Source organism: Streptomyces sp. NPDC005931 (genome assembly GCF_042871235.1).
Taxonomy (GTDB): Bacteria; Actinomycetota; Actinomycetes; order Streptomycetales; family Streptomycetaceae; genus Streptomyces.
On the sequence record NZ_JBIAIG010000012.1, the window covers coordinates 113,160 to 170,830 of the forward strand.

The window sequence follows — 57,671 nt, forward strand, 5'->3', positions numbered from 1 at the left end:
TCACCAACCCCGGCGCCGCGATCTTCTACCTGGACACCAGGACCGCCCAGCAGGCCCTGGTCGGGCAGCGCGACGTCTACACCAACGTCAACGTCACCGCGGCGCCCGGCGTGAGCGACGCACAGCTGAAGAAGAACGTCCTGGCCGAACTCGGCGGCGCGTACAAGGTGCAGACCGCCGAGGAGACCGCAGAGGCCAACCAGAAGAGCGTCGAGGGCTTCATGAACGTCATGAAGTACGCGATGCTCGGCTTCGCCGGCATCGCCTTCCTCGTCGGCATCTTCCTGATCATCAACACCTTCTCCATGCTGGTCGCCCAGCGCACCCGGGAGATCGGCCTGATGCGGGCGATCGGCTCGTCCCGCAAGCAGGTCAACCGCTCGGTGCTGGCCGAGGCGCTGCTGCTCGGCGCGGTCGGCTCGGTGCTCGGGGTCGGCGCGGGCGTGGGTCTCGCGGTCGGCCTGATGAAGCTCATGGGCCTGATGGGCATGGAGCTGTCCACGGACGACCTGACCGTGGCCTGGACGACCCCGGCGATCGGGCTGGTCCTGGGCGTCGTGGTCACCGTGCTGGCCGCCTACCTGCCCGCTCGCCGGGCCGGCCGGATCTCCCCGATGGCCGCGCTGCGCGACGCCGGCACCCCGGTGGACGGCAGGGCCGGCCGGGTCCGCGCGGTGATCGGCCTCGTCCTCACCGGCGCCGGCGGGTACGCCCTGTACCTGGCGGGCGCCGCGGACAAGGCCACCGACGGCTCGCTGTGGCTGGGCGTCGGCGTGGTGCTGTCGTTGATCGGCTTCGTCGTCGTCGGACCGGTGCTGGCGAGCGGCGTGGTGCGCGTCCTCGGCGCCGTCCTGCTGAGGGCCTTCGGCCCCGTGGGCCGCATGGCGGAGCGCAACGCACTGCGCAACCCGCGCCGCACCGGTGCGACCGGTGCCGCGCTGATGATCGGCCTCGCGCTGGTGGCGTGCCTGTCGGTGGTCGGGTCCTCCATGGTCGCCTCGGCGACAGACGAACTGGACAGGTCAGTCGGCGCCGACTTCATCGTCCAGGGCAGCAGTGGCAAGCGTCTCAACCCGGCGACGGTGATGGCGGCGCAGGATGCCCCAGGTCTCTTGCGTGTTACTCGCCTTCGTGAGGTGCCCGCCGACGTGACAGCGCCGGACGGCACCGTGCAGGAGGGCGAGCTACTGGCCACCGACCCAACCTTCACCCAGGACCTGCGCAGGGAAACGCTTTCCGGGAGCCTGGCTGCCGCTTACGGTGTCGGTGCCCTTTCGGTCGGATCCGAGTTCGCCGAGAAAACGGGGGTGAAGGTCGGCGACGTACTAACTGTCACCTTCGACGGAGGCAGCACGGCCAGGCTCCGAGTTGCTGCCGTCACATCGGACGACACCGGCCTTGACCGGGGCACAATGTACACGAGCATCGACACGGTTGAGCGTTACGTGCCGACCGGGCAGATGCCGCTGAACTCGTCGCTGCTGATCACCGCCCAGGACGGCCATGAAACAGAAGCCTACGCGTCCCTCAAGGCGGCCGTGGATTCGGACCCCACCGTCCAGGTCATGAACCAGGCCGACTACAAGGAAAATCTGCGTGACCAGATCGGGCAGTTGCTCAACCTGGTGTACGGTCTGCTCGCCCTGGCGATCGTCGTGGCGGTCCTGGGCGTCGTGAACACCCTGGCCCTCTCGGTGGTGGAGCGTACCCACGAAATCGGGCTCATGCGCGCCCTCGGTCTCTCCCGCCGACAGTTGCGCCGTATGATTCGGCTCGAGTCGGTGGTGATTGCCCTGTTCGGCGCATTGCTCGGTCTGGGGTTGGGGATGTGCTGGGGAGTGACAGCGCAAGAACTCCTAGCCCTGAAAGGACTGAAAGTTCTGGAAATCCCGTGGTCGACTGTTTTGGCGGTGTTTCTGGGCTCGGCCTTCGTGGGATTGGCTGCGGCCCTCTTCCCAGCAGCCAGGGCAGGCCGAATGAACGTCCTCAACGCCATCGCCGCTGATTGACCGAAGAGGAGGAGTTGAAAGACGCGCAACGTTTTTTCTCTGTCGGCAGGCGAGGGTGAGAAATTCCACGCCCGCCTGCCGAACCAGGGTCAGCCGAAAGCCACCACGGCCTCGTAGTACTTCTTGGCTGACTTGAGGCAGGCAGCCTTCAGTTTCTTACGCTGTGCCGGCGTGTACGGGTCCGCCCAGAAGAACTTGCCGCATTGCCTCTTCATGTCGGAGTGAAACGCCTTGTCGATCCGGTTCTTGTGATAGTTCTTGAACACCTTCTTACCTGCGAGCTTCTTGTAGTTCCGGTATCCGAAGTCGTGACGGTAGCAGGAGAAGGAGAAGTCATAGCCGCCTGGCACCGTATTGGGAGCCATGGAGCAGTAGTCGGTCTTCCAGTCGAAGCGGTACCGCTTGATAGCCGCCTTACCCTGCTGGTACTGACCGAGCGCGGTGAACCAGCGCTCCTGTGACTTCGCCGAGTCGCCAGTTATGGAACCCAACTTCTTGAGCTTCGCGTCCTTGCTCACAGCGGCTCCCACCTGAGGAGCCGCGGATTCGGTTGGCGTGGATGAAGCCGCGACGGCGGGAGTGACGCCGGTCACGAGGAGGATGCCGGAAAGGGCAGCACCGGGGATGGCTAAACGCTTTGTGTTCAAGTCGTTTTCCTTTCTGTTCGAGGCGCCACAACGATGACATGTCCCCTTCCGGAGGCGCAACGCACATCTTCGAATCAACGCTTCGGCGCTAGCGGAAGATAAAATTCCGCGACCTCTGACCAGTGAGTACGGGAAGATGATCACTGTATGTCAGATGTGCTATATGTAGCGGATGGAGTATGCCTTGGTGCAGATGAGGGCTAGCTCAAATCTTGCTCAAGTGGCAACGCCTCGGTCAGTGACTGCATAGCTTTGGTAGGTCTTCTGTTGAGAAATATAGCGGTTTCATATTGAACAGTCGGGGGGTTGTTGTGGGTCACGAGCCGTGGGGGGCGGATCGGTCAAAAATGGACGACATGTTATGGTTTGGGCAATCGATGAGGCGGTCGCTCGAAGAATCTCTGGGAAGGGCCGTTCGGCGAAGGCGTGAAGAAGTGGGATTGACGCAGGTCAGCTTGGCCGCGCGTGCCGGGCTGACGCAGGCGGCAGTCTCTCGGCTGGAGCGTGGGAGGTGCATGCCGACGCTTCCTATGCTGGAGCGGATCGCAGAGGCTTTCGGAGCCGTGCTCCACGTGGCGGTGCAACCTGGGCGGGGTGTAACGATCGCGTTTCTCGACCTGGACGTGCCGCGAGCGGCTGTGTCGGCCGACAATGCGACCGCCCCGACCGGGCGTGCGTCGCGTCAAGCGCCGGCGCCTAACCTGGGCGTTCGCCCGGCGCTGAACCGGGCAAGACCCCGACGGTCACAGGGCTCGCACCCAGCGGCATAAAGGACTTGCAGCGGGACTTGCCTCTTCCTGAGGCAAGTCCGGCAACACCGCTGGGCACAGTCGTACGCTGGAGACCCCCGGCCCGCCACGCGCGTCGGGCCCGTCGTGTTTGTCACCCCCCGGACGGAAAGCCCCCGAATGAGCCTGCACGGTCTGCTCGACGCCGTCGTCAACGACACCGCCCTCGCGGAAGCGATCTCGGCGGCCGCAGACGGCAACCGCATGCACGTCGACCTGGTCGGCCCGCCCGCGGCCCGCCCCTTCGCGGTCGCCGCCCTCGCCCGCGACACGGGCCGTCCCGTCCTCGCCGTGACGGCGACGGGACGCGAGGCGGAGGACCTGGCCGCCGCCCTGCGCTCCCTGCTCCCGCCGGAAGGGGTCGTGGAGTACCCGTCCTGGGAGACGCTGCCGCACGAACGGCTCAGCCCCCGCAGCGACACCGTCGGCCGCCGCCTGGCCGTACTGCGCCGCCTGGCCCACCCCCGGCCCGACGACCCCGAGACCGGACCCGTCTCCGTCGTCGTCGCGCCCGTGCGCTCCGTGCTCCAGCCGCAGGTCAAGGGCCTGGGCGACCTGGAGCCGGTCGCTTTGCGCACCGGCGAGAGCGCCGACCTGAACGAGGTCGTCGAGGCCCTCGCCGCCGCCGCGTACGCGCGCGTGGAGCTCGTCGAGAAGCGCGGCGAGTTCGCCGTGCGCGGCGGCATCCTCGATGTGTTCCCGCCGACCGAGGAACACCCCCTGCGCGTCGAGTTCTGGGGCGACGACGTCGAGGAGATCCGCTACTTCAAGGTCGCCGACCAGCGGTCCCTGGAGGTCGCCGAGCACGGCCTGTGGGCCCCGCCCTGCCGCGAACTGCTGCTCACCGACGAGGTGCGCGCCCGCGCGGGTGCCCTCGCCGAGCAACACCCCGAGCTCGGCGAACTGCTCGGCAGGATCGCCGAGGGCATCGCGGTCGAGGGCATGGAGTCCCTCGCCCCCGTACTCGTCGACGACATGGAGCTGCTGCTCGACGTGCTGCCCGAGGGCGCCATGGCCGTCGTGTGCGATCCCGAGCGGGTCCGCACGCGCGCGTCGGACCTGGTCGCCACCTCTCAGGAGTTCCTCCAGGCGTCCTGGGCGGCCACCGCGGGCGGGGGCGAGGCGCCCATCGACGTCGGCGCGGCCTCCCTCTGGTCCATCGCCGACGTCCGCGACCGGGCGCGCGAGCTGGGCATGATGTGGTGGTCGGTGTCGCCGTTCGCCGCCGACGAGGAGCTGGACGCCGACACCCTCAAGCTCGGCATGCACGCCCCCGAGACCTACCGCGGCGACACCGCGCGGGCCCTCGCCGACACCAAGGGCTGGCTCGCCGACGGCTGGCGCACGGTGTTCGTCACCGAGGGCCACGGCCCGGCCGTCCGCACCGTCGAAGTCCTCGGCGGGGAGGGCATCGCGGCCCGCCTCGACACCGACCTCGGCGAGATCACCCCGTCCGTCGTACACGTGGCCTGCGGCTGCATCGACCACGGCTTCGTCGACCCGGTGCTCAAGCTCGCCGTGCTCACCGAGACCGACCTGACCGGCCAGAAGGCCGCGGGCCGCGACGGCGCCCGGATGCCGGCCCGGCGCCGCAAGACCATCGACCCGCTCACCCTGGAGGCGGGCGACTACATCGTCCACGAGCAGCACGGCGTCGGCCGCTACATCGAGATGGTGCAGCGCACCGTGCAGGGCGCCACCCGCGAGTACCTGGTCGTCGAGTACGCCCCCGCCAAGCGCGGCCAGCCCGGCGACCGGCTCTACATCCCCACCGACCAGCTCGAGCAGATCACCAAGTACGTCGGTGGCGAGGCCCCCACCCTGCACCGCCTGGGCGGCGCCGACTGGACCAAGACCAAGGCCCGCGCCAAGAAGGCCGTCAAGGAGATCGCCGCCGATCTGATCAAGCTGTACAGCGCCCGCATGGCGGCGCCCGGCCACGCCTTCGGCGCCGACACCCCCTGGCAGCGCGAGCTGGAGGACGCCTTCCCGTACGCGGAGACGCCGGACCAGCTCACCACCATCGCCGAAGTCAAGGAGGACATGCAGAAGTCGGTCCCCATGGACCGGCTGATCTGCGGCGACGTCGGCTACGGCAAGACCGAGATCGCGGTGCGCGCCGCCTTCAAGGCCGTCCAGGACGGCAAGCAGGTGGCGGTGCTGGTGCCGACGACGCTGCTGGTGCAGCAGCACTTCGGCACGTTCAGCGAGCGGTACGCGCAGTTCCCGGTGAACGTGCGGGCCCTGTCCCGCTTCCAGACCGACACCGAGGCGAAGGCCGTGCTGGAGGGCCTGCGCGAGGGCTCGGTGGACATCGTCATCGGCACCCACCGGCTGTTCTCCTCCGAGACCAGGTTCAAGGACCTGGGCCTGGTCATCGTCGACGAGGAGCAGCGCTTCGGCGTCGAGCACAAGGAGCAGCTGAAGAAGCTGCGCGCCAACGTGGACGTGCTGACCATGTCCGCCACCCCGATCCCGCGCACCCTGGAGATGGCGGTCACCGGCATCCGCGAGATGTCCACGATCACCACCCCGCCGGAGGAGCGCCACCCGGTGCTCACCTTCGTCGGCCCCTACGAGGAGAAGCAGATCGGCGCCGCGATCCGCCGCGAACTGCTGCGCGAGGGCCAGGTCTTCTACATCCACAACCGTGTCGAGTCCATCGACCGCGCCGCCGCCCGGCTGCGCGAGATCGTCCCCGAGGCGCGCATCGCCACCGCCCACGGACAGATGACGGAGTCGGCGCTGGAACAGGTCGTCGTCGATTTCTGGGAGAAGAAGTTCGACGTGCTGGTGTCGACGACCATCGTCGAGTCCGGCATCGACATCTCCAACGCCAACACCCTGATCGTGGAGCGCGGTGACAACTTCGGCCTCTCCCAGCTGCACCAGCTGCGCGGCCGGGTCGGCCGCGGGCGCGAACGCGGGTACGCGTACTTCCTGTACCCGCCGGAGAAGCCGCTGACCGAGACCGCGCACGAACGGCTCGCGACCATCGCCCAGCACACGGAGATGGGCGCGGGCATGTACGTGGCGATGAAGGACCTGGAGATCCGCGGCGCCGGAAACCTGCTCGGCGGCGAGCAGTCCGGCCACATCGCGGGTGTCGGCTTCGACCTGTACGTCCGCATGGTCGGCGAGGCGGTCGCGGACTACCGGCGCCAGCTGGAGACCGGGGGGATCGAGGAGGAGCCGCCGCTCGAGGTCAAGATCGAGCTGCCGGTCGACGCGCACGTCCCGCACGACTACGCGCCCGGCGAGCGGCTGCGCCTCCAGGCGTACCGGGCGATCGCCTCCGCCAACTCGGAGGAGGACATCAAGGCCGTACGGGAGGAACTCGTCGACCGCTACGGCAAGCTGCCGGAGCCGGTGGAGAACCTGCTCCTGGTGGCGGGCCTGCGCATGCTCGCCCGCGCGTGCGGCGTCGGAGAGATCGTCCTCCAGGGCACCAACATCCGCTTCGCACCGGTGGAGTTGCGCGAGTCGCAGGAGCTGCGCGTCAAGCGCCTGTACCCCGGCACGGTCATCAAGCCGGCCGCTCACCAGGTGCTGGTGCCGCGTCCGAAGACCGCGAAGGTGGGCGGGAAGCCGCTGGTCGGGCGGGAGTTGCTGGGCTGGGTCGGGGAATTCCTGACGTCGGTCCTGGGGTCGTGAGCGCGGGCGGCCGGTAGCGGGGGAGCGGACGGCGAGGCGGCCGGGAGGGGACGGCGGGCGACCGGGGACGGGCAAGTCCGCGCCGGGGGAGCGGCGAGGCGGCCGGGGCGTCGCGGCTGCCGGCGTGCGACGGTGGGGCTCGCGGTGCCGCCGTGCCGTGCTGTGCCGCGTCGTGCCGGTCCGGCTCGCGCGTGGGCGGCCCCCGGGCGTGCGAAGCCGCCCGCGGGGTGATCTCCGCGGGCGGCTTCGGATGCGAGAGGTGGTCTTCTCCGTGAGTCCTCACTGAGTTTGCCACTGCGTCCTCAGCACGTCCCCGGCTGGTTCTCGGCGTGCTGCGGCCGATGCGTGCGCCTACGGCTGGTCGGGACGGTCGCGGTCCATGCCGAGCCGGCGCTCGGCCTGCCGCTGACCGGTGTCCACTTGGTCCTCGTAGGTGCCGCCCGTCCTCTCGTTGATCTTCCGTTCGGCGGCGTCGGAGGCCTTCCCGGCCTTCTCCCGTGCCGCCTTGTGGCTCTTGAACTTGTCGAAGATGCCCATCCAGAGCTCCTTCCGGCGATGACTCAGAATCGACGATACGCGTGACATGCCCGGAATGCCCCTTGAACAGCCCACATGGTCTGGACCTCTCGCCCGCTACCGTGGAGCGGGTCCACAGGAGAGCAGGTCCAGGAGAACAGGTCCACAGGAGATCAGCTCGGCCGGACAACAGGTCGGCCGGAGAACAGGTCGGCCGGACAACAGGTCGGCCGGAGAACAGGTCGGCCGGAGAACAGGGCAGGGGAGGGCGCTGTGGCGCGGTACACGAGGCGGGGTGGCGCGCGTGCCCCGTGGCGCACCGGGGCGGCGGTAGGGCGATGAAGGCACGCGGGTCCCGGACGGGTCACGACCGTGACGAGTTCGGCCACGCCTGGAAAGGACACGGCCGAAGTGCCGTTTGCGCGCAGCTCACTCGGAAAGTGGTGACCTGTGCGAACTGACCGGCACGTGAGAGACGAGAGAGCGGGGAGGGCCCGCCGCTTCCGCGCGGCGACGGCACTGACCGCTGCCGTGCTCCTCCTCCCAGGATGCGAGGGGCTCGACGAGGACGGCTCCTCGGCGGGATCCGGGCCGACTGCGTCCGACGGGCGGGCAGTCAGCCCGCTCGAGAATCCGGACGGGACCGAGCCAGGGCTTGCGCCCGTGACGGCGGACGCGGACAGGGCGGCGGCCCGCAAGCTCATCGAGGAGTTGCCCACGAAGGGGCGGGGTCCGAAAACGGGTTACGACCGTGACGAGTTCGGCTACGCATGGATGGACACGGCCGACGGGGTGCCGCTCGCCAGGAACGGGTGCGACACGCGGAACGACCTCATTCGCCGCGATGGCCAGAACCTCCGCTTCCGAACCGGCTCCGACTGCGTCGTCGTCGCCATGACGCTGCAGGACCCGTACACCGGGACGACCATCGAGTGGCGCAAGCAACAGGCCTCCGAGGTGCAGATAGACCACGTGGTGGCGCTGTCGTACAGCTGGCAAATGGGTTCCTCGCGCTGGCCGGAGAGCAGGCGTGAACAGTTCGCCAACGACGTGCTGAACCTGATCCCGGTCGACGGGCGGACCAACTCGGCCAAGGGCGACTCCGGCCCCGCCGCCTGGCTGCCGCCCAACAAACAGGTCCGGTGTGCCTACGCCGTCCGCTTCGCGCAGGTCGCCCTCAAGTACGACCTCCCGGTGACGACAGCGGACAAGGAGATGATGCTGACCCAGTGCGGCGGCTGACGGCAGCTCAGGGGGCCGTCCCCCCTCCCCCCGGACCGACCGCGCACGGTGCTGTGCCGGTGCGGTGACCGGGGGCGGACTGCGGGGCGGGACCGCTGGGTGGGTCAGCTCGGGGAGTCCAGGTCCAGGACGTCACCGGAGGGCTTCTGTGCCGGGACCGGCTCGTTGAAGTCGGAGAAGGTGAGGGAGCCCCGGTCGGCGGGCGAGTTGCTGTCGAGCCGCAGGAGGTACGGCTCGCCCTCGGTGGCGACGTAGAGGGTGAAGTCGTCCGTGCCGTCCTTCTCGTGCAGCACGATCGCCGGTGTGCCGTCGACCGTGGCCGTCCTGCCGCGGGTGGCGTTCGACTCGCCGTCCTTCATGTCGGCGAGCACCTCGTCGAGGTCGCAGAAGCCGGTGATGTCCTCGGCGTCCGGTCCCGTGGCCGACATCCGGGTCCACTGGTCGGCCAGCAGCGCCACGGTCGCGTCCACGTCCGCCTTCGGCTCGCCCTTGCTCTGGGCGCGCAGGAACGCCTCGTCGTACTTCATGTAGAGCGTGTCGCCGGTCTTGATCAGCTCGGCCTCGCCCTCGTTGCCCATGCCCATGGTGCCGGCGCACTCGCCCCGCTTGTCCATGGCCATGTTGATCCGCAGGGTGCCGCCGGTCTCGTCGTCGGGTATGTCGCCCTTCATGCGCAGGGACGAGGCACCGGTCGTGGCCGTCACGGATCGCTCGACGATCTCACCGCCCGTCAGTCCCGCGAACAGCTCCCTGCCGGGCTTCCGTTCCTTCGGCGTGCTCTGCTTGCCGGACGGGCGGGAGGTGTTCTTCGACGTGCTCTTCGACGTGCCGTCGGACGTGTTCTCACCGGAGAGGCAGCCGGTGAGGCCGGTTGCGGCCACGGCGGCCAGGCAGACGGCGGCGATTGCGGTGCGACGCATGAGGATTCCTAGGTGATGAGGGTGGGTGGTGCAGGTGTGTTGCGGGGCTCTTCGGGCTCCGTGGGCTCTTCGGGCTCCGTGGGCTCCGTGGGTTCTTCGGGCTCGGCGCTCTGCGGGCCCTGCGGGGTTTGCGGCCCAGGTCCGTTGTTCTTGGCAGGCTTGTCGCCCGGGGCCGGAGCGGACGTTGCGGGCCGGTGGCGCTGAGGTGGTGAGGGGCCGGGTGGGCTCCCCGGAAGGGCGGCTCAGGAGGTCTTTGTCCAGTCCTGGCAGCCGGTGGTCTTGAAGTAGCCGTCCGAGGCGCTGATCGTGACGATTGCCGAGCCGTTCACATTGTTGTTCGCGATGATCGAGTCGAGTGAGTGCCCGGCGTCCCTGGCGCGTTCCCAGTAGCAGGAGTCGTCGGCGTTGCCGCTGGACCTGTAGGTGCCGGGGGTGATGTCGGCGCCCACTCTGAACATGCCGCCGTCGCCTGCCATCTTCGTCGCGGGGGAGCCCTTCGCCCCGCGGTCGACGGCCTCCCAGTCGTTGCAGCCGCTCGACGAGAAGAGCTTGTCGGTGGGCTTGACGGTGACGTAAGCCGTGCCGCTGACGTTGTCGTTGGCCAGGACGGATTCGATCTCACCGGAGGAGTCCTTGGCGCGCTGCCAGTAGCACAGGCCGTCGGTGTTGCCGGTGGTGCGGTAGGTGCCCGGCTCGACGTCGGAGCCCACCCGGAAGTCGCCGTCCCCGTCGAACGCGGCCTTGGTCGCCTTCTTCGGGGCGGCCTCGGCCTTCCTCTGGCTCTTCCTGTCGCCGGCCTTGCGGTCCGCGGAGGCGGACGAGCCCTTCCCGCTGCCGGAGGCGGTGCCGTCCTTGCTTCCCCCGGCGTTCGCCGACATGGCGCCGATGATCACGATCCCGGCGACGGCGCCCAGCGCGACCTTGCTCTTCATGCCCATGGCTGTGTTCCCTCCCCAGCGGCGACCGCCCCCCTCGGCGGTCGCTCGTTCGCTGGGTCAATGACAGCAGAGGGTGTGAACAGAGTCAACACGTCGTTCGTGATGATGGGATTATGTGCGCGTGAACGACGGAGTCGCGTGTACGTCGGTATCCTCGGCGTCACACACCGGGGGACGAGGGGAGCAGGGCGCGTGCGAGGCTTGCAGGACAGTGCGACGGAAGTGACCGCGGCCGGGATCGCGCGGCTCGCCGGGGTGGGCCGCGCCGCGGTCAGCAACTGGCGCCGTCGGCACCCGGACTTCCCCAAGCCGGTCGGCGGCACCGAGACCAGTCCCTCCTTCGCGCTCGCCGAGGTTGAGGCATGGCTGAGGCGCCACGGCAAGTTGGCCGAGGTGCCGCTGCGCGAGCGGGTCTGGCAGCAGCTCGTCGGCCATCCGGAGGGGCCCGTCACCGCTCTCACCCACGCGGGCTGCGTGCTGCTGCTGATCCACGACCGTTCCACCGTCTGGCTGGAGGTGAGCGCCGGCTCCGACGAACGGCTGGCGGCGATGCTGCCGGGGGCACTGGAGCGGGTGCTCACGCCGCGCTTCGGGGCGGGGGGAGCGGGTGTGGGCGTGGGTGTTGACGCGGGCGGTGGCGGAATCTCGGGTGAGGTGGGGGGCGGCCGCTGGGTGCGCGGCGATGGCGGCGCACAGTGGTCGTCGGATGTGAGCGCGTCGCTGCGTGTGAACGGAGAGAGGTCGGTTCATCCGGCGGTGGGTGTGAACCCGGTGCCGGGTGATCGCCGGGACGCTGTGAACTCCGCAGTGGCTGTGAATCGCCCGGCCGGGGCGAGGCCGTCGACCGATGTGCGTCCCGGAGGCACCGCCCCCACTGCTGTGAACTCCGCGGACACTGTGAACCCGGGTGCCGCGAACCACCTGCCGGAGACCTCGCTCCACGCCGCCGGTGTGAACCGCCCGGATGCCGACGACTCCCCGAGTGCCGCGTACCGCCTGCACGTCCAGCGGCACGCGACCGGTGTGAACCGCGCGGACGCTGTGAACAGCCCCTCCCCGACCGCGGCGCCCCTCCGGCCTCCCAGCGCCCCTCAACTCCTGGCTTCCGCCCCCCAACTCCTGCCTTCCGCCCCCCAACTCCTGCCCTCCGTCCCCCTCCTTCGCGGCGTCGCCGAACTCGCCGCCGAGCTCGGTGCCCGGCAGACCTTCGAGTTCCTGCTCGGGCGGCACCTCGACGCCAACCCCCGCCAGTACACGCTCACACCCGCCGGCCTCGCCGATCTCATGGCGGACCTCACCGGCCCGGCCGCCCGCGCCGTCCTCGACCCGGCCTGCGGCACCGGTGCCCTGCTGCGCGCCCTCGCCGCCCGCCCCGGCCAGGAGCTGTACGCCCAGGACGCCGTCCCCGAACTCGCCGCGCTGACCGCGTTGCGCCTCGCCCTGCACAGCCGCGCCCCCGTGCGCGTGAGCGCCGGTGACACGCTGCGCGCCGACGCCCACCCCGGGCTGCGCGCCGACGCGGTGCTGTGCCACCCCCCGTTCAACGAGCGCAACTGGGGGCACGACCAACTCGCCTACGACGCGCGCTGGGAGTACGGCTTCCCGGCGCGCACCGAGTCCGAGCTGGCCTGGGTGCAGCACGCGCTGGCCCGTCTCAAGGACGGCGGCACGGCGGTGCTGCTGATGCCGCCCGCCGCCGCGTCCCGCCGCTCCGGACGACGCATCCGCGCCGACCTGCTGCGCCGGGGCGCGCTGCGCGCCGTCATCGCACTGCCGGTCGGCGCGGCACCCCCGTACAACATCCCGCTGCACCTGTGGGTGCTGCGCCGCCCCCCGCAGGCGCCCGTGCCGCCGGAGGTGCTGCTCGTCGACGCGGGGCGGTTCGCCGCCGAGGGGCGCGGCGGACCCGACTGGCCGGGGTGCGGGACGCGGTCGTGGACGCCTGGCGGGCCCACGACCGCTCCGGCCGTCTCGACGAACGGCCGGGCCTCGCCCGTTCCGTTCCCGTCATCGAACTTCTCGACGACGACGTCGATCTGGCCCCGGCCCGCCACTTGCCGCCCCGGACCGCAGCGGACGCCCCCGGCCGACTCCCCGACGTGCGCGAACGCCTCGGCGAGACCCTGCGCCTGGCCGCGGAGCTGACCCCGCCCCCCGTCCGCCCCGCGCCGGACGGGGACCCGGTGCGGCCCGCGCCGACGCCGCGCCGGCCACTGAGCACCGTCGGCGAACTCGTACGCGGGGGCGTGCTGGTGCTGCGCACGGGCGGAAGTGGCGGGCACGCGCGGGTGCCCGTGCTCACCGACCAGGACGTCCTGGCCGGTACCGCTCCCTCCGGAACGCTCCCCGAGAGCGACGAGGAGGCCGTGCTCACCGAGGTCGGCGACGTCGTCGTCCCGGTGCTGGGCGGGGGCTCGGTCGCGCGGGTCGTCGACGACGAGACCGCGGGCGCCGTCCTGGGACGCAACCTGGTGCTCCTGCGGCCCGACCCGGCGGCGCTCGACGCGTGGTTCCTCGCCGGTTTCCTGCGCGGCACCGCCAACCACCGCCGGGCCAGCAGCTACGCGTCCACCGCCACCCGGCTCGACGTGCGCCGCCTCCAACTGCCCCGGATCCCGCTGGAGGAACAGCGGCGCTACGGCGCCCGCTTCCGGGCCCTGGACGAGTTCGAGCGGGTGCTCCGGCTCGCGGGCCGGCTCGGGGAACGACTCGTCCGCGGCATGTACGACGGCCTGGCGGACGGCACGGTCGCCCCCGACTGACCCCCAACCGCCCCCGTCCAGGTGTGCGGGTCACCCATGCCGACCCCGCCCCCGCCCCCTCCCGGACCCGGCCACCCCGCTCACTGGACCCTCACCGGCCCCGCCCGCCCCCGCCGGCCCGGGGCGAAGTGATCAGTACGACAACGGTTCGGTACAACCCGGGACCGGTTGTCCTTGTCGGCCTATACGCTCGGACTCCCAGCAGAGCCCGAACTCGCACCACCGTCCCCATCGGCTTCACCGGTCCAGGAGCAGTCATGTACGGCCACGGCGCGGCGCCGCCCACCCGCAGCGCGGCAACGGTCATCACCCTGCGCGTGCTGTTCGCCGCCGCCGGCTTCCTGTCGTGCGGGCTGCTGGCGTGCGTGCCGCTGTTCCGCATCGCCATCCTGCGGGGACGCGTCGTCGACTGGGTGCTGGCCTGGGTGAGCCTCCCGCTGTCGATCGTGTTCCTGGGCGTCGTCGGCTCGCTCCCCGACACGGACCCGCGCACCGACGTCGCCGTGGTCGCGCTGATCGCCCTGGGCGCCGTCGCCGCCGCGTACTACCTGACCGTGGACATCCGCTACCACAACCAACTGCGCCAGTACCCCGGTTACGCGCCCGCACAGACCACCGCGCCCCCCTTCCAGACGGGCTCCACCCCGTACGGCTATCCGCAGCCCACCTCGCCGTACGCGTCCACGCCCGTGCCGCAGCCGGGGCCGCACACGCCGATCCCCCAGACGCACCCGGCGCCGACGCCGTTGCAGCGGCCCGTCGTCCCGGACGCCGCGCCGCCCGGGCCCGTGCCGCCGGCCCCGGCGCAGCAGCCCGGACCCGCGCGGATCGACCAGGTGCGGGCCGAGCTCGACGAACTCAGCGACTACTTGCGCCGCCAGGACGGGCAGCACGGCGACCACCACGAGGGCGGCAGGTGAGCGTGACGACGGGACGTGTCGTCGCCGGCCGCTACGAACTGTCCACGCTCATCGGACAGGGCGGCATGGGACAGGTCTGGACGGCCTACGACAAGCGTCTGGACCGGCGCGTGGCGGTGAAGCTGCTGCGTCCCGACAAGGTGGCCGGGCAGGAGGCCGACGAACTGCGCCGCCGCTTCGTGCGCGAGTGCCGGGTGACCGCGCAGGTCGACCACCCCGGCCTGGTGACCGTGCACGACGCGGGCAGCGAGGGCGAGGAGCTGTTCCTCGTCATGCAGTACGTCGACGGCGCCGACCTCGGCGACCACCTCGCCGAGCACGACCCGTACCCGTGGCAGTGGGCGGTGGCGGTGGCCGCGCAGCTGTGCGCCGTGCTGAGCGCGGTGCACGCGGTGCCGATCGTCCACCGCGACCTCAAGCCGCGCAACGTGATGGTGAAGCAGGACGGTACCGTCACCGTGCTCGACCTCGGAGTCGCCTCCGTCATGGACAGCGACACCACCCGTCTGACGCACACCGGTTCCCCGATCGGCTCGCCCGCCTACATGGCGCCCGAGCAGGCCATGGGCGGCGCGGTCGGCCCGTACACCGACCTGTACGCGCTCGGCGTGCTGATGCACGAGCTGCTCAGCGGCGACGTCCCGTTCGCGGGCTCGACGGCGCTCGGCGTGCTGCACCGGCACCTGTACGAGCCTCCGCTGCCGGTCCGGCGGATCCGCCCCGAGGTGCCCGAGGCGCTGGAATCGCTCGTACTGCGGCTGCTCGCCAAGGACCCCCAGCACCGCCCGGCCTCCGCGCAGGAGGTCTACGAGCACCTGGCGCTGCTCCTGCCCGCGCGCGGGACACCGACCGGGGCGCCCCTGGACCCCACCCGCCCCTTCCTGCGCCCCCACGCCCCCTGGCCGGATCGTGCGGTCACGCCCGCCCCGCAGCCCGCCCCGGCCGCGCCGCCCGCGCCGGTCGCGGAGAAGGCGGACGTCGCCGCGGCCGTGGACGAGGTCAAGCGGCTGCTCGGCGAGGGCCGCATCACCCAGGCCGTCGACATCCTCGGCGCGATCCTGCCCGTCGCCGCCGAGCAGCACGGCGAGCACTCCCCGGTGGTGCGCACCCTGCGCAAGCAGTACGCGGCCACGCTCCTGGACGACGGCCAGTTCCGGCGTGCCCTGCCCGAGCTGCGCCGCCTCGCCGACGAGCGCGCGGCGGAGGCCGGCCAGGCCGACCCGCAGTCCCTGCGCTACCGCTACGAGGCCGCCCAGTGCCTGGAGCAGCTCGGTGAACCAGCGGCGGCACTCGCCGAGTACCGGGCGCTGCTGGCGTACTACGAGAACCAGTACGTGGCGGCCGGCGACCCGCAGCTCGCCCATGACGTCCGCCGCCGCATCGGCCACCTCCTGCTCGCCCTCGGTGACCGCGCCGCGGCCCATGACACGCTGGTCCGGCTGTTGCACGACGTGGAACGCGCCCACGGCCCCGGCCACCCGCTCGCCGCCGAGATCCGGCGGACGCTGCAATGGCTGGGTCAGGTCCGCGGATAGCCCCTGCCGGGGCGGACCAACGGCCGCGCTTGCCCAGCCGCGGGGGTAGGGCCGTGTCCCCGTCCCGACAGTCCGACGCTCCCCGTGCTCCCGTGCGGCCCCTGCGGTCGGCCCACCTGCCGCTCCGGTGCCGCGCTGCTGGCCGCCACCCGGCGACGGCCCCGCGCCGCCGTCCGCGGTGGAGCGACGGCCGCGTCTCCCGGGCGGCGGGCGGCGACAGCCCGTGTCCTCACCGGCAGCAGACCGACGCTCCCGTGCTCCCGTGCGGCCCCTGCGGTCGGCCCACCTGCCGCTCCGGTGCCGCGCTGCTGGCCGCCACCCGGCGACGGCCCCGCGCTGCCGTCCGCGGTGGAGTGACGGTCCGCGCGCACCTGTCGGTCGGAGAGCGACAGCCCGTGTCCTCACCGGCAGCAGACCGACGCTCCCCTTGCCTCGCGTACGCCCGGCGGCGGTGAGCGCGGTAGGCGCGTGCCTTGCCCGGCGGGCGGCAGTGACCCTGGCGTCACGCCCGGCGGCGCGTGACAGCCCCGCGGCTCCCGTCCACCGGAGAGCGGCGGGCTCCGCTCGCCCGCACGGCCCCGCACGAGGCCCCCGGCCGGGAGGCCGCCCCGTGTCGGGGCACCGGGACGCGGTGCGGGCGTCGTGCGGGCGCGGTGGTGCCGGAAGTCGTGGTGAATCGTTGGTCGAATGGGTTGGCCAGAGCTTGGCCGATGCCTACCATCGATCACCGCAAGACTTTGTGCACCGCCGCACAAGCTCTCCTCGGGAGGTTTCCTTGCACCGCCGCCGTCGCTCCGCGCTCCTCCTCACCGCCGCGATCGCCGCCGCGGCCCCCGTGCTCACCGCCTGCGGAAGCGATGCGCGTCCCGGTGCGGCGGCCGTCGTCGGCGGCCAGCGGATCACCGTCTCCCAGCTGGAGAACCGGGTCAACGAGGTCCGTGAGGCTCAGCGGGCGGCCGTACCGGACGAGGCCCAGTACGAGCAGGCGATCTCCCGCACCGGCAGTCTCACCCGCGACACCCTGCACGGCATGGTCCTGGACCGGGTGCTCCAGCGTGCCGCGCGGGACGCCGGTGTGACCGTCACCCGCAGGGAGATCCAGCAGATGCGGTCCGGCCTGGAGCAGCAGGCCGGCGGCGTCGAGGCGCTGGAGACGGCCTGGCTCCAGCAGTACGGTGTCCCGCCGCAGCGCCTGGACGAGAACCTCCGCCTCCAGCTGGAGGCCCAGAAGCTCGCCGAGCGGCTCGGTACCGAGACGAGCCGGCCCGAGTTCTGGAAGGCCCTGTCCAAGGCGAGCGAGGACCTCGACGTCGACCTCAACCCGCGCTACGGCACCTGGGACGTCGAGAAGAGCAGCCGCGTCGACGCGAAGACCCCGTGGGTGCGGGACGTCTCCTCGGTGGGCCCCCGGCAGACCGCCTGACACGCCGGCCGCGGTCGGCTCACCACCGCCGTGGTCGGCTCACGCACCGGCGCCGGTCGGCCCACCCACCTCGGCGGTCGACCCGGCAGCCCGACACCACCGTCGCGCCTGGCCGGACCCAGCTCCCGCGCCCGGCCCGACACACCACCGTCGTCGGCCCGGCCGCACCGGCCGCGGTCGCCCGCACCGGCGGCGACCCGGTCCGTACGTACCGCCCCTCACCCCCACCCTGTGGACAACCTCCGGGACCGTCTGTGGCGTGGGTTAGTTTCGGAGCGTGAACGAAACCAGCCCCGCAGCCGCAGCCGCAGCCGCAGCCGTCCCCGGCCGCATCGTCCTGCTCACCACCAGCCACCGCGTCGCGCCCGGCCTGCTGTCCTGGCCCGCCTGGCAGGCCCTGCACGCGGCCGATCGGGTGCTGTGCGCGGACGGCGCCCATCCGCAGCTTCCGTACCTGCGCGAGGCGGGGATAGCCGTCGAGGAGGCGTCCCCGGCCGCGGAGGAACTGGTCGACGCCTGCGCCGGCGGGCACACCGTCGTGGTGGTGGCCACCGGCGAGGGCGAACCGGCGCTGACCGACGGGCTGGCCCGCCTGGCCGGCTCCGGCCGGGTCGCCATGCCGGAGCTGGAGCTGCTGCCCGCCTCCTACGACCTGCCCGGCGCCCGTCTGCTCGACCTCGTGCAGGTCATGGACCGCATCCGCGCCGAGTGCCCGTGGTCGTCCCGGCAGACCCACAAGGGCCTGGCCAAGTACGGCATCGAGGAGGCGTACGAGCTGGTCGAGGCGATCGAGGAGGGCGACCGGGACGAATTGCGCGAGGAGCTGGGCGACGTCCTCCTCCAGGTCGTCTTCCACGCGCGGATCGCCGAGGAGGACCCGGAGGAGCCGTTCTCCATCGACGACGTGGCCGGTGGCATCGTCGCCAAGCTCATCCACCGCCACCCGCACGTCTTCGGCGACGCGACGGCGAGCACGCCCGAGGAGGTCAAGGAGCACTGGCTGCGCACCAAGGCCGTCGAGAAGCGGCGCACCTCGGTCACCGAGGGCATCCCGCTCGGCCAGCCCGGCCTGGCGCTCGCCGCCAAGCTCGCCTCGCGCGTCCGCACGGCCGGGCTGGAGGTCCCCCTGCCCCGCGTGGAGGGCGTCGGCTACGAGCTGCTCGCCCTGGCGGTACGGGCCGAGGCGGACGGCGTCGACCCGGAGGCGGCACTGCGTGCGGCGGCCCGGGCGTACCGGGACGCGGTGCGGGCCGCCGAGGGGGTGGGGGAGTAGGCGCGCACCGCACGGGCGCCGCCGGATACGGTCGAAGGGTGACCGACCAGCCCCTCCGTCAGAACACCGGCCCCGAGCTCTTCACCTGGGAGTTCGCCGCCGATCCCTATCCCGCCTACGCCTGGCTGCGCGAGCACGCTCCGGTGCACCGGACCCGGCTGCCCAGCGGCGTGGAGGCATGGCTGGTCACCCGTTACACCGACGCCCGGCAGGCCCTCGCCGACCACCGCCTCTCCAAGAACCCGGCGCACCACGACGAGCCCGCGCACGCCAAGGGCAGGACCGGTATCCCCGGTGAGCGCAAGGCTGAGCTGATGACCCATCTGCTCAACATCGACCCGCCGGACCACACCCGGCTGCGCCGGTTGGTCAGCACGGCGTTCACGCCGCGCCGGGTCGCCGAGTTCGCGCCCCGGGTGCAGGAGCTCACCGACACGCTCATCGACCGCTTCGCGGACGGCGGCACGGCCGACCTCATCCACGACTTCGCCTTCCCACTGCCCATCTACGCCATCTGCGACCTGCTCGGCGTCCCGAGGGAGGACCAGGACGACTTCCGGGACTGGGCGGGCATGATGATCCGTCATCAGGGCGGGCCGCGGGGTGGAGTGGCGCGGTCGGTGAAGAAGATGCGCGGCTACCTCGCCGACCTCATCCACCGCAAGCGCGAGGCACTGCCCGCACGCCCCGAGCCCGGCGAGGACCTGATCTCCGGTCTGATCCGGGCCTCCGACCACGGCGAACACCTCACCGAGAACGAGGCCGCCGCCATGGCGTTCATCCTGCTGTTCGCCGGTTTCGAGACCACGGTCAACCTCATCGGCAACGGCACCTACGCCCTCCTCACCCACCCCTACCAGCGGCGTCGCCTCCAGGACTCGCTGGCCGCCGGTGAGCGCGGGCTACTGGAGACCGGGGTGGAGGAACTGCTGCGCTACGACGGCCCGGTGGAGCTCGCGACATGGCGGTTCGCCACCGAGCCGGTCACCATCGGCGGGCAGCGGATCGCGGCCGGTGACCCCGTCCTCGTGGTGCTCGCCGCCGCGGACCGCGATCCGGAGCGGTTCGCCGATCCCGACGTGCTCGACCTCGGGCGCCGCGACAACCAGCACCTGGGGTACGGGCACGGCATCCACTACTGCCTGGGCGCGCCGCTGGCCCGGCTGGAGGGCCGGACGGCGCTCGCCACGCTGCTGGCCCGGCTGCCGGACCTGCGTCTCGCGGTGGATCCGGCCGAACTGCGGTGGCGCGGGGGGCTCATCATGCGCGGACTGCGCACCCTGCCGGTGGAGTTCACGCCCCCACGGCACTGACCAGCGGTTTCTCGTGCGGGTCGGGCCCCGTTGGGGTCTCCTGCGGGACCAGCGCAAACATGACACACTTTCAACTATGTGATCTTCACGTGATACGCGCGGCATGAACTTGTGACAACTGATCGTCTGCCGATACGTTCACCCATCAGCGCGGCGCCCCAGCTCCACACGCCGCGCCGACAACTGCTGTCGTGCGAAAGGTCTCCGCATGCTCTCCGGGAACGGTCGGCACCGTCGCCCCCGCCAGGCTCCGGCTCTCCTCCTCGCGGCCGGAGTCACCGGCTCCGCCATCGCGATCCCGCTCCTCGGGGCAGGCAGCGCGAGCGCCGCCGACGGCGCGACATGGGACCGGGTCGCGGAGTGCGAGTCCGGCGGCTCCTGGAGCCAGAACAGCGGCAACGGCTACTACGGCGGACTGCAGATGACCCAGGACGCCTGGGAGAACTACGGCGGCCTCGACTACGCGCCGAGCGCCGACCAGGCCAGCCGCGGGCAGCAGATAGCCGTCGCCGAGAGAATCCTCGCCGACCAGGGAGTCGGCGCCTGGCGGACCTGCGGTCTGCTCGCGGGCCTGGACAAGGACTCGGCGTCGGCCGACATCGACACGGGCGTGGCCGAGGACTCGGGCGCGTCCGCGTCACCCGACGCCCGTGACTCCGCCGACTCCACCGACCCCTCCGACCGGTATGTGCCCGGCTCCTCGGGATCGCAGGGGCCGTCCGCCTCCCCGTCCTCGTCGCCGTCGTCCTCCCCCTCTTCCTCCGACGTGTCGTCGGACGAGGAGAACGAGGGCGCCACTACGGACGATTCGACCAAGTCGGACAAGTCCGAAGGTGAGGACGCGGGGTCCGATGCCTCTCCTGCCGCCACAGACGTCCCCGAAAGTGACGAGTCGGACAAGTCCGGCCGGAGTGACGATTCTTCCGCGCTCACCGACACCGGAACGAACGGCACCGGCCGTCACCGCGGCGCGAGTGCCGAGGAGGACGAGGAGCAGGACCGTGCGGCCGCGTCCTCCGGACGGCACGCCTCGCGCGGCACCGACACCTCCCGCGACGCCGCCGACGGCTCCTACACCGTGCGCCCCGGTGACAGTCTCTCGGGTATCGCCGACTCCCTTGAGCTCGGCGGCGGATGGCGTGCGCTCTACGCGGAGAACCAGCAGGCCGTCGGTGCCGACCCGGACCTCATCCTTCCCGGTCAGGAGCTCGAGGTCGGGGTCGAACCGGTCGAAAAGTGACGCGCGAAAAGGCGCGGGAATGACGGCAGTTGGCGTCACGATTCGCCCCGAATGCCCGAATTAAACGTGGTGAGAGATAGGTCTCAGAAGCCCTGATCGTCTTTGAAATCTCGCCGATCCCGTGCCTACGGTCGTGACCGCTCGCCACCGCGAGCCCCGGCTGCCGCCACGCCGAATCCTGCCAGTGGCAGCACGGGAACAGTCGTCGCGCAAGCGCCGCAGGCAGGAGCGGGGGACCCAAGGTAAGTGCCGGTTCCGGGCAGTTGATGCCGGAATCGGCTCGGGGTGAAGCCGCGTCTCGTGAGGGGCGCGGCCGGGCAACTCAACCGGCCCGAACCCGACAGCTCACCTCGTAGGCGTCGGTGAGGGGATCCATCCATGCTGTTTTCCGGCAAGGGCAAGCACCGTCGTCCGTCCAAGGCCACTCGCGCCATCGCCGTCGTCGGCGTCACCGGCGCCGCCGTCGCCGCCCCGCTGATGGCGGCCGGCACCGCCTCCGCCGCCACCGCCGCCGAGTGGGACGCCGTCGCCCAGTGCGAGTCCGGCGGCAACTGGTCCATCAACACCGGCAACGGCTACTACGGCGGTCTCCAGTTCTCCGCCTCCACCTGGGCCGCGTACGGCGGCACGGCGTACGCCGCCACCGCCGACCAGGCCGGCAAGGCCCAGCAGATCGCGATCGCCGAGAAGGTCCTCGCGGGTCAGGGCAAGGGCGCCTGGCCGGTCTGCGGCAAGAACCTGTCCAGCACCCCGTACAGCGGCGGCGCCTCCACCCAGACGCAGAGCGGCGGCTCCGCGCAGAGCCAGAGCACCGGCTCCACCGAGACCCGCCAGACCGAGCAGAAGGCCTCCCGCTCCACCGAGCGTCCGGCCGCCAAGAAGACCGTCACCACCCCGACCGGCAAGAAGGTCAAGAAGGGCGACGGCGAGTACAAGGTGGTCAAGGGCGACACGCTCAGCACCATCGCCAAGGAGCAGGGCGTCAAGGGCGGCTGGGCCAAGCTGTTCGAGCTCAACGACGACATCGTCGAGGACGCCGACCTGATCTACCCGGGCCAGCAGCTGCACCTGAAGTAAGGAAGCGGCCGCAGGTCCCGCCCCCGGGCCCGCGAGTCCCCCTCCCGGACCGCGAGTCCCGGCCCCGTCCCCACGGGCTCCCCGCCCCGGCGCGTGTTCCCCCGTACGCGCCGGGGCGGGGCTTTTCGCGTCACGGGCCCCATCGGATTCGGATGGGTTTCCGGAAACGGTCTTTGTTCCGTTCGGAAACAATTTACTCTCGGTTCTGTCCACGGGACGGTCGGCCGCTGGCCGATCGCCCGGAGCCGGTTAGGCTCGGACTCGCAGGATCCACCGCGGTCCCGCTCACCCGCGTCACATCCAAGAAGGAGATGCTCGTGCCGTCCATCGACGTCGTCGTAGCCCGGGAAATCCTGGACTCCCGAGGCAACCCCACGGTCGAGGTCGAGGTCGGCCTCGACGACGGCAGCACGGGTCGTGCCGCCGTCCCGTCCGGCGCCTCCACCGGCGCCTTCGAGGCCATCGAACTCCGCGACGGCGACTCCAACCGCTACCTCGGCAAGGGCGTCGAGAAGGCGGTCCTCGCCGTCATCGAGCAGATCGGCCCGGAGCTGGTCGGCTACGACGCCACCGAGCAGCGCCTGATCGACCAGGCGATGTTCGACCTGGACGCCACCGACAACAAGGGCTCGCTCGGCGCCAACGCCATCCTCGGCGTCTCCCTCGCCGTCGCCCACGCCGCCTCCGAGGCCAGCGACCTGCCGCTGTTCCGCTACCTGGGCGGCCCCAACGCGCACCTGCTGCCGGTGCCGATGATGAACATCCTGAACGGCGGCTCGCACGCCGACTCCAACGTGGACATCCAGGAGTTCATGATCGCCCCCATCGGCGCGGAGTCCTTCTCCGAGGCCCTGCGCTGGGGCGCCGAGGTCTACCACACCCTGAAGAAGGTCCTGAAGAGCAAGGGCCTGGCCACCGGCCTCGGCGACGAGGGCGGCTTCGCCCCGAACCTCGGCTCCAACCGCGAGGCCCTCGACCTCATCCTCGAGGCCATCAAGGAGGCCGGCTACACTCCCGGCGAGCAGATCGCCCTCGCCCTCGACGTCGCCGCCTCCGAGTTCTACAAGGACGGCTCCTACGTCTTCGAGGGCAAGGAGCGCTCCGCCGCCGAGATGACCGAGTACTACGCCGAGCTCGTCGACGCGTACCCGCTGGTCTCCATCGAGGACCCGCTGTTCGAGGACGACTGGGAGGGCTGGAAGACCATCACCGCCAAGCTCGGTGACAAGGTCCAGCTCGTCGGCGACGACCTGTTCGTCACCAACCCCGAGCGCCTGGCCCGAGGCATCGAGGAGGGCGCCGCCAACGCGCTGCTCGTCAAGGTCAACCAGATCGGCTCGCTCACCGAGACCCTGGACGCCGTCGAGCTGGCCCAGCGCAACGGCTTCAAGTGCATGATGTCCCACCGCTCCGGCGAGACCGAGGACGTCACCATCGCCGACCTGGCCGTCGCGACCAACTGCGGCCAGATCAAGACCGGCGCCCCGGCCCGCTCCGAGCGCGTCGCCAAGTACAACCAGCTGCTGCGCATCGAGGAGATCCTCGACGACGCCGCGGTGTACGCCGGCCGCAGCGCCTTCCCGCGGTTCCGCTCCGCCCACCAGTAGGCACGCCGAGGGCCGGGCACCCGGCTCGCAGGAGGCGTCGTCCGTACGTCCCCGTACCCGGTCCCGTACCGTGTGCGGGGACGTACGCGCGTAGGACAGGGGAACGGGAGGCGGGGACATGGCCGTGAAGGACCGGGACCGGTTCTCCACCGCGACCAGGATCCGGCTGATCGGTGAGCAGACCGCGGCCCGGGTCTACCGCTCGCAGACCAAACGCCAGGCCCGGCGCTCCCGGCTCACCGGCCGGGCCGCGCTGCTCGCCCTGGTGGTCTGCTCCCTCGTCGTGGCCCTGGCCTACCCCATGCGGCAGTACGTCTCCCAGCGCGCCGAGATCGCCGAGCTCCAGCAGGAGCAGGACGAGGCCCGGCAGCGGGTGGAGCAACTGCGCGACCTCAAGGCACGCTGGCAGGACGACGCCTACGCCGAGCAGGAGATCCGCCGCCGGCTGCACTACGTCATGCCCGGCGAGACCGGCTACATCGTGATCGACCCGGGCGCCGCGAAGCAGTCCCGCACCGCACTGGGGGCGGGCGACCGGCCCTGGTACGCGAACATCTGGGACGGGGTCGACAGGTCCGACGCCTCCGACCGGAAGACCGACGCCGCCGCAGACCGGTGACGCCGACGCCGACGCCACCGACCACTGAAGACCGATAGAAAGCAAGGCATGAAGACGCCCCCGCCCACGACCCCGCGCACCGAGCCGACCGACGCGGACGTCGAGGCCTTCAAGCAGCAGCTCGGCAGGCCGCCGCGCGGGCTGCGCGCGATCGCGCACCGCTGCCCCTGCGGACAGCCGGACGTCGTGGAGACGGCGCCGAGGCTGCCCGACGGCACGCCCTTCCCCACGCTGTACTACCTCACCTGCCCGCGGGCCAACTCCGCGATCGGCACGCTGGAGGCGAACGGCGTGATGAAGGAGATGACGGAGCGGCTGGCGGCCGACCCCGAGCTGGCCGCCGCCTACCGCGCCGCGCACGAGGACTACATCCGGCGCCGCGACGAGATCGAGGAACTGAGGAACTTCCCCAGCGCGGGCGGCATGCCGGACCGGGTGAAGTGCCTGCACGTCCTGGTTGCCCACTCGCTGGCCGCCGGTCCCGGCGTGAACCCCCTCGGCGACGAGGCGCTGGCGATGCTGCCGGAGTGGTGGCGCAAGGGCCCGTGCGTGACGTCCGGTACACCGCCCACGGGTGAGGGACGGCAGGTGGACGCCTCGGATTCGGGGCACTTCGCCTTCAGGCCGGTCGAGGAGGACGAACGGTGACCCGTGTCGCCGCCATCGACTGCGGTACGAACTCGATCCGGCTCCTGGTCGCCGACGCCGACCCCGAGACCGGCGAACTGACCGACCTGGACCGGCGGATGACGATCGTGCGGCTCGGCCAGGGCGTCGACCGCACGGGCCGGCTGGCGCCGGAGGCGCTGGAGCGGACCTTCGCGGCCTGCCGGGAGTACGCGGAGATCATCGAGAAGCACGGCGCGCGACGCCTGCGTTTCGTGGCCACCTCCGCCTCCCGCGACGCCGGGAACCGCGACGTGTTCGTGCGCGGGGTGCTGGACATCCTGGGCGTGGAGCCCGAGGTGATCACGGGGGACCAGGAGGCCGAGTTCTCCTTCACCGGGGCCACGAAGGAACTGACGGGGCGCGCCGACCTCGCGCGCCCGTTCCTGGTCGTGGACATCGGCGGCGGCTCGACCGAGTTCGTCCTGGGCGACGACCACGTGCGCGCGGCCCGCTCCGTCGACGTGGGCTGCGTCCGGATGACCGAGCGGCACCTGCTGCGCGACGGGGTGGTGACGGACCCGCCGACCGAGGAGCAGATCGCGGCGATACGGGCCGACATCGAGGCGTCCCTCGACCTCGCCGAGCGGACGGTGCCGCTGCGCGAGGCGCACACGCTGGTCGGGCTGGCCGGTTCGGTGACCACCGTGTCGGCGATCGCCCAGGACCTGCCCGAGTACGACTCGACGGCCATCCACCACTCCCGCGTCTCCCGGGACCGCGTCCGCGAGATCACCGAGTGGCTGCTGCGCTCCACCCACGCCGAGCGTGCCGCGGTCCCCTCCATGCATCCCGGCCGGGTGGACGTGATCGGGGCGGGCGCTCTCGTCCTGCTGGCGATCATGGACCGCATCGGCGCGGAGGAGGTCGTGGTCAGCGAACACGACATCCTGGACGGCATCGGCTGGTCGTTGGCCTGACCGTCTGCACGTGTCGGGGGCGGCCGAACGCCCCGCATCACCCGGGCATCGGGTGCCTCGGCGGGCCGGCGTCGCGGCGTCGGCGGGAGTGGTGTCGGTCTCCTTTGTTACTGAGGAGTAGCACTCTGCTGAGCAGTGCGGATAACGTTTGAGCCCCGCCCGGGCGCCGGAAACGGCCCCCGGGCGGGGCTCTGTCGAGAAGGTTCGTGAAGTTCTTCACAAGGAATTGGGCCCGCGAGGTCGAAGAACAGGGGTCCGTTGACCCTTTCGGGGGCTCAATTCCCCTTTGAACATGTTCAGAAGAGGGGTATAGGGGCCCTTCGGGCACCCGCTGCGGCGACCCGAGCGAGGGCCTCACCGAGCCCGCCGTCCGGCAGAGAGGCAGCTCACGCGGCATGGACAACGGTCCGTAGGGTGTGCTGGTTCCGGCTCCGCAACATGGCCTGGATCACAGGAGCGGCGGAGTGTAACACAGGGGCTGCCGGAGCTTGTGAAGGGGCGCACGAGCTACCCCCCTCCGGCAGGTGGATACTCGATGGCATGAGCACCACGGAGCGTCCCAGGATCCTCGTAGTAGGCGGTGGGTACGTAGGCCTGTACGCAGCTCGGCGCATCCAGAAGAAGATGCGTTACGGCGAGGCGACCGTCACGGTCGTCGACCCCCGGTCGTACATGACCTACCAGCCCTTCCTGCCCGAAGCCGCCGCCGGCAGCATCTCCCCGCGTCACGTCGTCGTCCCGCTGCGGCGCGTGCTTCCCAAGGCGGAGGTCCTCACCGGCCGGGTCACCACCATCGACCAGGACCGCAAGGTCGCCACGATCTCCCCGCTGGTCGGCGAGGCGTACGAGCTGCCCTTCGACTACCTGGTGATCGCGCTGGGCGCGGTCTCCCGCACCTTCCCGATCCCCGGCCTCGCCGAGCAGGGCATCGGCATGAAGGGCATCGAGGAGGCCATCGGCCTGCGCAACCACGTCCTCGAGCAGCTCGACAAGGCCGACTCCACCACGGACGAGGAGATCCGGCGCAAGGCGCTCACCTTCGTCTTCGTGGGCGGTGGCTTCGCCGGCGCCGAGACCATCGGCGAGGTCGAGGACATGGCCCGGGACGCGGCCAAGTACTACAAGAACGTGTCCCGCGAGGACATGCGCTTCATCCTGGTCGACGCCGCCGACAAGATCCTCCCCGAGGTCGGCCCCAAGCTCGGCGCGTACGGCAAGGAGCACCTCGAGAGCCGCGGCGTCGAGGTCTACCTGTCCACCTCGATGGAGTCCTGCGTCGACGGCCACGTGGTGCTGAAGAACGGCCTCGAGGTCGACTCCAGCACCATCGTCTGGACGGCCGGCGTCAAGCCGAACCCGGCGCTGGCCCGCTTCGGCCTGCCGCTCGGCCCGCGCGGTCACGTCGACACCGAGCCCACCCTCCAGGTCAAGGGCACCGACTACATCTGGGCCGCGGGCGACAACGCCCAGGTGCCGGACCTCGTGGGCCGCAAGGCCGGCAACGAGAACGCCTGGTGCCCGCCGAACGCCCAGCACGCGCTGCGCCAGGCCAGGGTCCTCGGCGACAACGTGGTCTCCGGCATGCGGGGCTTCCCGCAGAAGGAGTACAGCCACGGCAACAAGGGCGCGGTGGCGGGCCTCGGCCTGCACAAGGGCGTGGCGATGATCGTCATGGGCAAGATGAAGATCAAGCTCAAGGGCCGTCTCGCCTGGTACATGCACCGTGGCTACCACGGCCTCGCGATGCCCACCTGGAACCGCAAGATCCGCGTCTTCGCCGACTGGACGCTCGCGATGTTCCTCAAGCGCGAGGTCGTCTCGCTGGGTGCCATCGAGTCCCCGCGCGAGGAGTTCTACGAGGCCGCCAAGCCGGCGCCCGTTCCGGCGGCCGCCCAGCAGGAGAAGGCCGGGGAGAAGGCCAAGGCCGGCTGACCCCGCTGTCCGACGCCCGAAGGGGCCGCCCGCCATCCGTGGTGCGGGTGGCCCCTTCGGCGTGTTTTCGCGCGGCCGTCCTGTGCGTCGGGGGCTGCGCGGGCGCCCCGTCGGTGTTTTCGTGGTGTCGGACATTCCGGGATTCCCCCGTCATGGAGGTGTACACCATGGCAGACGCCGCGCCGCGGCTGATGGGCCTCGTCGAACAGTTGCTGGGCACACCGCTCCCCCTCCGCATCCACGCCTGGGACGGCTCCCAGGCCGGCCCCCCGGCCGCCCCCGCCCTCGTCGTGCACAACCGCCGCGCCCTGCGCCACCTGCTGTTCAAGCCGGGCGAACTCGGCCTCGCCCGCGCCTGGGTGGCCGGTGACCTCGACGTCGACGGCGACCTCTACACCGCTCTCGACCTGCTCTCCGGCTTCGTCTGGGACCGCGGCGAGGACGCCCGCACCCTCGCCCAGGCCCTGCGCGAGCCGGAGTTCCGCTCCGCCGTCCGCGGCCTGTTCCTGCTCGCCGGCCTCCCGCTGCCGCCCGCCCCGCCCCGTGAGGAGGCCCGCCGCCCCCGCCCCTCCCTGCGCATCAGGCACACCAGACGCAGCGACCGGCGTGCCATCAGCCACCACTACGACGTCGGCAACGACTTCTACGAGATCGTCCTCGGCCCGTCCATGGTGTACTCCTGTGCCTACTGGCCCGCCCCGCCCCCGCGGGGCACCCTCGAACAGGCGCAGCACGACAAGCTCGAACTGGTGGCCCGCAAGCTCGCCCTGAAGCCCGGTCGGCGGCTGCTGGACGTCGGCTGCGGCTGGGGCTCCATGGCCATCCACGCCGCCCGCGACCACGGCGTGCGCGTCGTCGGCATCACCCTCTCCCAGGAGCAGGCGGCCTACGCCCGCAAGCGCATCGCCGACGAGGGCCTGACCGACCGGATCGAGATCCGCGTACAGGACTACCGGGACGTCACCGACGGGCCCTACGACGCGATCTCCTCCATCGGGATGGCCGAACACGTGGGCGCCGAGCGCTACCTGGAGTACGCCTCCACCCTGCACCGCCTGCTCGGACCGGGCGGACGCCTGCTGAACCACCAGATCGCGCGCCGCCCGCGGCGGGACGAGTCGGCGTACCGGGTGGACACGTTCATCGACGCCTACGTCTTCCCCGACGGTGAACTCGCCCCCCTGGGCAGCACCGTCTCCCTGCTGGAGCGGGCCGGGTTCGAGGTCCGGGACGTGGAGTCGATCCGCGAGCACTACGCGCTCACGCTGCGCCGCTGGGTGGGGAACCTGGAGGACGACTGGGACCGGGCGGTGCGGCTGGCCGGCCCGGGGCGCGCCCGTGTCTGGCGGCTGTACATGGCCGCCTCCGCGCTCGCCTTCGAACAGCACCGCATCGGCGTCAACCAGGTCCTGGCGGTGAGGACGCATGGCTCCGGCACGTCCGGCCTCCCGCTGCGCACCCGCACCTGGAACTGACGGCCCGGCCACTCGCGCCCGCACGGCGGCGGGCCCCGTCCCGTCCGGCGGAACGGGGCCCGCGGCCCTGGCCGTACCCGCGCAACCGACCGGCCGCTACTCCGCCTTGATGGCCTGGAGCATGTTCAGCCGTGCCGCCCGCCGGGCCGGCCACAGCGCCGCCAGGACGCCCACCGTCGCGGCCAGCAGCAGGAAGACCGCCATCCGCGCCCAGGGCAGGACCAGTTCGTACGTCGCCATCCTGGTGCCCAGCAGCTCACCGGCCGCCCAGCCGAAGAACACGCCCAGGCCGATGCCGAGCACGCCGCCGAACAGCGAGATCACCAGGGACTCCAGGCGCACCATCCGCTTGACGCCCTTGCGGTTCAGGCCGATCGCGCGCAGCATGCCGATCTCCTGCGAGCGCTCGAACACCGACATCGCCAGGGTGTTGATGACACCGAGGACCGCCACGACGACCGCCATCGCCAGCAGGCCGTAGACCATGTTCAGCATCAGGGTGAACATCTGGGCGATCTCGTTGGAGATGTCCTTCTTGTCCTGGACGCTGATCGCCGGGTTGGTGCCGAGGGCCTTCTCCAGCGATTCCTTGACCGCGTCGGACGTCCCGTCGGACGTCTTCACCATGACCATCATGTCGGACGGCTCCGACTCGTGCGCGGCGAGCGTCGCGGTGTCGATCATGATGCCGCTCATCATGTCGTTGGCCTCGTAGACGCCGGAGACGGTCAGCTTCTGCTTCCTGCCGTCCTCGTAGGCCACGGTGAAGGACGATCCGGCCTTCCAGCCGTGGGACTTCGCGGTGTCCTCGTCCGCGACGACCCGCGTGCCGCCGACCTCGAAGGCGCCCTGCGCGACCGGGAAGTCGGTCAGTTCGCCGATCGTGGAGCCGTCGACGCCGGTGAGGTACTCGGTCTCGCCGTCGATGCGGGAGACCGCGTTGCGCATCGGGCTGGTCGCGGTGACGCCGTCGGTCCGCTTCAGCTTCTTCTCGACGTCCGGCGACAGGGCGTTGCCGTTCGCCATGGACACCACGTAGTCCGCCTCGATGGCGGCGGCCGCCATCTTGTCGATGGCCTTCTGGAGGCTGCCCGCCATCACTGTCATGCCGGTGATCAGGGTGAGCCCGATCATCAGCGCGGACGCGGTGGCCGCGGTGCGGCGCGGGTTGCGCACCGAGTTCTGCCGGGCCAGCTTGCCGGAGACGCCGAAGGCGCGCAGCACCGGCGACGCGGCGGCGATCAGTGGGCGGGACAGCAGCGGGGTCAGGACGAACACACCGGTGATCAGCAGCACCGCGCCGAGCCCCATGGGGGCCTGGCCGTCCGAGCCGTCCATCGTCGTGGCCGCGAGGACCACGGCGACGCCGGCCGCCGAGAACAGCGCGCCGAGCGTGTTGCGCAGCACCAGGGACTTGGTGGTCGCCTTGGCGTGCACGGAGCTCATCGCGGCCACCGGCGGGATCTTCGCGGCCCGGCGGCCCGGCAGCCACGCGGCGAGCATGGTGACCAGGATGCCGACCGCGAGCGCAGTGGCGACCGTGCCCGGGCCGACCACCAGCGGCCCGTCCGGCACGGTCGCGCCCAGCGTGTCCATCAGCGAGCGCAGTGCGACGCCGATGCCGATGCCGGCGACCAGCCCGGCCACGGCGGCGACCGCGCCGACCGCGAACGCCTCGATCAGCACCGACCGCGTGACCTGGCGACGGGAGGCACCGACGGCGCGCATCAGCGCGAGCTCGCGGGTGCGCTGGGCGACCAGCATGGTGAAGGTGTTGGCGATGATGAAGGTGCCGACGAACAGCGCGATCCCGGCGAACACCAGCAGGCCCTGCTTCAGCCCGCTCATCGAGGAGGCGATCACCTCCGCCTGGTCGTCGGCGAGCTGCTGCCCGGTGGTGGTCTCGACGGCGTCGGGGGGAAGCGCCCGGTCGAGCTGTGCCCGCAGCGCGGCCTCGCTGACGCCGTCCTTCGCCTTCACGGCGATCTCGTCGAACGTGCCCGCCTTGCCGAACAGCTTCTGCGCGGTCGCGGTGTCGAACAGGGTCAGGCTGCCGCCCGCGGCGACATTGCCGTCGTCGGTGGTGAAGACACCGGCGACCCTGGGCTCCAGGACGGGGCCGTCGACCGACATCCGCACGGTGTCGCCGACCCGGTAACCGGTGCGCTTCGCCGTCTCGGAGTCGATCAGGATCTCGCCCTCGCCCTTCGGCGCGTGCCCGTCCACCAGCGGATACCTGGGGTCATCGGTGCCCCAGTAGTTGCCGCCCTGCGACTGGAAGCCGTCACCGATCAGCTTGCCGTCCTTGTCGGCGACGGCGGTGAACCCGGTGACGACCCCGATGGCCCGCTCGGCGCCCGGCACCCGGGCGCTGTCCTCGACGAGGTCCGCGGTCAGCTCCCGGCGCTTGCCGACCTTGTCGCCCTCGGCGTCCTGCCACGCGGGCGTGACGGCGACGTCGACGTGGTCGAAGCCCTTGGCGGAGCGCTGCTGGAGGGCACCGGAGACGGTGTTGGTGAAGACCAGGGTCCCCGACACGAAGGCCACGCCGAGCATCACGGCGAGCACGGTCATCAGGAGCCGGGCCTTGTGCGCGAGCACGTTGCGCAAGGCGGTACGGAACATGGGTGTCTTCTCGAGTCCAGACGTACGGGAGGTGGGAAGGGTGGGGGGCGCCGGGTGCGGGCCGGCGCGTCAGCTGGTGCGGCCCCTGGCGTCGAACTGCTTCATGCGGTCCAGCACCGAGTCGGCGCTCGGTCCGTGCATCTCGTCCACGATCCGGCCGTCCGCGAGGAACACCACCCGGTCGGCGTAGGCAGCGGCCACCGGGTCGTGGGTCACCATGACCACCGTCTGGCCCAGTTCGCGCACCGAGTTGCGCAGGAAGCCGAGCACCTCGGCGCCGGAGCGGGAGTCGAGGTTTCCGGTCGGCTCGTCACCGAAAATGATGTCGGGCTTGGAGGCCAGCGCCCGGGCCACGGCGACGCGCTGCTGCTGGCCGCCGGAGAGCTGGGAGGGCCGGTGGCTCAGCCGCCCCGACAGGCCGATCATCCCGATCACGGTGTCGAGCCACTGCTTGTCGGGCTTGCGGCCGGCGATGTCCATCGGGAGGGTGATGTTCTCCAGGGCGGTCAGTGTCGGCAGCAGGTTGAACGCCTGGAAGATGAAGCCGATCTTGTCCCGGCGCAGCTTCGTGAGCTGCTTGTCCTTCAGTGAGCCCAGTTCGGTGTCGCCGATGCGGACGGAGCCGGAGGAGAAGGTGTCGAGGCCGGCCACGCAGTGCATCAGCGTGGACTTCCCGGAGCCGGAGGGGCCCATGATCGCGGTGAACTCGGCCTGCCGGAAATCGACGGAGACCCGGTCCAGGGCGACCACCTGGGTCTCGCCCTGGCCGTAGATCTTCGACAGGTCCGTGGCACGTGCGGCCACGGCGGTGGTCCGGTCGGCGGTGGGTGCGGTGGTCACGGGATGGACGCTCCTGTCGGGACGACGGTTCTCGGGGACGTGATCCATCGTTCCGCCGCTTTGCCTCCGTGTAGTCAGCCGCAGCTCCGGTTCCGGGGGGCGACTCGGGTCGGACCGCGCCCGGCGGCGTCATACCTGGGGATGACGGGGGACCCTGAGGGACGGTCATGACGAGAACGGGTGGAGCGCCCTTGTTCAGACGGTGAAATTCCGTCATTCCGCATACGCGACCGAGGGCCGCGCGCAAGGCTGTTGGCACGCGCCGGCGGCCTGTTCCAAGGGCTGATGCTCCCTCAGGCGCCAATAAAATAAGACAAGATCGGGCCATCCCGTCGTCAGTCGGGAGAGGTGCCCCGATAGGCTCGGGACCTCGAAGCGGAGCCCATGGCCTGCCCGGATGGTGGAATGCAGACACGGCGAGCTTAAACCTCGCTGCCCCTTCGCGGGCGTGCCGGTTCAAGTCCGGCTCCGGGCACTTTCGATCTTCTTCTCCGCACCTTCACCGCACCCCTCACTGCATGATCGTCTACGGCCCGCGTACGCGGTCGGGAACGACTGCCGCCCGCCCGACGGAGCCGAGGGCCCGGAACGGTCTCGAACGCACTTTCGAATCCGCCGACGGTCACCGGAGCCGGGTGCGTGAGGTCGGCGTAAGGGGACGGTCTCCGCCCGGTTCCGGCCAGGTCCCAGGTCGGTCATGGTTCGGCCCCCTCCGGTGGGGGGAATGAGCCGGACGCGTAGCGTGTTGCGCAGCACAACGAGGGAAAGATCCTCTCCAAGCAATAGGGTCAATCCTTTGCCTACCTATTACTCTTGAGCCAAGGCCACGCTGTGTGGCCATGGAGGAGTGAAATGAGGAGCAGAAACCCGGTCTTCTCGCGACGGGGGTTCAGCCGCGACAACGGCTACGCGGGCTTCAACACCGCGCCGCAGGCCGGGGGTCCCGCTGTCGCCACGCAGGGCAACCCGTACGCCCAGCCGACGGGCAACCCCTACGCGCAGAACCCGTACGCGCAGAACCCTTACGCCCAGCAGGACCTGCAGCACGGCGCGCCGCCGCAGGCGCCGGCCGCCGCCGGCCGGATGACGATCGACGACGTCATCATGCGCACGGCGACCACGCTCGGCGTGCTCGTCCTCACGGCCGCGCTCTCCTGGGCGCTGCTGCCGGTCGACGACGCCAACATCAGCCGGTCCTACGGCATCGGCATCGGCGCCGCGCTGATCGGCATGGTCCTGGCGTTCGTGCAGTCCTTCAAGCGCAAGGCCTCGCCCGCGCTGATCCTGGCGTACGCCGCGTTCGAGGGTGTCTTCCTCGGCGTGGTCTCCAGCATCGTCGACAACCGCATCGCCGACGGTGCGGCCATGCAGGCCGTGCTCGGCACCATGGCGGTCTTCGCCGGTGTGCTGGTCGCCTACAAGGCGGGCTGGATCCGCGTCAACCGCCGCTTCTACGGCTTCGTGATGGCGGCGGCGCTCGGCTTCATTCTGCTCATGGCCGTGAACCTGCTGTTCGCGGTGTTCGGCGGCGGTGACGGCCTCGGCTTCCGCAGCGGTCCGCTCGGCGTCTTCTTCGGCGTCGTCGGCATCATCCTCGGTGCCTGCTTCCTCGCCCTGGACTTCAAGCAGGTCGAGGACGGCATCGCCTACGGTGCCCCGCGTGAGGAGGCCTGGCTCGCGGCCTTCGGCCTGACCCTGACGCTGGTGTGGATCTACATGGAGTTCCTGCGGATCATCTCGATCCTCAACAGCAACGACTAGCGGTCCCACCACCGGTCACACAGAAGGGCCCCGGGCTCCCCCGGGGCCCTTCGCCGTGTCGCGAGGACGCTGCCATCGACGCCGCAGGCGGAGACGTCACCGTCGTCGGGACGTACCGGAAGTGCGCGCCTAGAGCAGTTTGCGCGCCGCCCTCCTCAGGTCGTACTCGTGGATGATCGCCTTGGCGTGGCCGTACGCCAGGTTGTGCTCGTGACGGAGCCAGCTGACCTTTTCCTCGAATCGGAAGAGGGCCGGGCCGTCCTCGACGGTGCGCAGCCAGTCGGAGATGTCACGACCGGTGCAATGGGGGATGCGGGCGAGCATGTTGCGGTGGGTCTCCGCGGAGAAGACTTGGGACATCGGCGCCTCCGGACGCATGGGATGTAAGCCGGTCCTTCAGGTCACCGTGCCTGAGCGTTCGCCCGTTGGCAACAGTCGTGCCGCGCCGCGTACGCTCGCGGCGTGCTGGATACGACGCCTCTCACCCGTGCCGTGGACCATTTCGCCGACCGCCTGCGGGCCGCGCCGCAGAGTCGGCTGCAACGGGGCGCGGCCGCCGAGGCACTCGCCCTGGCCAGGGAACTGGCACGGCGGGCGCAGCTCGTCGAGGAGCCGGGCACCGAACCGCGCGAGATGCCGGACGCCGGGATGTTCGCCGCCGCCGACCAGATCACCGTCGCGGGGAACGACCTGGCACTCGTCCTGCGCGACGCGGACGAGGTCGAGGAGGCCGTCCGGTTGGTGGAGGAGGCACAGAAGCGCGCCGGGGTGTAGGAACCCGGCGCGTGGAGGGGGCGGGACCGGCTAGAAGGACGCGATGACGCGGTCCGCCAGGATGTAGACGTTGTCCTCGCCGCAGGAGAAGGTCAGGGTGTACGCCCCCGAGATGCCGGAGCCGCCGAGCAGGTACGGGGTCTCGCCCGCGCGCACCGCCGCGGCCAGGCGCTCCGCGGTCTCGCGGTGCCCGGGTGTCATGCACAGCGTGGTGCCGTCGGCGAAGACGTAGACGTCCAGCGTGCCCAGCGGACCGGGGCGGACGTCGGTCAGCTCCACCCGGGAGGCGGCCAGCTCCTCCAGCGTGGTCACGGTGCGCTCGTGGTCGTTCACGGACGGCGCGGGGTTCGGCACGAAATCGGGGTGCGAGGGGTGCCTGCGGCGGGCCGCGGCCAGCTCGGCGGAGTCCGCCGCGTGCTCCTCGGCGTCGGCGCCCGACTCGGTGACCGGCTCCAGACCGGCGAAATCGGCCTGCCGGGGCAGGAACAGCTCGCTGTCCGGCAGACCCAGCAGGGACGGCGCGTCGGAGGCGTCACGGGCCTCCTGGGCGGCCCAGAAGGCCCGCGCCTCGGCGAGCTCACGCTCGCGCTCCTCGGCCAGCGCCTCGGTCACCGCGGCGCGTATCTCGTCGGCGCCGGCGGTGCGGGCGGAGGGCAGGAGCCCGCGCGTGGCGGCGGCGCGGCTCTCGGCCAGCTCGGTGTGCAGGGCCGCGACCTGGCGGCGCAGCACCATGATGCTGCGCAGGACCGCGACGCCCACGGCGCCGGTGGCGGCCGTGGTGATCAGCAGGGCGATCGGCATGGCGCTCACTGACGTACTCCCGGTTCAAAGTCGACCCCCGACTTCCTACATCAGCTTGAAGGGCGGACTAACCATCTGTCAGTGCGTAACGTCACGAAACGGACAGGGACTAGGATGCGGGGCTCCTGGTGCTATGGCTCTGACCTGCGTGGATCCCTGCGGCAAGGGAGATAGGTCACATCCTGGGGGAGATTGGATCACAGAAAGGCCCGGAACCCCCGCGGTTTTGGGGTTCCGGGCCCGATGTCCACGCAGGGTGCCGCGACGGTCACCCAGCGGCGCGGATCAGCTCAGACGCTCGATGACCATCGCCATGCCCTGGCCGCCGCCGACGCACATCGTCTCCAGACCGAACTGCTTGTCGTGGAACTGGAGGGAGTTGATCAGCGTGGTGGTGATGCGGGCGCCGGTCATGCCGAAGGGGTGGCCGACGGCGATCGCGCCGCCGTTGACGTTCAGCTTCTCCAGCGGGATGCCGAGGTCGCGGTAGGAGGGGATCACCTGGGCGGCGAACGCCTCGTTGATCTCCACCAGGTCGATGTCGTCGATGGTCAGGCCGGCGCGGCGCAGCGCCTGCCGGGACGCCTCGACCGGGCCGAGGCCCATGATCTCCGGGGACAGGCCGGAGACGCCGGTGGAGACGATCCGGGCCAGCGGGGTGAGGCCGAGCTCGCGGGCCTTGGTGTCGCTCATGATGACGAGCGCGGCGGCGCCGTCGTTGAGCGGGCAGCAGTTGCCGGCGGTGACCATGCCGTCGGGGCGGAAGACCGGCTTGAGGCCCGCCACGCCCTCCAGGGTGACGCCGGGGCGGGGGCCGTCGTCCTTGGAGATCACGGTGCCGTCGGGCAGCGTCACCGGGGTGATCTCGCGCTCCCAGAAGCCGTTCTTGATGGCCTCCTCGGCGAGGTTCTGCGAGCGGACGCCGAACTCGTCCATGTCCTGGCGGGTGACGCCCTTGAGGCGGGCCAGGTTCTCGGCGGTCTGGCCCATCGCGATGTACGGGTCGGGCAGCAGGCCGTCCTCGCGCGGGTCGTGCCAGGTGGTGCCCTCCTGCTCGGCGACGGCGGCCGTGCGGGCCTCGGCCTCGGCGAACAGCGGGTTGCGCGTGTCCGGGAGGCTGTCGGAGTTGCCCTTGACGAAGCGGGAGACCGTCTCGACACCGGCCGAGATGAAGACGTCGCCCTCGCCGGCCTTGATGGCGTGCAGCGCCATGCGGGAGGTCTGGAGGGAGGACGAGCAGTAGCGGGTGATGGTGCAGCCGGGCAGGTGGTCCATCCCCATCTGCACGGCGACGACGCGGCCGAGGTTGTTGCCCTGCTCGCCGCCGGGGAGACCGCAGCCGAGCATCAGGTCGTCGATGTCCCTGGGGTCCAGCTCGGGAACCTTGGCGAGGGCCGCCTGGACGATGGTGGCGGCCAGGTCGTCGGGGCGCAGGTCCTTCAGCGAGCCCTTGAAGGCGCGGCCGATGGGGGAGCGGGCGGCTGAGACGATCACGGCTTCTGGCATCACGGCTCCAGGAGAGGAAAGGGGTGGCGCGTAGCGCCTCGTTCAAGTGGTGGTCGGATGACGGGCGGGCATACCGGGTGGTTGGTGCTTGGGAAGTTACCTGCACGTAGTGGCGGGGTCACGGGTGGCGCGGTGTGACATGGACCGCAACTGTCTAAGCGCTTGCTTGGGGTTGGGGTCGTGCGGCGGCAACGGATGTTCCCGCCGGGGTCCGTGGTGCCCGCTGAAGGTCCGAGGGTCCGTGTGTCCCCACTGCGGTGCATGTATCCCTGAATCCAGGGTGCCGCGTCCGGTGGCGCCCCGGGACGGTCGGCGGCCCCCGGGACCGGCTAGGGGCCCGAGCCGTCCAGGGACGTCGTGGCCGGAGCCGGGTCGGGCTCCGGTACGCGGCGGCGCCGGCGGCGCTTGAGGAGGGCCCAGGGGCCGCGAGGGCCCGTGGGCAGGGCGGCGGTGACCTCCGTACCGGCCTCCGAGGCGGCCTCGGCCGCCGCACGCGCCACCGGGAGGAAGCCCTCGCGGCGGGAGGCGTCCGGGCGCTCCTCGTCCGGCCACAGGCCCAGCGCGGCGCACACCGTCGGCAGCACCGCCATCGCGGCCGTCGCGTACCCCTCCGCCGAGGGGTGGTAGCTGTCGGGGCCGAACAGCTCGCGCGGGTTCGCGGCGAACTCGGGGCCCAGCAGGTCCCCCAGCGACACCGTGCGTCCGCCCTGCTCGACCACGCCGATCGTCTGGGCCGCCGCCAGCTGCCGCGACGCGCGCCGGGCCAGCCAGCGCAGCGGCTGCCGGACCGGCTCGATGGTGCCCAGGTCGGGGCAGGTGCCCACGACCACCTCCGCACCGGCGGTACGCAGCCGCCGCACCGCCGAGGACAGGTACCGCACCGAGCGGGTGGGCGGCATGCGGTGGGTGACGTCGTTCGCGCCCACCATGATCACGCAGATGTCGGGCACCAGCGCCGGGTCCGCCAGCGCCTGCGTCACCTGCCGGTCCAGGTCGTCGGAGCGCGCCCCGGGCACCGCGACCGTGCGCAGCCGGACGGGGCGCTCCGCGATCGCCGCGACCCCCGAGGCCAGCAGCGCGCCGGGCGTCTGCCCGGACCGGTGGACGCCCTGCCCGGCGGCCGTGGAGTCGCCCAGCATCGTCAGCCGCAGCGCCGGCTCCCCGGGAACCGCGTAGGCGGCACCGTAGAGGCCGTCCGGCCGGGGTACGTGAGGAGTGGTGCCATTGACCACCCGACGCCGCGCCAGCCGGGCCTGGGCCAGCAACAGGCCGACGGCAGCCGCACCGGCCAGCCCGATGCCCCCGCCGCCGTACGCCGCGCCGGCCGCGATCCGCCGGGCCACCCTCGCCCTCGACATGCTCGTCATGCCTCGCCGCCACCTCCTCGAAGCCGTACACCCAGTGCTTGCCCCGTACGGACGGTCGCCCAATCTCAACAGGGAGTGAACGACCCGGCCGGGCTTCACCGCGGAGGGCCTAGGCTGGCGGAACCACTACGACCACATCTTTTGCAGCATCCGGAGACAACGGTGCAATTCCACGACTCGATGATCAGCCTCGTCGGCAACACCCCGCTGGTGCGGCTCAACAGCGTGACCAAGGGCATCAGGGCGACGGTCCTGGCCAAGGTGGAGTACTTCAACCCCGGCGGTTCCGTGAAGGACCGCATCGCCCTGCGCATGATCGAGGCGGCGGAGCAGAGCGGGGAGCTCGAGCCGGCCGGCACCATCGTGGAGCCGACCAGCGGCAACACGGGTGTCGGACTCGCCATCGTGGCCCAGCAGAAGGGCTACAAGTGCATCTTCGTGTGCCCGGACAAGGTGTCCACGGACAAGATCAACGTACTGCGGGCCTACGGCGCCGAGGTCGTCGTCTGCCCGACCGCCGTCGCGCCCGAGCACCCCGACTCCTACTACAACGTCTCCGACCGGCTGGTCCGTGAGACGCCGGGGGCCTGGAAGCCCGACCAGTACTCCAACCCGAACAACCCCCTCTCCCACTACCACTCCACCGGCCCCGAGCTGTGGGAGCAGACCGAGGGCCGGATCACCCACTTCGTGGCCGGCGTCGGCACCGGCGGCACCATCTCCGGCACCGGGCGCTACCTCAAGGAGGTCAGCGAGGGCCGCGTCCAGGTCGTGGGCGCCGACCCCGAGGGCTCGGTCTACTCCGGCGGCTCCGGACGGCCGTACCTGGTGGAGGGTGTCGGCGAGGACTTCTGGCCGACCGCCTACGACCGCACCGTCGCGGACGAGATCGTCGCCGTGTCCGACAAGGACTCCTTCCAGATGACCCGCCGCCTGGCCAAGGAGGAGGGGCTGCTGGTCGGCGGCTCCTGCGGCATGGCGGTCGTGGCCGCGCTGCGGGTCGCCGAGCGGCTGACCGAGGACGACGTGGTGGTCGTGCTGCTGCCGGACAGCGGACGCGGCTACCTCAGCAAGATCTTCAACGACGAGTGGATGGCCGACTACGGCTTCCTCGAGGACGAGGGCCCCAGCGCCCGCGTCGGCGACGTCCTGGACGACAAGGCGGGCGGCACCATGCCCTCCCTGGTCCACATGCACCCCGACGAGACCGTCGGCCAGGCCATCGAGGTGCTGCGCGAGTACGGCGTCTCGCAGATGCCGGTCGTCAAGCCGGGCGCCGGCCACCCGGACGTGATGGCCGCCGAGGTCGTCGGCTCCGTGGTGGAACGCGAGCTGCTGGACGCGCTGTTCAGCAGGAGCGCCTCGCTCGACGACCCGCTGGAGAAGCACATGTCGGCGCCGCTGCCGCAGGTCGGCTCCGGTGAGCCCGTGGCCGACCTGATGGCCGTGCTGGGCAAGGCGGACGCGGCGATCGTCCTGGTCGAGGGCAAGCCGACCGGTGTCGTCAGCCGGCAGGACCTGCTGTCCTTCCTGGCCAAGGGCGCGAAGTGACGGACCGTCCGGGAAACCACCGCTGAACTGCCGGTGAAGGCGCGGGGATCGGGCCTCGGATGATCCTTGGGACTTCGCGGAAGTGGTACGAGCGTGTCACGTCCGCGCAGCACTCGCTTAACACCCGTCCGGCAGAGTGAGGGGTGTCGGCAGGGGCGGCGGAGGTACCTCCCAGGCGTTGAGCCGGGGGAGGGTTCCCCGCCCGGGCCGGCGGTGAACGGCGTCACGGACCTCCGGAGCGGCTCCCGGACCTCCACCGGCGCCTCGGACGCGCAGCCCGGCTCGACCGGCCCGCGTCCCTCGCGGGGACCGCCGTCGTCCCGCCCCCCGGCAACGGGGGTGCGGCGGTCCCCGCGCACAGCCGTCTCGGCGGGCGGGCGCTCAGTCCTCCCAGGTGTCGTCCGCGGGGGGGCGCCCGGGGCCCCCCCCCGGGCCCCCGGGGGGGGGGGGGGCCCCCCCGCCCCGCGGGGGGGGGGGGGGGGGGGGCCCCGCGGGGGGGGGGGGGGGGGGCCCGCGGGGGGCCCGCCGCGGAGCCCTGGGGTGGTGCGGACGGCCTGGACGACGTTGACGCCGACGATGCCCAGCCACGCGGCCAGCAGGCCCGGGAAGTGGGCCACGCCCCCGCCGATCTCCGACAGCGGCACCGCGAGGACCAGGGAGACGATGCCGAAGCCGTAGCGCTCGCCCCAGCTGTCGGTGGCCCTCGGCGACCGGGTGTCCCGGGCCACCGTCATCCGCTGCTCGGCGAGCTGCCGGCGCACCCGCCGGTCCACCGCGCCCTCGATGCGCTGGTCGACCTTCTCCAGGAACGAGTCGACCAGCGCGGACTCGTACTCCTCGCCCAGTTCCGTGCGTGCCCGCAGGGTGGCGTCGAGTTCCTTCTTCTTCAGGTCGACGCCCCGCGCGTCCATTCCGGTCATGCCGCCCACGCGAGGCAGGGGCCGGGCCGGTCGCACTGGGGTTGGCCCCCTCTCGGGCGTCGGGCCCACCGGGGTCCGGGGCGGGAAGGGCGGGGCGGGGCAACCGAGGTCGTGCGGCGCACCGGTTCGCCTGTATAACGGCATGCAGGAGTCGCGGTGTGTGAATAGGTCGAGGGGGAGCCCGTCATGAGCGTCACCGACAGCCCTGCCGCGCGCCTGCAGGCGCTCTTCGAGGGGCATCGGCTGACACCGACCCAGCGGCGCATCGCGCACAGCATGGTGCGCCGGGCCGCCGATGTGCCCTTCCTGTCCAGCGTGGAGCTGGCCGAGCTGGCCGGGGTCAGCCAGCCCTCGGTGACCCGGTTCGCCGTCGCCCTCGGCTTCGACGGCTACCCCGCGCTGCGTCGGCACCTGCGCGAGGTCGCGCCCGTCGAACCGGCGGCGGAGACCGGCTCGTACAACGAGTACCAGCAGGCCGTCGAGGCCGAGATCGAGAACCTGCGGCACCTGGCCGAGGCACTCGCCGATCCGGAGCCGGTGCGGCGGGCGGGGCGGACCCTCGCCGCCAGCCGCCCCCTGCCCGTCCTCGGCCTGCGGGCGGCGGCGGCCCAGGCGCACGGCTTCGCCTACTTCGCCGCCAAGGTCCACCCGGACGTACGGCTGCTCAACGAGGGCGGCACGATGCTCCACGACCGCATCGACGGCGCCGCCCGGGCCGGGGCGAGCGCCTTGCTGTGCTTCGCGCTGCCCCGGCACCCCCGCGAAGTCGTCGACGCCCTCGCCCACGCCCGGGAGACGGGGCTCACCGTGGTCACCGTCGCCGACTCCGCCTTCGCGCCGGTCGCCAAGGTGTCCGACCTGCTGCTGCCCGCCGCCGTCGGCACGGGGCTCGCCTTCGACACCGCGTGCGCGCCGATGCTGCTGGGGCGGGTGCTGCTGGAGGCGATGTGCGACGACCTGCCCGACGCGCAGGCGCGCCTGGAGGAGTTCGACGCCAAGGCGGCGGCCCGCGGCCTGTTCGTGGAGTGACGGCGGCTCGCTCCCACGGGGAGGGGCAGTGCTCCTCGGCGAGTGACCTCGGGCCGTCACGGCGCTCCTCGCGCCGTCACGGCGTGCTCCGGGCCGTCACGGCAGCGCTCTTCCGGCAGTGCCCGCACGGGCTTTCGCGCCGGGCGCCGATTCTCAGACTCGTCTCACCTTGCCCCGCTAGCGTGCCTGTGCCAAGACATCGTCCGAACGCTGACGCGAGATGCGAGACGGGAGGCTGAACGTGACGCGCGGAGGACAGGGGCTGGCCCGGGTGGCCGTCGTCGTACGGGCCGGGGCCGCTCCACTGTGGTGGCTCGGGGTACTGGCGGCGGCCACCGGGGCCCTGGTGCCCGGACTGACGGGCCGCCGGATCGGTGTGCAGGCCGGGGCGGCGCTGTTTCTCGTGGCGATGGCCGTGGTGGTGTACGTGCGGCGGGGCCGGTACCGGGCCCTGGCCCGCGCCGCGGCCCGGGCGGGCCGGCACGACGTGCTCCAGGACCGCGCGGTGAGCGTGCGCAACTGGCGCCGCGGGCACCGCTGGTGGCTGCTGCTCGCCTTCCTCGCCGCCCTCGGCAGCGCCTTCGCCGCCCCCGCCGCGGGCGGTCTGCTGCTCGCCGGGTGCGGGGCCGGGCTGTGGCTGAAGGCGGCGTGGATCGGGCGCCTGGAGCGGGCCGACGAGGTCCTGCTGTGGGTCCGTGTCGACTGGCTGGGCAGGGGCGCGGGCCACCCCTCCGGCAAGGCGGTCAAGGGCTACCGCACGACGGGCATCGCCGCCGGCGACGCGGCCCCGGGCGGCGCCCGCCGCCGGACCCCGGCCCTCGTCTGAGGGCGGCCTCCGGGGCCCGGTACGGGACCGGGACCGGCTGCAGCGGCGCGCGGCACCGGCGTTCCCTGCGGCCGGGCCCGAGTCGTGTCCCGACGGCGTGAGCCTTCCCGGGTCCGCGGGTGAGCACGGAGGTCCGAGGGGGCGTGGCGACGCGGGACGTGTGCGCGGGGCGGGCGCGTTCGCCCCGCTCTGGACACGTGCCCGCCCGGCGCCGCCCCGCGCTACCGGCGCCCCTCGCGCGCCGGGCGCGGCGTCAGCGCGTCGGCCTGGGGGCCGCCGGACTCGGCGACGATCTCCTCGATCGTCTGAGGCGGGCGCACCACCGCGAAGGCGACGGCGCCCGTCCCGTCCGGGGTGAAGCCGTACACACCGGGGCGGGGGAGCGAGTTGTACGCGTAGTGGTGGGCGAAGTAGTACGCCCCCGTGTCCAGCGCCGCCGCGTAGTCCCCCTGCTCCAGCAACGGCAGCGCCTGGCCCCGCGCCAGCAGGTCCCCCGCGAAACACGCCGGACCGGCGACGTCCTGCACCACCGCCGGGCCCTCCTTGGGCCTCCCCTTGACGTCGTACGCGGCGATCCGCAGCGGCCACGCCCCCGGCACGTACACCGTCCGCGTCGCCACCTGCACACCCGCGTGCGTGAGCGCGACCGGACGCCCGCCGGCGCTCTTGGCGTACTCCACGCGTGCGACCAGCGTGCCGTGCTTCGCCAGCAGGGACCGCCCGAACTCGGTGACCAGCCCGTACCGCCCGTCGAACAGCCCCGGCACCACCTCGCCCAGCAGGCGTGCGTACTGCGCGTACGTCGGGCTCGTCACGTCGGAGGCGAAGTTCACCGGCAGCCCGCCCCCGATGTCGATCGTGTCGACCTGCCGCCGCCCGGCGCGCCGGTTGATCTCCTCCGCCAGCGCGTACGTCTCCGCCACACCCCGCGCCATCAGCGGCAGCGCGATGCCCTGGGAGCCGGTGTGCGCGTGCAGCCGGGTCAGCCACGGGCGGTCCAGGAACGCCCGTACGACCCACTCCCGGGCCCCCTCGTCCCGCAGCGCCACCCCGAACTTGGAGGTCGTCGTCGCCGTGGACAGCGCCTCGATGGAGCCGCCGCCGACCTGGGGGTTCACCCGGATGCCGACGGGGGAGCGGGGCGCGGCGGAACGCGTCAGCGCGTCGATGCGCGCCAGCTCCTGCGGGTTGTCCGCGTTGACGGCGACGCCCAGTGCCAGCGCCTGCCGCAGTTCGTCCACGGTCTTGGCGGGCGAGTCCAGCACCGTCCGCTCCGGCGGCACCCCCGCGGCCCGCGCCAGCGCGAGCTCGCCCGGGCTCGCCACCTCCGCGCCGACGCCCTCCTGGTGCAGCAGCCGCAGCACCGGCACCAGCGGGGTCGCCTTGACCGCAAAGGCGTGCAGCACCGGTGTGCCGGGTGCCGTCACCGCCTCGAACGCCGCGCGCAGCTCCGCCGCCGACTCCCGGATGCCGACGACGTCGAGCAGTGCCACCAGGGGGCTGTCCGGCCCCAGCAGCCCCTGCTCCACGGCCGCCCGCACCGCGTCGTCCCGCCGTCCGGCCCGTCCGTGGTCCTCCTCCACCGCGCCCTCCGGTCCCTCGGCCCGCTCCCGCTGTGCGTCCATGCGTCCCGCCATGGGTCCAGCCAAACACCCGCCGCGCGCCCGCGCCGACACACCGACGTGTTGACTAGTTCTATTCAGAGGGCGAGGATGTGAATATCTGCGAGAACCGCGGTCGTCCGTGGAACCAGCCGGAAGCAGCGGATGCACCGCAAGCAGCCGGAATCCCCGCCGGGAGCAAGCCACCAGGAGGCAGACCATGTCAGGACCCCGCCCCGTCCGAGCGCCGCGCGGCACGGAACCGAGCGCCCTGGGATGGCAGCAGGAGGCCGCCCTGCGCATGCTCCAGAACAACCTCGACCCCGAGGTCGCCGAGCACCCCGACCGGCTCGTCGTCTACGGCGGCACCGGCAAGGCCGCCCGCGACTGGCGCTCCTTCGACGCCATGGTCCGCACCCTGCGCACCCTCAAGCAGGACGAGACGATGCTCGTCCAGTCCGGCCGCCCGGTCGGCGTCATGCAGACCCACGAATGGGCCCCGCGCGTCCTCATCGCCAACTCCAACCTCGTCGGCGACTGGGCCACCTGGGAGGAGTTCCGCCGCCTGGAGGCCCTCGGCCTGACCATGTACGGGCAGATGACCGCCGGCTCCTGGATCTACATCGGCACCCAGGGCATCCTCCAGGGCACCTACGAGACCTTCGCCGCCGTCGCCGCGAAGAAGTTCGGCGGCTCGCTGGCCGGGACCATCACCCTGACCGCCGGCCTCGGCGGCATGGGCGGTGCCCAGCCGCTCGCCGTCACCATGAACGACGGCGTGGCGATCTGCGTCGACTGCGACCCGCGCGCGATCGAGCGCCGCATCGAGCACCGGTACCTGGACGTCAGGGCCGACTCCCTGGAGCACGCCCTCCGACTCGCCGTCGACGCGCGCGACCGGCGCGTACCGCTGTCCATCGGCGTCCTCGGCAACGCCGCCGAACTGGTCCCGCAGCTCCTCGCCATGGGCGCCCCCATCGACATCGTCACGGACCAGACCTCGGCCCACGACCCGCTGGCCTACCTCCCCGTCGGCGTCGCCTTCGAGGACATGGCCGCCCGCGCGGCCGAGGACCCGGCCGGCTTCACCGCCCGCGCCCGCGAGTCCATGGCCCGGCACGTCGAGGCGATGGTCGGCTTCATGGACGCCGGCGCCGAGGTCTTCGACTACGGCAACTCCATCCGCGGCGAGGCCCAGCTCGCCGGGTACGACCGGGCGTTCGCCTTCCCCGGCTTCGTCCCCGCCTACATCCGGCCGCTGTTCTGCGAGGGCAAGGGCCCCTTCCGCTGGGCCGCCCTCTCCGGCGACCCGGCCGACATCGCCAGGACCGACAAGGCGATCCTCGACCTCTTCCCGGAGAACGAGTCCCTGGCCCGCTGGATCCGCATGGCCGGCGAACGCGTCCACTTCCAGGGCCTGCCCGCGCGCATCTGCTGGCTCGGCTACGGCGAGCGGGACAGGGCCGGTGAGCGGTTCAACGACATGGTCGCGAGCGGCGAGCTGTCCGCGCCGATCGTCATCGGCCGCGACCACCTCGACTGCGGGTCCGTCGCCTCCCCCTACCGCGAGACCGAGGCGATGCTCGACGGCTCCGACGCGATCGCCGACTGGCCACTGCTGAACGCGATGGTCAACGTGGCGTCCGGGGCGTCCTGGGTGTCCCTCCACCACGGGGGCGGTGTGGGCATGGGCCGGTCGATCCACGCGGGCCAGGTGACCGTGGCCGACGGGACGGCGCTGGCCGGCGAGAAGATCCGGCGGGTGCTGACCAACGATCCCGGTATGGGCGTCATCCGGCACGTGGACGCCGGATACGACATCGCCGAGTCGGTGGCGCAGGAGCGGGGCGTACGGGTGCCCATGCGTGAGGGTGACGACGCGTGACCTTCCACAGCATGTGGGCGGAGCTGCTGCCGATCGGCCGCAGCTCCGACTCCGGCGGCTACCGCCGTTTCGCCTGGACGGCCGCCGACGCCGAGTGCCGGGCCTGGTTCAAGGAGCAGGCCGAGTCCCGCGGGCTGCTCTACGAGGTCGACCGGAACGGCAACCAGTGGGCCTGGCTCGGGGATCCCGCCGCCGGGGACGCCGTCGTCACCGGGTCGCACCTGGACTCCGTGCCCGACGGTGGGGCCTTCGACGGGCCCCTGGGTGTCGTGTCCGCGTTCGCCGCGCTGGACGAAGTCCGCGGCCGAGCAGTGGAGTTCACCAAGCCCGTCGCCGTCGTCAACTTCGGTGACGAGGAAGGCGCCCGGTTCGGGCTGGCCTGTGTCGGGTCGCGGCTGACCGCCGGTCGGCTCACCGTCGAGCAGGCGCACCGGTTGACGGACGGGGACGGCGTCACCCTGCCGGGGGCCATGGAGGCCGCCGGGTACGACCCCGAGGCCATCGGACCCGACCCGGAGCGGCTCGCCCGCATCGGCGCCTTCGTGGAACTGCACGTCGAGCAGGGCCGGGCACTGGACCTGTCCGACGACCACGTGGGCATCGCCAGTGCCATCTGGCCGCACGGACGCTGGCGGTTCGACTTCCGGGGCGAGGCCAACCACGCCGGCACCACACGCCTCGCGGACCGGCGCGACCCCATGCTGTCGTACGCCGAGACGGTCCTCGCCGCCCGCCGCGAGGCACAGCTCGCCGGTGCCGTCGCCACCTTCGGCAAGATCTCCGTCGCGCCGAACGGCGTCAACGCCGTTCCCTCCCTGGTGCGGGGCTGGCTGGACTCGCGTGCCGCCGAACAGGAGACCCTGGACACCGTGGTCGACGGCATCGAGAAGGCGGCCCGCGAACACGCCGCCGCGCACGGCGTCGATCTGGAGGTCGTCCGGGAGTCCTTCACGCCCGTCGTCGAGTTCGACCACGCCCTGCGCGACGAACTGGGCCGCATCCTCGGCAAGGACACCGGCCTCACGGTGCCCGTCCTCGGTACCGGCGCCGGACACGACGCCGGAATCCTCTCCGGGACCGTCCCGACCGCCATGCTGTTCGTGCGCAACCCCACCGGCGTCTCCCACTCCCCGGCCGAGTTCGCGGCCGAGGACGACTGTGTGGCCGGGGTGCTCGCGCTCGCCGACGTACTGGAAGGGCTGGCCTGCACGTGACGCGGACGTACTGGTTGGAGCACGCCTGGCTCGGCGACAGGGTCGAGCCGGGGGTCGCCGTCGAGGTCGCGGACGGGCGTATCGGCGCCGTCCGCACGGACACGCCCACCCCGCCTCCCGGTGCCGCGGCCCTGCGCGGGCTCACACTGCCGGGGTTGGCGAACGCCCACTCGCACGCCTTCCACCGCGCCCTGCGCGGCACCGTCCAGGTCGGCTCGGGCACCTTCTGGACCTGGCGAGAGGTGATGTACTCCGTCGCCGACCGGCTCACCCCGGACACGTACCACGCGCTCGCCCGCGCCGTGTACGCCGAGATGGCCCTCGCCGGCATCACCGCCGTGGGCGAGTTCCACTACCTGCACCACGCGCCCGGCGGCACCCCGTACGCCGACCCCAACGCGATGGGGGAGGCCCTGATCGCAGCCGCCGCCGAGGCCGGCATCCGCATCACCCTCCTCGACACCGCCTACCTCTCCTCCGGCTTCGGGCAGCCGCCCAACGCGCACCAGCTCCGCTTCTCCGACGGCACGGCGGACGCCTGGGCCGAACGCTGTTCCCTGCTCGAGGAACGGGACCACGCGAGGATCGGCGCGGCGATCCACTCCGTACGGGCCGTGCCCGCGGACCAGCTGTCCACCGTGGCACGGTGGGCCGAGGACCGCGGGGCGCCGCTGCACGTCCACCTCTCCGAGCAGACCGCCGAGAACGAGGCCTGCCGGGAGGTCCACGGCTGCACCCCGGCGCAGCTCCTCGCCCTGCACGGTGTCCTCGGACGGCGCACCACCGGCGTCCACAACACCCACCTCACCGCCGAGGACGTCTCCCTCATCGGCGGCAGCGGCACGGGCACCTGCATGTGCCCCACCACCGAGCGGGACCTCGCGGACGGCATCGGGCCGGCCGTCGCCCTCCAGAACGAGGGCTCGCCCCTCTGTCTCGGCTCCGACAGCCACGCCGTGATCGACCTGCTCGAAGAGGCCCGCGCGATGGAGCTCAACGAGCGCCTGCGGACCCGCACGCGAGGTCACTGGACCGCGGCGGCCCTGCTGCGGGCGGCCTCGGCCGACGGCCATGCGGCCCTCGGCTGGGACGGGGCGGGCACGCTGGAGCCCGGTGCGCTCGCCGACTTCACGACGATCAGGCTCGACTCGGTCAGGACGGCGGGGCCACCTCCGCGGCTCGGGGCCGAGACGGCCGTCTTCGCCGCGTCGGCAGCGGACGTGTCGCACACGGTCGTGGCAGGTCGGCACGTGGTGCGGGACGGGGCCCACACCCTCGTACCGGACGTGCCGAAGGCCCTCGCGGAAGCCGTCGAAGCCCTGCGCGCATGATTCAGGGCCGCCCGCCCGCACGGCCCGCCCCCGGACCCCACCCCACCGCCGACCAGGCCAGCAAGGACGCCATGAGCAACGCGACGACCCACAGCCCCGCCCACTCCGCGAGCACCGCCAGCACGCTCATCACCAACATCGCCGCCCTGGTCACCAACGACCCCTCTCTCGGTGACAGTTCTCCCCTCGGACTGATCCAGGACGCGGCCGTCGTCATCGAGGGCGACCGCGTCGTGTGGACCGGTGATCACAGCAAAGCACCCGCCACTGACAACCGGGTCGACGCAGGTGGCCGGGCGGTTGTTCCCGGCTTCGTCGACTCCCACTCGCACCTCGTCTTCGCGGGAGACCGCACCGAGGAGTTCAACGCCCGCATGTCCGGCCGTCCCTACCGCGCCGGCGGCATCCGCACCACCGTCGCCGCCACCCGCGCCGCGACCGAGGCGGAACTGGAGGCCAACCTCACCCGTTACCTCACCGAGGCCCTGCGCCAGGGCACCACGACCTTCGAGACCAAGTCGGGCTACGGGCTGACCGTCGAGGACGAGGCCCGCGCCCTGCGCGTCGCCGCCGCGCACACCGACGAGGTCACCTACCTCGGCGCGCACATCGTCGCCCCCGAGTTCGCCGACGACCCCGCCGCCTACGTCGCCCTGGTCACCGGCGAGATGCTCGACGCCTGCGCCCCGCACGCCCGCTGGATCGACGTCTTCTGCGAGCAGGGCGCCTTCGACGGCGACCAGGCCCGCGCCGTCCTCACCGCCGGCCGGGCGAAGGGCCTTCATCCGCGCATCCACGCCAACCAGCTCTCCCACGGCCCCGGTGTCCGGCTCGCCGTCGAGCTCGACGCGGCCAGCGCCGACCACTGCACCCACCTCACCGACGCCGACGTCGACGCCCTGGCGAACAGCCGTACGGTCGCCACGCTGCTGCCCGGCGCCGAGTTCTCCACCCGCGCCCCGTGGCCCGACGCCCGCCGCCTGCTGGACGCCGGGGTCACGGTCGCGCTCTCCACGGACTGCAACCCGGGGTCGTCCTTCACGTCCTCCGTGCCGTTCTGCATCGCCCTGGCCGTGCGGGACATGGGGATGACACCGGACGAGGCGGTGTGGGCGGCCACCGCGGGCGGTGCCGCGGCCCTGCGCCGCACCGACGTCGGCCGCCTCACCCCGGGCGCGTACGCCGATCTGACGGTGCTCGACGCCCCCAGCCATGTCCACCTGGCCTACCGGCCGGGCGTGCCGCTGGTGACGCAGGTGTGGCGCCGCGGCGCCCGCGTGATCTGACGGACCGCCAAGTCGAGGTTTCGGCGGAGCCCTTCAGCGGGCTCCCGCCCGCCACCGCTGCTCCGTCCTGCCGTCGAGCGACCGCAGGGCCAGCCACGGCCCCTCCGGGGTGACGGCGGTGTCGTAGGCGATGCCGGGGCGGATGCGGCCGTCGCCGTCGACGGCGAAACGGAGGTTCAGGCCGTTGCGGCCGTCGACCGAGTCGCACACCCAGATCCCGACGCCGCGCTCCACCGAACCCCGGCTGTCCAGGCAGTAGTCGGTGTCGGCGAACGACTGGACGACCCCCCGCCCGGAGTCCACCCGCCACCGCTGCGTCGGGGAGGAGGTGCAGCGCGCCATGACGACGTCGTTGCCCTTCTCCAGGAATCCGTCCCGGATGTCCAGGCAGAGCCCGGAGGCGACATTGACCACCTGCGCGAACGCGGACCCCGGCGGATACGTGGGGGAGGGCTCGGGGGTCGGCTCCGGGCTCGGGGTGCGGGACGGCGACGCGGTCCGGGAGGGGGCGGGGGACGTGGCGGCAGCCGAGGCGGACGGGGCCGACGGCGAGGGCGAGGAGGACGGCGACGGCGACATCGACGGGGTGGCCGCGACGGTCGCCGTCACCGTGACCGGCGGGGCCGTCGGGACATGTGCGGCGCTCACCGGCTCCTGGTCCCCGCTCCCACCGCTCAGCAGGAACAACACCAGGGGGGTCAGCGCCACGCCGAGGGCCGCCGAGGCCAGCGCGAGCCGCCGCGACGGCGGCCACGCCGGCTCCGCGGCACGGCTCGGGGGAACGGCCTCGTCCGGGTCGCCTGTCACATACGCCGTGCCCGCCCAGGGCAGCAGCCCCTCGGCCAGCGCGGTGCGCGGCGTCCGGCGCAGGGCGCGCTGCTCCTCGTAGGCGGCCGTGCAGTGCGGGCAGTGCGCCATGTGGGTGTGCAGGTCGGCGCTGTCGCGCGGGTGGTCGGGGCGCACCGATTCCTCGATCAGCCGCCGGAATCCGCCGCAACTGGGATCGTCGGACGCGGCCAGCCGGGCCCGCAGGCAGGACCGGGCCAGGGTCTGGAGCGCCGATCGCGTGCCGTGGGCGACGTCCTCGCGGTCGATGCCGAGCAGGGTGGCGGTGCGTTCGTCCGGCTCCCGGTCGACCACGCCGTACCAGATCAGGCCCTGGGCGCGGGGCGGCAGATTGCGGAACGCGGTGAGCAGCGGCGGCACCGGCCCGCCGGGGCCCGCGGTGTTCACGACCAGCAACAGCCCCGGGTCGAGCGCGCCGGAGCGGTCGTCCGTGGCCCAGGCCGCGGCGAGCTTCCCGGCGAGCAGCAGCAGCCGGTGGCGCAGCGGGCCGCCGCCGTCGGTCCCGCGCGCGACCTCCCGGGCGGCCCGGGTGAACGCCTGCGCGGCGAGCTGCCGGGCCGAGGCGTCGCCGGCCGTGCACAGCCGGGCGTAGGCGAGCACCGAGGGGCTGTGCCGGGCGCGCAGTTCCCGGAGGGCCGCGTAGGCGGTCCCGGTGTCGGCGCGCAGCAGTTCCGTCAGCCGCGCGTCGGAGGCGCCGGCGTGCGCCTCCCCCGCGGCTTCGACTTCCCTGCCGGTCCCGTCGTCGGACCCGTCGTCGGTCCCGTCGGCCCGAGCCATCAGCTGCCTCCTCGCCACCCACGACGCCGCGCATCGCGGCACGCACGCACCCCGAAGGACCGGCCCTGACGGACCGGCCAGTTTGTGGGGGTGCCCATAGTGGTGGATGAAGGCGGGCCGAGAAAGACGTTTCCCCGGGTAACCGGGGCGGCCCGGCGCCGCTCCCGGCGCCGGGCCCGCGGGTCACTCCTCGACGGTCAGCGCCTTGCGCAGCCGCACCAGCGTCCGCGACAGCAGCCGCGACACGTGCATCTGCGAGATGCCGAGCTCCTCGCCGATCTCCGACTGGGTCATGCCGGCGACGAAGCGCAGCGACAGGATCCTCCGGTCCCGCGGCGGGAGGTCGGCGATCAGCGGCTTCAGGGACTCGACGTACTCGATGCCCTCGAGCCCGTGGTCCTCGTACCCGATCCGGTCGGCCAGCGCGCCCTCGGCGTCGTCCTCCTCGGGCTGGGCGTCCAGCGAGGAGGCGGTGTAGGCGTTCGACGCGGCCATGCCCTCGACGACTTCTTCGTTGGTGATCCCCAGGCGCTCTGCCAGTTCGGCCACCGTCGGCGCGCGGTCGAGCTGCTGGGCCAGTTCGTCCCCGGCCTTGGCCAGGTCGAGCCGGAGCTCCTGGAGGCGGCGCGGGACGCGCACGGACCACGAGGTGTCGCGGAAGAAACGCTTGATCTCGCCGACGATGGTCGGCATCGCGAACGTGGGGAACTCCACACCGCGCGAGAGCTCGAACCGGTCGATCGCCTTGATCAGCCCGATGGTGCCGACCTGGACGATGTCCTCCATCGGCTCGCTGCGGGAGCGGAAGCGGGAGGCGGCGAACTTGACGAGCGCGAGATTGAGTTCGACGAGCGTGTTGCGTACGTACGAGTACTCGTGGGTGCCTTCGTCCAGCGATTCGAGCCGCTCGAAGAGGGTCTTGGACAGAGCCCGTGCGTCGACCGGGCCCACCTCGTCGTAGGGGGGAATGTCCGGAAGTCCGGCGAGTAGGTCGCCCGGGACGACGGTCGTGTCGTCCTGCTCGATGGGATCCAGATGTTCCGGAGGGGGTGTCGACGTCGCATTCTGGGTACGCGATCCGTCGAGCCGGGGTGACATGATGTCCTCCATCGTTCTCGGCATATGGCTGCCGAAGCCAGTACGTGCACTGCGGTGTGCGGCGCCTCCAAAGCCGGCCGTGTCGGGTGCGTGTCCTTACTAGCCCTACCCGCTCCCCCGAGCCCACCGCAAGTGCATTCTGTTCGCATATGTCGGTTTGTGGGTGATTGTTCAGGTGTCGGAGCCCGGCGGGAGGGCGTAATGTTCGAGGGCGTCAGGAAGCAGACACGACGTCGGGAGAGAGAGACGGCATGGACCGCGGGACGGTCGGCAGCGCACAGTCGGGCCGGCTTCTGGTCGAGGTGCGAGAAGAGGGCCTTAGTGCCGTCGTGACTCCGGCGGGTGAGTTGGATCACCACACCGCCGATTTGTTGCGTGAGCCACTGGAGGACTGCCTCGCCAAGGGATTCAAGCGGCTTGTCATCGACTGTTCGCGACTGGAGTTCTGCGACTCCACGGGGCTCAACGTGCTGCTCGGTGCCCGGCTGAAGGCGGAGGCGGCCGGGGGTGGGGTGCACCTGGTGGGCATGCAGCCCGTGGTCGCACGCGTCTTCGAGATCACGGGGGCGGACGCGGTGTTCTCCGTCCACGACACTCTCGACGCGGCCCTGGCCGACGACTCCGGATGATCCGCGTGGGAGGGCCGGCGCGGCGTCCCGGCCGCGGTCGACCGGTGTCCGGCTCCGGGCGCGTTTCTCCGTGTGCAAACGGGGGTGTTCCACCGGTCCGCTCGGGCAGGAGACATCTGGAGTTGTCGGCTGCCGTGGTGGCGCGGGTGCGGAGAACCGACCCGCCGCGCACTGCGTGACTGACGGTGTAGGGATTTTCTGAATGGTGAACCGGTGAATCGGTGAGGTGAAGCGCTGATGAGCACCACCCGGCCTTACTCGCCGGGCGACCGCGGTCCGGAGCCCAGCGGCGCTTCCGGAGCGCCCGGGGGCGGCGCGCCGGCGGCGAGTGCGCCCGACGGGGGCGTGGCCGCGCCGTCCGGGCCGGCGGGGTCCGCGGGGTCGTCAGGGACGTCGGCGGGCGGCCAGGTCCGCCGGCTGAGTTTCGACGACCAGAGCGGTGTCGTGCCGCTGGCCCGCGACTTCACCCGCCAGGCGCTGTACGCGTGGGGCTGGCTGCCCGCCGCCACCGCCGACCAGCGGGCCGCCGCCGAGGACGTCCTGCTCGTCGTCTCGGAGCTGGTCACCAACGCCTGCCTGCACGCCGAGGGCCCGGACCAGTTGCACCTCACCTGCGACAACAAGGTGATCCGGATCGAGGTCACCGACCGGGGCACCGGCCAGCCGGCCCCGCGCACCCCGCACCGTGCGGGCCGGCCCGGTGGCCACGGCATGTTCATCGTGCAGCGGCTCTGCCTGGACTGGGGGGTGGTCCGCACCCCCGGCGTCGCGGGCAAGACCGTGTGGGCGGAACTCGGAGCCCCCGCCTAGTACGCGCGGCGCCCACGCCCGGCACGCGTCGGAGCCCGCCCGGCACCCGTACCGGCCCCGGCGTCGCGCTCGGGCCCGAGCGTCCTCCCGGATCACCGCCGGTTCGGCAGCCTTCCCGAGCCGGCGTTTCGTGTGTCATCGCACGTCACTCCCCACGCGCCCCGGCCGTCACCGGTCCGTCGGCGGACCGTCGGCGACGCACCGCGCACCCGTCGTCCCGCCTCACGCCCCCGCACGTCCCGGACACGCCGGAGGGCCCCGCACCCGTCGGGATGCGGGGCCCTCGGCCGGCCGTCAGGTGGCCGGCGCCGGGTCGGCGGGACTCAGCGCACGTCCCCCATCAGGGACTTGACCTTGTTGCGGTACATCCACACCGCGACACCGGCGACCATCGCGAGGCCGGCCTCCATCGCGACGATGCCCGTCTTGTTCAGGTCGACGCCGGCGATCGAGAGCAGACCGGTCGTGGCGTCGCCCGCGGTGACCGCGAGGAACCAGACGCCCATCATCTGCGAGGCGTACTTCGAGGGCGCCATCTTCGTGGTGACCGACAGGCCCACCGGGGAGAGCAGCAGCTCACCGACGGTCTGGGTGAAGTAGATCGCCACCAGCCACAGTGCCGCCGCCTTGTGACCGCCCTCGGCGATCGACAGCGGGGCGAGGAACAGGAAGAAGGACGCGCCGACCAGCAGCAGACCGGAGGCGAACTTCACGATCGTGCTGGGCTCCTTGCCGCGCCGGTTCAGCGCCAGCCAGATCCAGGCGAAGACCGGGGCCAGCGCCATGATCAGCACCGGGTTGACCGACTGGTACCAGGAGACCGGGAACTCCCAGCCCAGGACGCGGTTGTCGGCGGAGGAGTCGGCGAAGATCGACAGGGTCGAGCCGCCCTGGTCGTAGATCATCCAGAACACGGCCGCGGCGACGAAGAACCAGATGTACGCCGACATCTTCGACTGCTCCGCGCGGTCCAGCTCCTTGTCCCGCTTGATCCGGGCCAGCACCATCACCGGGATGATCACACCGAGCAGGGTCAGCGGGACCAGGATCCAGTTCAGCGTGTAGTGGCCGGAGAAGCCGACGATCGCGTACGCGACCACGGCGATGCCCGCCCACAGCGCGGCCTTGCGCAGCGTGGAGGCCGTCTCCTCGGCCGACAGCGGCTTCGGCACGACGCTGGAGTGAGCGTCCAGGTGACGGCTGCCCAGCAGGAACTGCGCCAGGCCCAGCGCCATGCCGAGCGCGGCCAGCGCGAAGCCCAGGTGCCAGTTGACGCTCTCACCGATGGTGCCGATGACCAGGGGTGCGGCGAAGGCACCGAGGTTGATGCCCATGTAGAAGACGGTGAAGCCACCGTCGCGGCGCGGGTCGTCCGGACCGTCGTAGAGGTGGCCCACCATCGTCGAGATGTTGGCCTTCAGCAGACCGGAGCCGATGGCGACCAGGCCGAGGCCCGCGAAGAAGGTGCCGGAGGCGGGCAGGGCCAGCGTGAGATGGCCCAGCATGATGACCGCGCCGGCGACGGCGACGGTCTTGCGGGGCCCCCACACGCGGTCGCCGAACCAGCCGCCCGGCATCGCGAGCAGGTACACCAGCGACACGTACACCGAGTAGATCGCGGTCGCGGCGCCCGCGCCCAGGTTCAGGCCGCCCGGAGCGACGAGGTACAGCGGGAGCAGAGCCCTCATGCCGTAGTAGGAGAACCGCTCCCACATCTCGGTCATGAAGAGAGTGGCCAGTCCGCGGGGGTGGCCGAAGAAGGTCTTCTCGGAACCGGGGGTGCCCGGGGTGACCGAGTCCTTCGTCAGGCTGGACGCCATGGTCGTTCCTTGCTGGTCGGGACGCGTCGCGCGGGAACGCGCAAGCGCCCGGTGGGGGCCGGCACCGGCGGGCCCTGCCGTCCACCCCACGCCCGGGGGAGTCCGCTCCGGATCGCGGAGCGGCGGACGGCGACCACCGGGATCCACGCCCTGCCGCGCACCACTGCGCGACGAGGCCCGGCCACAGGTCATTCCTTCCGGGGCCGGCGGGACGCACCCCGACGACCCGCACACAAAAGGAGACCCTCGGCGTCAGTGCCGCCAAAGGTCCCCCGGGTGCAACAGGCGTGGATTCACCATACGGCAGGACACTGCCGGATATGGAAGAACTTGAGACAGGGATCACAGGTTTGAAGGGAACTGCGATCGCCCATTCCAAGGTCCTTTCCAGGATCGCACCCCACACACCCAGGTCCGTACCAGGTCCCCGGAAGGTGAGAAATGGATGTGCCGAAGGTAAGAATCACCGCGGGCGATCACACCCCGGCGCGTACCGCGGCGGGACTACCATCACTGCCATGACCCGTGTACTGCTCGCCGAGGACGACGCGTCCATCTCGGAGCCGCTGGCCCGCGCCCTGCGCCGGGAGGGCTACGAGGTCGAGGTGCGTGAGGACGGACCCAGCGCGCTCGACGCCGGAATCCAGGGGGGCGTCGACCTGGTGGTGCTGGACCTCGGGCTGCCCGGCATGGACGGCCTGGAGGTCGCCCGGCGGCTGCGCTCCGAGGGGCACGCGGTTCCCATCCTGATCCTGACCGCGCGGGCCGACGAGGTGGACACCGTGGTCGGCCTGGACGCGGGCGCCGACGACTACGTCACCAAGCCCTTCCGGCTCGCCGAACTGCTCGCCCGGGTGCGGGCCCTGCTCCGGCGCGGTGCCGCCGAGCCGCAGCAGCC

At 71.9% G+C, this 57,671-nt stretch carries 45 protein-coding genes, 1 tRNA gene, 1 pseudogene and 1 riboswitch (2 of these 48 cut by a window edge); of the genes and pseudogenes, 32 read left to right on the plus strand and 15 right to left on the minus strand.

The window, feature by feature from the left end:
* Positions 1-2,009, plus strand: partial view of an FtsX-like permease family protein gene (locus ACFYOV_RS25505; protein WP_389091060.1) — the 3' portion only. The gene continues 565 nt to the left of window position 1, outside the view; the window shows 2,009 of its 2,574 coding nt (coding positions 566-2,574); its start codon lies beyond the left edge, outside the window; the stop codon is at positions 2,007-2,009.
* Between the two features lie 89 nt (positions 2,010-2,098).
* On the opposite strand, the gene ACFYOV_RS25510 is transcribed toward ACFYOV_RS25505, so the two are convergent.
* On the minus strand, positions 2,099-2,656 hold the full coding sequence (locus tag ACFYOV_RS25510; RefSeq protein ID WP_389091062.1) for a phospholipase A2: 558 nt from the start codon (positions 2,654-2,656) through the stop codon (positions 2,099-2,101).
* 377 nt (positions 2,657-3,033) lie between these two features.
* Here ACFYOV_RS25510 and ACFYOV_RS25515 point away from each other — a divergent pair, with 377 nt between their 5' ends.
* Together ACFYOV_RS25515 and mfd are read left to right on the plus strand one after the other, a co-directional pair.
* A complete protein-coding gene (locus ACFYOV_RS25515) occupies positions 3,034-3,426 on the plus strand; it encodes a helix-turn-helix domain-containing protein (protein WP_389091242.1) in 393 nt (130 codons plus the stop codon).
* A gap of 138 nt (positions 3,427-3,564) precedes the next feature.
* The gene (gene mfd / locus ACFYOV_RS25520; RefSeq protein WP_389091064.1) at positions 3,565-7,098 is read left to right on the plus strand and encodes a transcription-repair coupling factor; all 3,534 of its coding nucleotides are present in this window, start codon (positions 3,565-3,567) and stop codon (positions 7,096-7,098) included.
* Between the two features lie 351 nt (positions 7,099-7,449).
* Here mfd and ACFYOV_RS25525 read toward each other — a convergent pair whose 3' ends face one another.
* Positions 7,450-7,635, minus strand: coding sequence for an antitoxin (locus tag ACFYOV_RS25525; protein ID WP_389091067.1), 186 nt, complete (start codon positions 7,633-7,635; stop codon positions 7,450-7,452).
* Between the two features lie 498 nt (positions 7,636-8,133).
* Here ACFYOV_RS25525 and ACFYOV_RS25530 point away from each other — a divergent pair, with 498 nt between their 5' ends.
* Positions 8,134-8,856, plus strand: a complete 723-nt coding sequence (locus tag ACFYOV_RS25530) for an HNH endonuclease family protein (RefSeq protein ID WP_389091244.1) — start codon at positions 8,134-8,136, stop codon at positions 8,854-8,856.
* A gap of 104 nt (positions 8,857-8,960) precedes the next feature.
* On the opposite strand, the gene ACFYOV_RS25535 is transcribed toward ACFYOV_RS25530, so the two are convergent.
* On the minus strand, positions 8,961-9,776 hold the full coding sequence (locus ACFYOV_RS25535; protein ID WP_389091069.1) for a hypothetical protein: 816 nt from the start codon (positions 9,774-9,776) through the stop codon (positions 8,961-8,963).
* A 242-nt stretch (positions 9,777-10,018) separates the two neighbouring features.
* A complete protein-coding gene (locus ACFYOV_RS25540) occupies positions 10,019-10,714 on the minus strand; it encodes a hypothetical protein (protein WP_389091071.1) in 696 nt (231 codons plus the stop codon).
* Between the two features lie 201 nt (positions 10,715-10,915).
* Here ACFYOV_RS25540 and ACFYOV_RS25545 point away from each other — a divergent pair, with 201 nt between their 5' ends.
* From ACFYOV_RS25545 to ACFYOV_RS25615, 15 genes are all read left to right on the plus strand, one after another.
* Positions 10,916-12,859 (plus strand): N-6 DNA methylase, encoded by a 1,944-nt coding sequence (locus tag ACFYOV_RS25545; RefSeq protein WP_389091247.1) that lies wholly within the window; start codon positions 10,916-10,918, stop codon positions 12,857-12,859.
* A complete protein-coding gene (locus ACFYOV_RS25550) occupies positions 12,814-13,476 on the plus strand; it encodes a hypothetical protein (protein ID WP_389091074.1) in 663 nt (220 codons plus the stop codon). Before ACFYOV_RS25545 ends, ACFYOV_RS25550 begins: the two co-directional genes overlap by 46 nt.
* Positions 13,477-13,733: 257 nt before the next feature.
* A complete protein-coding gene (locus ACFYOV_RS25555; RefSeq protein ID WP_389091077.1) occupies positions 13,734-14,396 on the plus strand; it encodes a hypothetical protein in 663 nt (220 codons plus the stop codon).
* Positions 14,397-14,434: 38 nt separating this feature from the next.
* Positions 14,435-15,931, plus strand: coding sequence for a protein kinase (locus ACFYOV_RS25560; protein WP_389091249.1), 1,497 nt, complete (start codon positions 14,435-14,437; stop codon positions 15,929-15,931).
* Positions 15,932-16,706: 775 nt separating this feature from the next.
* On the plus strand, positions 16,707-17,354 hold the full coding sequence (locus ACFYOV_RS25565; RefSeq protein ID WP_389091079.1) for a SurA N-terminal domain-containing protein: 648 nt from the start codon (positions 16,707-16,709) through the stop codon (positions 17,352-17,354).
* A 277-nt stretch (positions 17,355-17,631) separates the two neighbouring features.
* Positions 17,632-18,627 carry a nucleoside triphosphate pyrophosphohydrolase gene (locus ACFYOV_RS25570; RefSeq protein ID WP_389091082.1) on the plus strand — a complete coding sequence of 332 codons (996 nt, stop codon included), beginning with the start codon at positions 17,632-17,634 and terminating at the stop codon, positions 18,625-18,627.
* Positions 18,628-18,665: 38 nt separating this feature from the next.
* The gene (locus tag ACFYOV_RS25575; RefSeq protein ID WP_389091083.1) at positions 18,666-19,940 is read left to right on the plus strand and encodes a cytochrome P450; all 1,275 of its coding nucleotides are present in this window, start codon (positions 18,666-18,668) and stop codon (positions 19,938-19,940) included.
* 208 nt (positions 19,941-20,148) lie between these two features.
* The gene (locus ACFYOV_RS25580) at positions 20,149-21,180 is read left to right on the plus strand and encodes a transglycosylase family protein (RefSeq protein WP_389091086.1); all 1,032 of its coding nucleotides are present in this window, start codon (positions 20,149-20,151) and stop codon (positions 21,178-21,180) included.
* Positions 21,181-21,384: 204 nt separating this feature from the next.
* Positions 21,385-21,554, plus strand: a riboswitch (cyclic di-AMP (ydaO/yuaA leader).
* Between the two features lie 4 nt (positions 21,555-21,558).
* Positions 21,559-22,257, plus strand: coding sequence for a transglycosylase family protein (locus ACFYOV_RS25585; RefSeq protein WP_389091087.1), 699 nt, complete (start codon positions 21,559-21,561; stop codon positions 22,255-22,257).
* A gap of 317 nt (positions 22,258-22,574) precedes the next feature.
* Positions 22,575-23,864 (plus strand): phosphopyruvate hydratase, encoded by a 1,290-nt coding sequence (gene eno, locus ACFYOV_RS25590; protein WP_389091090.1) that lies wholly within the window; start codon positions 22,575-22,577, stop codon positions 23,862-23,864.
* A gap of 118 nt (positions 23,865-23,982) precedes the next feature.
* Positions 23,983-24,483: a septum formation initiator family protein gene (locus ACFYOV_RS25595; protein WP_389091093.1), complete on the plus strand. Its 501-nt coding sequence runs from the start codon at positions 23,983-23,985 to the stop codon at positions 24,481-24,483.
* 48 nt (positions 24,484-24,531) lie between these two features.
* Positions 24,532-25,131, plus strand: coding sequence for a DUF501 domain-containing protein (locus ACFYOV_RS25600; RefSeq protein ID WP_389091094.1), 600 nt, complete (start codon positions 24,532-24,534; stop codon positions 25,129-25,131).
* Positions 25,128-26,069 (plus strand): exopolyphosphatase, encoded by a 942-nt coding sequence (locus ACFYOV_RS25605; protein WP_389091097.1) that lies wholly within the window; start codon positions 25,128-25,130, stop codon positions 26,067-26,069. Before ACFYOV_RS25600 ends, ACFYOV_RS25605 begins: the two co-directional genes overlap by 4 nt.
* Before the next feature lie 540 nt (positions 26,070-26,609).
* A complete protein-coding gene (locus ACFYOV_RS25610) occupies positions 26,610-28,001 on the plus strand; it encodes an NAD(P)/FAD-dependent oxidoreductase (RefSeq protein WP_389091099.1) in 1,392 nt (463 codons plus the stop codon).
* Between the two features lie 167 nt (positions 28,002-28,168).
* Positions 28,169-29,476, plus strand: coding sequence for a class I SAM-dependent methyltransferase (locus tag ACFYOV_RS25615; RefSeq protein WP_389091102.1), 1,308 nt, complete (start codon positions 28,169-28,171; stop codon positions 29,474-29,476).
* 96 nt (positions 29,477-29,572) lie between these two features.
* Here the strand turns inward: ACFYOV_RS25615 and ACFYOV_RS25620 are convergent, their stop codons facing one another.
* Positions 29,573-32,101 (minus strand): ABC transporter permease, encoded by a 2,529-nt coding sequence (locus ACFYOV_RS25620; RefSeq protein ID WP_389091104.1) that lies wholly within the window; start codon positions 32,099-32,101, stop codon positions 29,573-29,575.
* A 69-nt stretch (positions 32,102-32,170) separates the two neighbouring features.
* Positions 32,171-32,941, minus strand: coding sequence for an ABC transporter ATP-binding protein (locus tag ACFYOV_RS25625; RefSeq protein WP_389091107.1), 771 nt, complete (start codon positions 32,939-32,941; stop codon positions 32,171-32,173).
* Positions 32,942-33,332: 391 nt separating this feature from the next.
* Between ACFYOV_RS25625 and ACFYOV_RS25630 the strand changes: the two genes are divergently transcribed.
* A tRNA-Leu gene (locus ACFYOV_RS25630) sits at positions 33,333-33,416 on the plus strand.
* 377 nt (positions 33,417-33,793) lie between these two features.
* Positions 33,794-34,702: a Bax inhibitor-1/YccA family protein gene (locus tag ACFYOV_RS25635; protein WP_389091109.1), complete on the plus strand. Its 909-nt coding sequence runs from the start codon at positions 33,794-33,796 to the stop codon at positions 34,700-34,702.
* A 129-nt stretch (positions 34,703-34,831) separates the two neighbouring features.
* On the opposite strand, the gene ACFYOV_RS25640 is transcribed toward ACFYOV_RS25635, so the two are convergent.
* Positions 34,832-35,062: a DUF4287 domain-containing protein gene (locus tag ACFYOV_RS25640; protein WP_389091112.1), complete on the minus strand. Its 231-nt coding sequence runs from the start codon at positions 35,060-35,062 to the stop codon at positions 34,832-34,834.
* A 102-nt stretch (positions 35,063-35,164) separates the two neighbouring features.
* On the opposite strand from ACFYOV_RS25640, the gene ACFYOV_RS25645 reads away from it, so the two are divergent.
* A complete protein-coding gene (locus tag ACFYOV_RS25645) occupies positions 35,165-35,476 on the plus strand; it encodes a hypothetical protein (RefSeq protein WP_389091114.1) in 312 nt (103 codons plus the stop codon).
* Positions 35,477-35,506: 30 nt separating this feature from the next.
* Here ACFYOV_RS25645 and ACFYOV_RS25650 read toward each other — a convergent pair whose 3' ends face one another.
* The 3 genes from ACFYOV_RS25650 to ACFYOV_RS25660 form a co-directional block, all read right to left on the minus strand.
* Complete coding sequence (locus ACFYOV_RS25650; protein WP_389091116.1) at positions 35,507-36,286, minus strand: hypothetical protein; 780 nt, start codon at positions 36,284-36,286, stop codon at positions 35,507-35,509.
* A 276-nt stretch (positions 36,287-36,562) separates the two neighbouring features.
* Positions 36,563-37,783: an acetyl-CoA C-acetyltransferase gene (locus ACFYOV_RS25655; RefSeq protein ID WP_389091118.1), complete on the minus strand. Its 1,221-nt coding sequence runs from the start codon at positions 37,781-37,783 to the stop codon at positions 36,563-36,565.
* Positions 37,784-38,112: 329 nt separating this feature from the next.
* Positions 38,113-39,150 (minus strand): SGNH/GDSL hydrolase family protein, encoded by a 1,038-nt coding sequence (locus ACFYOV_RS25660; RefSeq protein ID WP_389091120.1) that lies wholly within the window; start codon positions 39,148-39,150, stop codon positions 38,113-38,115.
* Positions 39,151-39,312: 162 nt separating this feature from the next.
* On the opposite strand from ACFYOV_RS25660, the gene ACFYOV_RS25665 reads away from it, so the two are divergent.
* The gene (locus tag ACFYOV_RS25665; protein WP_389091122.1) at positions 39,313-40,701 is read left to right on the plus strand and encodes a cystathionine beta-synthase; all 1,389 of its coding nucleotides are present in this window, start codon (positions 39,313-39,315) and stop codon (positions 40,699-40,701) included.
* Between the two features lie 524 nt (positions 40,702-41,225).
* On the opposite strand, the pseudogene ACFYOV_RS25670 reads toward ACFYOV_RS25665, so the two are convergent.
* Positions 41,226-41,621, minus strand: a pseudogene (locus ACFYOV_RS25670) (hypothetical protein); the annotation flags it as partial.
* 186 nt (positions 41,622-41,807) lie between these two features.
* On the opposite strand from ACFYOV_RS25670, the gene ACFYOV_RS25675 reads away from it, so the two are divergent.
* Together ACFYOV_RS25675 and ACFYOV_RS25680 are read left to right on the plus strand one after the other, a co-directional pair.
* Positions 41,808-42,650: a MurR/RpiR family transcriptional regulator gene (locus tag ACFYOV_RS25675; protein ID WP_389091124.1), complete on the plus strand. Its 843-nt coding sequence runs from the start codon at positions 41,808-41,810 to the stop codon at positions 42,648-42,650.
* Positions 42,651-42,891: 241 nt separating this feature from the next.
* Positions 42,892-43,476, plus strand: a complete 585-nt coding sequence (locus ACFYOV_RS25680; RefSeq protein WP_389091127.1) for a hypothetical protein — start codon at positions 42,892-42,894, stop codon at positions 43,474-43,476.
* Between the two features lie 221 nt (positions 43,477-43,697).
* Here ACFYOV_RS25680 and ACFYOV_RS25685 read toward each other — a convergent pair whose 3' ends face one another.
* The gene (locus tag ACFYOV_RS25685; protein ID WP_389091252.1) at positions 43,698-45,101 is read right to left on the minus strand and encodes a diaminopimelate decarboxylase; all 1,404 of its coding nucleotides are present in this window, start codon (positions 45,099-45,101) and stop codon (positions 43,698-43,700) included.
* Positions 45,102-45,297: 196 nt separating this feature from the next.
* On the opposite strand from ACFYOV_RS25685, the gene hutU reads away from it, so the two are divergent.
* From hutU to hutI, 4 genes are read left to right on the plus strand one after another with little or no spacing between them, the layout of a single operon-like run.
* Positions 45,298-46,962, plus strand: a complete 1,665-nt coding sequence (hutU, locus tag ACFYOV_RS25690) for a urocanate hydratase (protein ID WP_389091129.1) — start codon at positions 45,298-45,300, stop codon at positions 46,960-46,962.
* Positions 46,959-48,176 (plus strand): allantoate amidohydrolase, encoded by a 1,218-nt coding sequence (locus tag ACFYOV_RS25695; RefSeq protein ID WP_389091132.1) that lies wholly within the window; start codon positions 46,959-46,961, stop codon positions 48,174-48,176. Before hutU ends, ACFYOV_RS25695 begins: the two co-directional genes overlap by 4 nt.
* Positions 48,167-49,507, plus strand: a complete 1,341-nt coding sequence (locus ACFYOV_RS25700; RefSeq protein WP_389091255.1) for a formimidoylglutamate deiminase — start codon at positions 48,167-48,169, stop codon at positions 49,505-49,507. The genes ACFYOV_RS25695 and ACFYOV_RS25700 overlap by 10 nt, the downstream gene beginning before the upstream one ends.
* Positions 49,504-50,793: an imidazolonepropionase gene (gene hutI / locus ACFYOV_RS25705; RefSeq protein WP_389091134.1), complete on the plus strand. Its 1,290-nt coding sequence runs from the start codon at positions 49,504-49,506 to the stop codon at positions 50,791-50,793. Before ACFYOV_RS25700 ends, hutI begins: the two co-directional genes overlap by 4 nt.
* 33 nt (positions 50,794-50,826) lie before the next feature.
* Here the strand turns inward: hutI and ACFYOV_RS25710 are convergent, their stop codons facing one another.
* Positions 50,827-52,416, minus strand: a complete 1,590-nt coding sequence (locus ACFYOV_RS25710) for a ricin-type beta-trefoil lectin domain protein (RefSeq protein ID WP_389091137.1) — start codon at positions 52,414-52,416, stop codon at positions 50,827-50,829.
* A 183-nt stretch (positions 52,417-52,599) separates the two neighbouring features.
* Positions 52,600-53,526, minus strand: coding sequence for an RNA polymerase sigma factor SigF (locus tag ACFYOV_RS25715; protein ID WP_389091139.1), 927 nt, complete (start codon positions 53,524-53,526; stop codon positions 52,600-52,602).
* A gap of 239 nt (positions 53,527-53,765) precedes the next feature.
* Here ACFYOV_RS25715 and ACFYOV_RS25720 point away from each other — a divergent pair, with 239 nt between their 5' ends.
* Positions 53,766-54,143: an STAS domain-containing protein gene (locus tag ACFYOV_RS25720; RefSeq protein ID WP_389091142.1), complete on the plus strand. Its 378-nt coding sequence runs from the start codon at positions 53,766-53,768 to the stop codon at positions 54,141-54,143.
* Positions 54,144-54,380: 237 nt separating this feature from the next.
* Positions 54,381-54,953 carry an ATP-binding protein gene (locus ACFYOV_RS25725; RefSeq protein WP_389091144.1) on the plus strand — a complete coding sequence of 191 codons (573 nt, stop codon included), beginning with the start codon at positions 54,381-54,383 and terminating at the stop codon, positions 54,951-54,953.
* A gap of 323 nt (positions 54,954-55,276) precedes the next feature.
* Here the strand turns inward: ACFYOV_RS25725 and ACFYOV_RS25730 are convergent, their stop codons facing one another.
* Entirely contained in the window at positions 55,277-56,773 is a 1,497-nt protein-coding gene (locus tag ACFYOV_RS25730) for an oligopeptide:H+ symporter (protein WP_389091145.1), read from the minus strand.
* Between the two features lie 518 nt (positions 56,774-57,291).
* On the opposite strand from ACFYOV_RS25730, the gene ACFYOV_RS25735 reads away from it, so the two are divergent.
* On the plus strand, positions 57,292-57,671 hold the 5' portion of the coding sequence (locus ACFYOV_RS25735) for a response regulator transcription factor (RefSeq protein WP_389091147.1). It continues 298 nt past the right edge of the window; the window shows 380 of its 678 coding nt (coding positions 1-380); its start codon is at positions 57,292-57,294; its stop codon lies beyond the right edge, outside the window.

Bases quoted from the DNA above. Each gene is read 5' to 3' on its own strand.
- ACFYOV_RS25515 (WP_389091242.1), top strand. From the start codon at position 3,034: ATGAGGCGGTCGCTCGAAGAATCTCTGGGAAGGGCCGTTCGGCGAAGG.
- mfd (WP_389091064.1), top strand. From the start codon at position 3,565: ATGAGCCTGCACGGTCTGCTCGACGCCGTCGTCAACGACACCGCCCTC.
- ACFYOV_RS25525 (WP_389091067.1), bottom strand. From the start codon at position 7,635: ATGGGCATCTTCGACAAGTTCAAGAGCCACAAGGCGGCACGGGAGAAG.
- ACFYOV_RS25535 (WP_389091069.1), bottom strand. From the start codon at position 9,776: ATGCGTCGCACCGCAATCGCCGCCGTCTGCCTGGCCGCCGTGGCCGCA.
- ACFYOV_RS25540 (WP_389091071.1), bottom strand. From the start codon at position 10,714: ATGGGCATGAAGAGCAAGGTCGCGCTGGGCGCCGTCGCCGGGATCGTG.
- ACFYOV_RS25555 (WP_389091077.1), top strand. From the start codon at position 13,734: ATGTACGGCCACGGCGCGGCGCCGCCCACCCGCAGCGCGGCAACGGTC.
- ACFYOV_RS25580 (WP_389091086.1), top strand. From the start codon at position 20,149: ATGCTCTCCGGGAACGGTCGGCACCGTCGCCCCCGCCAGGCTCCGGCT.
- ACFYOV_RS25585 (WP_389091087.1), top strand. From the start codon at position 21,559: ATGCTGTTTTCCGGCAAGGGCAAGCACCGTCGTCCGTCCAAGGCCACT.
- ACFYOV_RS25595 (WP_389091093.1), top strand. From the start codon at position 23,983: ATGGCCGTGAAGGACCGGGACCGGTTCTCCACCGCGACCAGGATCCGG.
- ACFYOV_RS25600 (WP_389091094.1), top strand. From the start codon at position 24,532: ATGAAGACGCCCCCGCCCACGACCCCGCGCACCGAGCCGACCGACGCG.
- ACFYOV_RS25610 (WP_389091099.1), top strand. From the start codon at position 26,610: ATGAGCACCACGGAGCGTCCCAGGATCCTCGTAGTAGGCGGTGGGTAC.
- ACFYOV_RS25615 (WP_389091102.1), top strand. From the start codon at position 28,169: ATGGCAGACGCCGCGCCGCGGCTGATGGGCCTCGTCGAACAGTTGCTG.
- ACFYOV_RS25620 (WP_389091104.1), bottom strand. From the start codon at position 32,101: ATGTTCCGTACCGCCTTGCGCAACGTGCTCGCGCACAAGGCCCGGCTC.
- ACFYOV_RS25635 (WP_389091109.1), top strand. From the start codon at position 33,794: ATGAGGAGCAGAAACCCGGTCTTCTCGCGACGGGGGTTCAGCCGCGAC.
- ACFYOV_RS25640 (WP_389091112.1), bottom strand. From the start codon at position 35,062: ATGTCCCAAGTCTTCTCCGCGGAGACCCACCGCAACATGCTCGCCCGC.
- ACFYOV_RS25655 (WP_389091118.1), bottom strand. From the start codon at position 37,783: ATGCCAGAAGCCGTGATCGTCTCAGCCGCCCGCTCCCCCATCGGCCGC.
- ACFYOV_RS25660 (WP_389091120.1), bottom strand. From the start codon at position 39,150: ATGACGAGCATGTCGAGGGCGAGGGTGGCCCGGCGGATCGCGGCCGGC.
- ACFYOV_RS25675 (WP_389091124.1), top strand. From the start codon at position 41,808: ATGAGCGTCACCGACAGCCCTGCCGCGCGCCTGCAGGCGCTCTTCGAG.
- ACFYOV_RS25685 (WP_389091252.1), bottom strand. From the start codon at position 45,101: ATGGACGCACAGCGGGAGCGGGCCGAGGGACCGGAGGGCGCGGTGGAG.
- hutU (WP_389091129.1), top strand. From the start codon at position 45,298: ATGTCAGGACCCCGCCCCGTCCGAGCGCCGCGCGGCACGGAACCGAGC.
- hutI (WP_389091134.1), top strand. From the start codon at position 49,504: ATGATTCAGGGCCGCCCGCCCGCACGGCCCGCCCCCGGACCCCACCCC.
- ACFYOV_RS25710 (WP_389091137.1), bottom strand. From the start codon at position 52,416: ATGGCTCGGGCCGACGGGACCGACGACGGGTCCGACGACGGGACCGGC.
- ACFYOV_RS25715 (WP_389091139.1), bottom strand. From the start codon at position 53,526: ATGGAGGACATCATGTCACCCCGGCTCGACGGATCGCGTACCCAGAAT.
- ACFYOV_RS25720 (WP_389091142.1), top strand. From the start codon at position 53,766: ATGGACCGCGGGACGGTCGGCAGCGCACAGTCGGGCCGGCTTCTGGTC.
- ACFYOV_RS25725 (WP_389091144.1), top strand. From the start codon at position 54,381: ATGAGCACCACCCGGCCTTACTCGCCGGGCGACCGCGGTCCGGAGCCC.
- ACFYOV_RS25730 (WP_389091145.1), bottom strand. From the start codon at position 56,773: ATGGCGTCCAGCCTGACGAAGGACTCGGTCACCCCGGGCACCCCCGGT.